This window comes from Sphingobium sp. JS3065 (assembly GCF_026427355.1).
Classification (GTDB): Bacteria; Pseudomonadota; Alphaproteobacteria; order Sphingomonadales; family Sphingomonadaceae; genus Sphingobium.
Map to the genome: position 1 here is coordinate 682,501 of NZ_CP102665.1, position 55,000 is coordinate 737,500.

The 55,000-nt window shown below is 64.1% G+C and carries 46 protein-coding genes, 2 rRNA genes and 4 pseudogenes (2 of these 52 running past the window's edge); 26 read left to right on the forward strand and 26 right to left on the reverse strand.

Annotated features, from left to right (window positions below):
• The 4 genes in view from mtnK to mtnB are tightly spaced (each overlapping or abutting the next) and all read right to left on the reverse strand, a layout consistent with a single transcriptional unit that may run on beyond the window.
• Window positions 1-497 carry the 5' portion of an S-methyl-5-thioribose kinase gene (mtnK, locus tag NUH86_RS20515; RefSeq protein WP_267252341.1) on the reverse strand. It extends 730 nt beyond the left edge of the window, so the window shows 497 of its 1,227 coding nt (coding positions 1-497); the start codon lies at window positions 495-497; its stop codon lies beyond the left edge, outside the window.
• A complete protein-coding gene (gene mtnC, locus NUH86_RS20520) occupies window positions 494-1,183 on the reverse strand; it encodes an acireductone synthase (protein WP_267252342.1) in 690 nt (229 codons plus the stop codon). Before mtnC ends, mtnK begins: the two co-directional genes overlap by 4 nt.
• Window positions 1,180-1,734 (reverse strand): 1,2-dihydroxy-3-keto-5-methylthiopentene dioxygenase, encoded by a 555-nt coding sequence (locus NUH86_RS20525; RefSeq protein ID WP_267252343.1) that lies wholly within the window; start codon window positions 1,732-1,734, stop codon window positions 1,180-1,182. The genes mtnC and NUH86_RS20525 overlap by 4 nt, the downstream gene beginning before the upstream one ends.
• Complete coding sequence (gene mtnB / locus NUH86_RS20530) at window positions 1,731-2,357, reverse strand: methylthioribulose 1-phosphate dehydratase (protein ID WP_267252344.1); 627 nt, start codon at window positions 2,355-2,357, stop codon at window positions 1,731-1,733. The genes NUH86_RS20525 and mtnB overlap by 4 nt, the downstream gene beginning before the upstream one ends.
• Window positions 2,358-2,524: 167 nt before the next feature.
• Between mtnB and NUH86_RS20535 the strand changes: the two genes are divergently transcribed.
• The 5 genes from NUH86_RS20535 to NUH86_RS20555 all read left to right on the forward strand — a co-directional run bounded on the left by NUH86_RS20535 (window position 2,525) and on the right by NUH86_RS20555 (window position 6,892).
• Complete coding sequence (locus tag NUH86_RS20535) at window positions 2,525-3,748, forward strand: molybdopterin-dependent oxidoreductase (RefSeq protein WP_267252345.1); 1,224 nt, start codon at window positions 2,525-2,527, stop codon at window positions 3,746-3,748.
• Complete coding sequence (locus tag NUH86_RS20540; protein WP_267252346.1) at window positions 3,745-4,062, forward strand: cytochrome C; 318 nt, start codon at window positions 3,745-3,747, stop codon at window positions 4,060-4,062. The genes NUH86_RS20535 and NUH86_RS20540 overlap by 4 nt, the downstream gene beginning before the upstream one ends.
• 360 nt (window positions 4,063-4,422) lie before the next feature.
• On the forward strand, window positions 4,423-5,100 hold the full coding sequence (locus NUH86_RS20545) for a flavin monoamine oxidase family protein (protein ID WP_267253015.1): 678 nt from the start codon (window positions 4,423-4,425) through the stop codon (window positions 5,098-5,100).
• A gap of 15 nt (window positions 5,101-5,115) precedes the next feature.
• A complete protein-coding gene (locus NUH86_RS20550; RefSeq protein WP_267252347.1) occupies window positions 5,116-5,622 on the forward strand; it encodes a RidA family protein in 507 nt (168 codons plus the stop codon).
• A gap of 220 nt (window positions 5,623-5,842) precedes the next feature.
• Window positions 5,843-6,892: an NADP(H)-dependent aldo-keto reductase gene (locus NUH86_RS20555; protein ID WP_267252348.1), complete on the forward strand. Its 1,050-nt coding sequence runs from the start codon at window positions 5,843-5,845 to the stop codon at window positions 6,890-6,892.
• Window positions 6,893-6,933: 41 nt separating this feature from the next.
• Here NUH86_RS20555 and NUH86_RS20560 read toward each other — a convergent pair whose 3' ends face one another.
• The 5 genes from NUH86_RS20560 to NUH86_RS20580 all read right to left on the reverse strand — a co-directional run bounded on the left by NUH86_RS20560 (window position 6,934) and on the right by NUH86_RS20580 (window position 14,387).
• Window positions 6,934-7,332 (reverse strand): c-type cytochrome, encoded by a 399-nt coding sequence (locus NUH86_RS20560; RefSeq protein ID WP_267252349.1) that lies wholly within the window; start codon window positions 7,330-7,332, stop codon window positions 6,934-6,936.
• The gene (locus NUH86_RS20565) at window positions 7,329-8,915 is read right to left on the reverse strand and encodes a flavin monoamine oxidase family protein (protein WP_267252350.1); all 1,587 of its coding nucleotides are present in this window, start codon (window positions 8,913-8,915) and stop codon (window positions 7,329-7,331) included. The genes NUH86_RS20560 and NUH86_RS20565 overlap by 4 nt, the downstream gene beginning before the upstream one ends.
• Before the next feature lie 42 nt (window positions 8,916-8,957).
• Entirely contained in the window at window positions 8,958-9,467 is a 510-nt protein-coding gene (locus NUH86_RS20570) for a RidA family protein (protein ID WP_267252351.1), read from the reverse strand.
• Window positions 9,468-9,551: 84 nt separating this feature from the next.
• Window positions 9,552-12,500 carry an LpqB family beta-propeller domain-containing protein gene (locus tag NUH86_RS20575; protein WP_267252352.1) on the reverse strand — a complete coding sequence of 983 codons (2,949 nt, stop codon included), beginning with the start codon at window positions 12,498-12,500 and terminating at the stop codon, window positions 9,552-9,554.
• 12 nt (window positions 12,501-12,512) lie between these two features.
• Window positions 12,513-14,387 (reverse strand): gamma-glutamyltransferase family protein, encoded by a 1,875-nt coding sequence (locus NUH86_RS20580; RefSeq protein WP_267252353.1) that lies wholly within the window; start codon window positions 14,385-14,387, stop codon window positions 12,513-12,515.
• Window positions 14,388-14,841: 454 nt separating this feature from the next.
• Between NUH86_RS20580 and NUH86_RS20585 the strand changes: the two genes are divergently transcribed.
• Window positions 14,842-17,961 carry a TonB-dependent receptor domain-containing protein gene (locus tag NUH86_RS20585; protein ID WP_267252354.1) on the forward strand — a complete coding sequence of 1,040 codons (3,120 nt, stop codon included), beginning with the start codon at window positions 14,842-14,844 and terminating at the stop codon, window positions 17,959-17,961.
• A 138-nt stretch (window positions 17,962-18,099) separates the two neighbouring features.
• Here NUH86_RS20585 and NUH86_RS20590 read toward each other — a convergent pair.
• A pseudogene (locus NUH86_RS20590) lies at window positions 18,100-18,279 on the reverse strand (aldehyde dehydrogenase family protein); the annotation flags it as partial.
• Between the two features lie 336 nt (window positions 18,280-18,615).
• On the opposite strand from NUH86_RS20590, the gene NUH86_RS20595 reads away from it, so the two are divergent.
• Together NUH86_RS20595 and NUH86_RS20600 are read left to right on the forward strand one after the other, a co-directional pair.
• Window positions 18,616-19,080, forward strand: a complete 465-nt coding sequence (locus NUH86_RS20595) for an SDR family NAD(P)-dependent oxidoreductase (protein ID WP_267252355.1) — start codon at window positions 18,616-18,618, stop codon at window positions 19,078-19,080.
• Window positions 19,081-19,272: 192 nt separating this feature from the next.
• Window positions 19,273-19,563 carry a hypothetical protein gene (locus NUH86_RS20600; protein WP_267252356.1) on the forward strand — a complete coding sequence of 97 codons (291 nt, stop codon included), beginning with the start codon at window positions 19,273-19,275 and terminating at the stop codon, window positions 19,561-19,563.
• Window positions 19,564-19,646: 83 nt separating this feature from the next.
• Here the strand turns inward: NUH86_RS20600 and NUH86_RS20605 are convergent, their stop codons facing one another.
• Window positions 19,647-20,315 (reverse strand): TetR/AcrR family transcriptional regulator, encoded by a 669-nt coding sequence (locus NUH86_RS20605; protein WP_267252357.1) that lies wholly within the window; start codon window positions 20,313-20,315, stop codon window positions 19,647-19,649.
• Between the two features lie 211 nt (window positions 20,316-20,526).
• Here NUH86_RS20605 and NUH86_RS20610 point away from each other — a divergent pair, with 211 nt between their 5' ends.
• The 4 genes from NUH86_RS20610 (at window position 20,527) to NUH86_RS20625 (ending at window position 25,573) form a co-directional block, all read left to right on the forward strand.
• The gene (locus NUH86_RS20610; protein ID WP_267252358.1) at window positions 20,527-22,440 is read left to right on the forward strand and encodes a TonB-dependent receptor plug domain-containing protein; all 1,914 of its coding nucleotides are present in this window, start codon (window positions 20,527-20,529) and stop codon (window positions 22,438-22,440) included.
• A gap of 125 nt (window positions 22,441-22,565) precedes the next feature.
• Window positions 22,566-23,009, forward strand: a complete 444-nt coding sequence (locus NUH86_RS20615) for a YfiR family protein (RefSeq protein WP_267252359.1) — start codon at window positions 22,566-22,568, stop codon at window positions 23,007-23,009.
• Window positions 23,006-24,757, forward strand: coding sequence for an ATP-binding protein (locus NUH86_RS20620; protein ID WP_267252360.1), 1,752 nt, complete (start codon window positions 23,006-23,008; stop codon window positions 24,755-24,757). The genes NUH86_RS20615 and NUH86_RS20620 overlap by 4 nt, the downstream gene beginning before the upstream one ends.
• Window positions 24,758-24,835: 78 nt before the next feature.
• Complete coding sequence (locus tag NUH86_RS20625; protein WP_267252361.1) at window positions 24,836-25,573, forward strand: helix-turn-helix domain-containing protein; 738 nt, start codon at window positions 24,836-24,838, stop codon at window positions 25,571-25,573.
• A gap of 50 nt (window positions 25,574-25,623) precedes the next feature.
• On the opposite strand, the gene NUH86_RS20630 is transcribed toward NUH86_RS20625, so the two are convergent.
• On the reverse strand, window positions 25,624-25,902 hold the full coding sequence (locus NUH86_RS20630) for a YciI family protein (protein ID WP_267252362.1): 279 nt from the start codon (window positions 25,900-25,902) through the stop codon (window positions 25,624-25,626).
• A 221-nt stretch (window positions 25,903-26,123) separates the two neighbouring features.
• Between NUH86_RS20630 and NUH86_RS20635 the strand changes: the two are divergent.
• Window positions 26,124-26,360: pseudogene (locus tag NUH86_RS20635) on the forward strand (nitroreductase family protein); the annotation flags it as partial.
• A 154-nt stretch (window positions 26,361-26,514) separates the two neighbouring features.
• On the opposite strand, the gene NUH86_RS20640 reads toward NUH86_RS20635, so the two are convergent.
• Both NUH86_RS20640 and NUH86_RS20645 read right to left on the reverse strand, forming a co-directional pair.
• Window positions 26,515-27,933 carry a M20/M25/M40 family metallo-hydrolase gene (locus tag NUH86_RS20640; RefSeq protein ID WP_267252363.1) on the reverse strand — a complete coding sequence of 473 codons (1,419 nt, stop codon included), beginning with the start codon at window positions 27,931-27,933 and terminating at the stop codon, window positions 26,515-26,517.
• A gap of 101 nt (window positions 27,934-28,034) precedes the next feature.
• Window positions 28,035-28,229, reverse strand: a pseudogene (locus NUH86_RS20645) (aldehyde dehydrogenase family protein); the annotation flags it as partial.
• 197 nt (window positions 28,230-28,426) lie between these two features.
• Here NUH86_RS20645 and NUH86_RS20650 point away from each other — a divergent pair.
• Window positions 28,427-29,224, forward strand: coding sequence for a DUF2189 domain-containing protein (locus NUH86_RS20650; protein ID WP_267252364.1), 798 nt, complete (start codon window positions 28,427-28,429; stop codon window positions 29,222-29,224).
• A gap of 9 nt (window positions 29,225-29,233) precedes the next feature.
• Here NUH86_RS20650 and NUH86_RS20655 read toward each other — a convergent pair whose 3' ends face one another.
• The gene (locus tag NUH86_RS20655; protein ID WP_267252365.1) at window positions 29,234-30,151 is read right to left on the reverse strand and encodes a LysR family transcriptional regulator; all 918 of its coding nucleotides are present in this window, start codon (window positions 30,149-30,151) and stop codon (window positions 29,234-29,236) included.
• Between the two features lie 98 nt (window positions 30,152-30,249).
• Between NUH86_RS20655 and ilvD the strand changes: the two genes are divergently transcribed.
• Window positions 30,250-32,103, forward strand: a complete 1,854-nt coding sequence (gene ilvD / locus NUH86_RS20660) for a dihydroxy-acid dehydratase (RefSeq protein ID WP_267252366.1) — start codon at window positions 30,250-30,252, stop codon at window positions 32,101-32,103.
• Window positions 32,104-32,357: 254 nt separating this feature from the next.
• Here the strand turns inward: ilvD and NUH86_RS20665 are convergent, their stop codons facing one another.
• Window positions 32,358-32,789: a MarR family winged helix-turn-helix transcriptional regulator gene (locus NUH86_RS20665; RefSeq protein WP_267252367.1), complete on the reverse strand. Its 432-nt coding sequence runs from the start codon at window positions 32,787-32,789 to the stop codon at window positions 32,358-32,360.
• 92 nt (window positions 32,790-32,881) lie between these two features.
• Here NUH86_RS20665 and NUH86_RS20670 point away from each other — a divergent pair, with 92 nt between their 5' ends.
• Both NUH86_RS20670 and NUH86_RS20675 read left to right on the forward strand, forming a co-directional pair.
• Window positions 32,882-34,033, forward strand: coding sequence for an HlyD family secretion protein (locus NUH86_RS20670; protein WP_267253016.1), 1,152 nt, complete (start codon window positions 32,882-32,884; stop codon window positions 34,031-34,033).
• Complete coding sequence (locus tag NUH86_RS20675) at window positions 34,030-35,592, forward strand: DHA2 family efflux MFS transporter permease subunit (protein ID WP_267252368.1); 1,563 nt, start codon at window positions 34,030-34,032, stop codon at window positions 35,590-35,592. Before NUH86_RS20670 ends, NUH86_RS20675 begins: the two co-directional genes overlap by 4 nt.
• A 278-nt stretch (window positions 35,593-35,870) precedes the next feature.
• Here the strand turns inward: NUH86_RS20675 and NUH86_RS20680 are convergent, their stop codons facing one another.
• Complete coding sequence (locus NUH86_RS20680) at window positions 35,871-36,902, reverse strand: IS110 family transposase (RefSeq protein ID WP_139139481.1); 1,032 nt, start codon at window positions 36,900-36,902, stop codon at window positions 35,871-35,873.
• A gap of 94 nt (window positions 36,903-36,996) precedes the next feature.
• On the opposite strand from NUH86_RS20680, the gene NUH86_RS20685 reads away from it, so the two are divergent.
• Window positions 36,997-38,427, forward strand: a complete 1,431-nt coding sequence (locus NUH86_RS20685) for an efflux transporter outer membrane subunit (protein WP_267252369.1) — start codon at window positions 36,997-36,999, stop codon at window positions 38,425-38,427.
• A 15-nt stretch (window positions 38,428-38,442) separates the two neighbouring features.
• On the opposite strand, the gene NUH86_RS20690 is transcribed toward NUH86_RS20685, so the two are convergent.
• Together NUH86_RS20690 and NUH86_RS20695 are read right to left on the reverse strand one after the other, a co-directional pair.
• Complete coding sequence (locus NUH86_RS20690; protein ID WP_267252370.1) at window positions 38,443-38,934, reverse strand: vgr related protein; 492 nt, start codon at window positions 38,932-38,934, stop codon at window positions 38,443-38,445.
• Window positions 38,931-39,404, reverse strand: coding sequence for a copper chaperone PCu(A)C (locus NUH86_RS20695; RefSeq protein WP_267252372.1), 474 nt, complete (start codon window positions 39,402-39,404; stop codon window positions 38,931-38,933). Before NUH86_RS20695 ends, NUH86_RS20690 begins: the two co-directional genes overlap by 4 nt.
• Before the next feature lie 177 nt (window positions 39,405-39,581).
• On the opposite strand from NUH86_RS20695, the gene dnaK reads away from it, so the two are divergent.
• On the forward strand, window positions 39,582-41,480 hold the full coding sequence (gene dnaK, locus NUH86_RS20700) for a molecular chaperone DnaK (protein ID WP_267252374.1): 1,899 nt from the start codon (window positions 39,582-39,584) through the stop codon (window positions 41,478-41,480).
• A gap of 66 nt (window positions 41,481-41,546) precedes the next feature.
• Complete coding sequence (dnaJ, locus tag NUH86_RS20705) at window positions 41,547-42,677, forward strand: molecular chaperone DnaJ (protein ID WP_267252375.1); 1,131 nt, start codon at window positions 41,547-41,549, stop codon at window positions 42,675-42,677.
• Here the strand turns inward: dnaJ and NUH86_RS20710 are convergent.
• Window positions 42,655-43,959 (reverse strand): amino acid permease, encoded by a 1,305-nt coding sequence (locus NUH86_RS20710; protein WP_267252376.1) that lies wholly within the window; start codon window positions 43,957-43,959, stop codon window positions 42,655-42,657. The two genes, dnaJ and NUH86_RS20710, sit on opposite strands and share 23 nt — an antisense overlap.
• Before the next feature lie 270 nt (window positions 43,960-44,229).
• Here NUH86_RS20710 and NUH86_RS20715 point away from each other — a divergent pair, with 270 nt between their 5' ends.
• Complete coding sequence (locus NUH86_RS20715) at window positions 44,230-44,928, forward strand: methyltransferase domain-containing protein (RefSeq protein ID WP_267252377.1); 699 nt, start codon at window positions 44,230-44,232, stop codon at window positions 44,926-44,928.
• Here the strand turns inward: NUH86_RS20715 and NUH86_RS20720 are convergent.
• The 3 genes from NUH86_RS20720 to NUH86_RS20730 all read right to left on the reverse strand — a co-directional run bounded on the left by NUH86_RS20720 (window position 44,879) and on the right by NUH86_RS20730 (window position 49,014).
• A complete protein-coding gene (locus tag NUH86_RS20720) occupies window positions 44,879-46,000 on the reverse strand; it encodes an NAD(P)/FAD-dependent oxidoreductase (RefSeq protein ID WP_267252378.1) in 1,122 nt (373 codons plus the stop codon). The genes NUH86_RS20715 and NUH86_RS20720 overlap by 50 nt on opposite strands.
• Entirely contained in the window at window positions 46,000-47,064 is a 1,065-nt protein-coding gene (locus NUH86_RS20725) for a type III polyketide synthase (RefSeq protein WP_267252379.1), read from the reverse strand. Before NUH86_RS20725 ends, NUH86_RS20720 begins: the two co-directional genes overlap by 1 nt.
• Window positions 47,065-47,145: 81 nt before the next feature.
• A complete protein-coding gene (locus NUH86_RS20730) occupies window positions 47,146-49,014 on the reverse strand; it encodes a potassium transporter Kup (protein ID WP_267253017.1) in 1,869 nt (622 codons plus the stop codon).
• 420 nt (window positions 49,015-49,434) lie between these two features.
• On the opposite strand from NUH86_RS20730, the gene NUH86_RS20735 reads away from it, so the two are divergent.
• From NUH86_RS20735 to NUH86_RS20755, 5 genes are all read left to right on the forward strand, one after another.
• Window positions 49,435-49,650 (forward strand): hypothetical protein, encoded by a 216-nt coding sequence (locus NUH86_RS20735; RefSeq protein WP_267252380.1) that lies wholly within the window; start codon window positions 49,435-49,437, stop codon window positions 49,648-49,650.
• 262 nt (window positions 49,651-49,912) lie between these two features.
• Window positions 49,913-50,119 carry a cold-shock protein gene (locus NUH86_RS20740; RefSeq protein WP_267252381.1) on the forward strand — a complete coding sequence of 69 codons (207 nt, stop codon included), beginning with the start codon at window positions 49,913-49,915 and terminating at the stop codon, window positions 50,117-50,119.
• A gap of 355 nt (window positions 50,120-50,474) precedes the next feature.
• The gene (locus tag NUH86_RS20745) at window positions 50,475-50,618 is read left to right on the forward strand and encodes a hypothetical protein (RefSeq protein ID WP_267252382.1); all 144 of its coding nucleotides are present in this window, start codon (window positions 50,475-50,477) and stop codon (window positions 50,616-50,618) included.
• A gap of 385 nt (window positions 50,619-51,003) precedes the next feature.
• Window positions 51,004-51,702 (forward strand): spermidine synthase, encoded by a 699-nt coding sequence (locus NUH86_RS20750; RefSeq protein ID WP_267252383.1) that lies wholly within the window; start codon window positions 51,004-51,006, stop codon window positions 51,700-51,702.
• A gap of 211 nt (window positions 51,703-51,913) precedes the next feature.
• Window positions 51,914-52,609, forward strand: a complete 696-nt coding sequence (locus tag NUH86_RS20755; protein ID WP_267252384.1) for a CDP-alcohol phosphatidyltransferase family protein — start codon at window positions 51,914-51,916, stop codon at window positions 52,607-52,609.
• A gap of 349 nt (window positions 52,610-52,958) precedes the next feature.
• Here the strand turns inward: NUH86_RS20755 and NUH86_RS20765 are convergent.
• From NUH86_RS20765 to NUH86_RS20775, 3 genes and pseudogenes are all read right to left on the reverse strand, one after another.
• Window positions 52,959-53,339 (reverse strand): annotated as a pseudogene (locus NUH86_RS20765) (transposase); the annotation flags it as partial.
• Between the two features lie 154 nt (window positions 53,340-53,493).
• A 5S ribosomal RNA gene (rrf, locus tag NUH86_RS20770) occupies window positions 53,494-53,608 on the reverse strand.
• A gap of 136 nt (window positions 53,609-53,744) precedes the next feature.
• Window positions 53,745-55,000, reverse strand: a 23S ribosomal RNA gene (locus NUH86_RS20775); it runs 1,540 nt beyond the window's last position.

The window sequence follows — 55,000 nt, forward strand, 5'->3', positions numbered from 1 at the left end:
AGATAGGCGGCGATCCGCGCCTTCTTCTCCACAGCGGGCACGGCGAGGTCGGAGGTGAAGAACAGCGTGTCGGCCAAAAATCCGGCCATATGGTCCGCCAGCAGCGGATAGCGAAGCCCTTCCACCAGCGCGCCGCGCAAGGTGCGGTGCGGGGTCAGATATTCCATCACGGTCAGCGCCATGACATCGTCATGATGGAGGAGCGCGGGCACGCGCGCGGGCGAAAGCCGCGCCTGATCGGCCAGCGCCAACCGCTCATAATAAGCGCGGCTGAGCGGCAGCGGCCAGCTTTCGCCGACCAGCCGGACATAGGGCAAGGCCTGCTTGGCCGCGACCCCGCCCCCCGGACCCGTGACGAGGAAGACGAGGTTGAGATTGCCGTCGCCCACCTCCTGCACCGTCCAGTCGCCCGCTTCGCCCCCAAGGCGCGCTGCGACGGCGGGAATGTCGGCCAGGAAGGCGGCGGCGGTCGTTTCGGTCAGCGGCCTGTAACTCATGAAAGCGCCACCTCCGGCAGGATCGTTTCGAAGCCGGTCGCGACCGGAAAGGGCGATGCATCGGGCAGGCCGTCCCGCGCCAGCAGCGTCACCGCCATGCCTGCCTCCTGCGCGGCGGCCAGTTCCGCCTCCACATCGGACAGGAACAGGATTTGGGCGGGCGGCAGCGCCAGAGCCTGCGCAATGGCGCGATAGGAGGCCGTCTCCTTCTTGCCGCCGATGGCTGTATCGAAACGGCCGGAGAAGAGCGGATTGAGGTCGCCCGCCTCGCTATGGCCGAACAGCAGCTTCTGCGCGCCGACGGAACCGGAGGAATAGATGTAGAGCGCGATGCCCGCCGCATGCCAGCGGCGCAGCCCCGCGACCGCGTCGGGATAGACATGGCCGCGCAGCGCGCCCTCCGCGAACCCCTCCGCCCAGATCATGCCCTGGAGCGTCTTGAGCGGGCCGATCTTGCGATCCTCCCGATGCCATTGCAGCAGGGTATCGACGCAATCCGCCGCGTCCATCGCCGGATCGGCCACTTCCTCGCGAACGGCGGCAAGGATGGGAGCCGTTTCGGCCGGATGCGCGGCGACATAATCGGCAAGGCGCGCCCTGGAATAAGGGAACAGCACCTCATGCACGAAGGCGATGCTGGAGGTCGTTCCTTCGATATCCGTCACGATGGCGCGAGGCGTGGTCATGCGGCGGCGCCTTCATAGAGCGGGATCGATTCCGCGATGGGATCGCCAGTAAAGCGGGCGACCCACCCTTTCGGCGTGACGAACAGGCGGATGGCGGTGAAACGCGGATTTTCCCCCATGTCGAACCAATGGGTCGTGCCCGCCGGGAGCAGGATGAGATCGCCCGCCGTGCATTCCAGCGCATGGACCGTTCCATTGGCCCGGATGTAGAAGAGGCCGCCGCCCTCCACGAAGAAGCGCACCTCGTCATCGTCATGGACATGTTCGGCCAGGAATTTGCCGCGCAGCGCGGCGCGATCCGGATGATCGGCGGTCAGGCGCATCACGTCGCAGCTTTTATAGCCGCCGCGCCGCTTCAACCGGTCGATATCGGATGCGTAGGCCGCCAGAATATCCCCGTCCTGCGCATCGGCGGGCAGCGCCGCCCCGGCCTCCCAACGCTCCAGCGTCACGCCCGCTTCCGCGACCGTCGCGGCGATGGCGTCGAAATCCTCCAGGCTTCCGCGCTCGGCGAAAGGCGCCTTGTCTTCATATCGGGAGAGTCGCGTCATCCTACGCCTCCGTTCAGTTTCATTTCTTCCCATGCGCAGTTCAGCAGAAATTCGCAGGCTTCCACCAGATTTTCCGCCGCATCCATGGTCGGACCCCATGCATATAGGCCGTGCCCCCGAATGTAGAAGGCGGGAAGCGGCGGTGTTCCGGCCTGCAATATCGGGCGAAGCTGCGCCGCCAGCGCGGGCATGTTCTGGCTGTTGTCGACCAGCGGCATGGCGATGCGCACATCATGTCCCGCGACGCCGGGGAAAATCTTGAGCAGTTCATAGCCCTCCAGATCGATGGCATTGCGGTCCGCCAGCGCCCGGCTGAGCACGGTTCCGGCGACGCTGTGGCTGTGCAGGACGGCACCCGCGCCGCCATCGACCTCATAGACCAGGCAGTGCAGCAGCGTTTCGGCCGATGGCTTCTTCCCGTCGAGCGAGGCGCCGTGGAGCGAGGCGCGCATGACCTGCTCCGGGGTCATGCGCCCCTTGTGCGCGCCGGACACGGTGATCGCCATCGTTCCGTCAGCCAGCCGCATGGAATAATTTCCCGCCGTCGCCGGGGCCAGGCCAAGCCGGTCAAGCCGCCCGCCCACCGCGACGATGACATTCGCGGCATCGGTGAAATCGATCACTCAGAAAAACTCCCCAAACGGCCCCGGCGATGCCAGACCAGCCCTGCGCCCATGCCTATCCTGCGCGACGGTCATGTTACAAGAGCGCGGCTGCGCGGATGATGGACAAACCGTCCCGGATTTACTAGTGAAAAGGTAGATATAATAGAGCACCGGTGGGAAGCGGCGTGACGGAAGGACGAAATATGGAAGGCGTCGACCGGCGCAGCCTGATCGCGGGCATCGCGGGGGCCATGCTGCCGACCGCCGCATGGGCCAGGGCGGGAGAAGGACGGATAATCCTGCCCTTCGACAATGGCGACCGGGCGCTGGTCCGCTATCCGCAAAAGCGTCCGCTCATCCGCCTGACCAGCCGCCCGCCGCAGCTTGAAACGCCCATGGCGCTCTTCAACGAAGGGCCGATCACGCCCAACGACGCCTTTTTCGTGCGCTATCATCTGGCGGACCTGCCGCTGGACATCGATGCGCGGCAGTTCCGGCTGGCGATCGGCGGTCATGTCGACAGGGTGCTTTCCCTTTCCCTTGCCGAATTGAAGCGCGATTTCCCGGTTCAGGAGATCGTCGCGGTCAACCAATGTTCCGGCAATGGACGCGGATTTTTCGAACCGCGAGTGGGCGGCGGCCAGCTTGGCAACGGCGCGATGGGCAATGCCCGCTGGCGCGGCGTGCCGCTTCGCGCCCTGCTCGACCGCGCGGGGCTGCGCGCCGGGGCGCGGCAGGTCACCTTCAACGGGCTGGACAATCCGCAGATGGACGGCATTCCCGACTTCATCAAGGCGCTGGACATCGACCATGCCCGCGATGGGGAGGTGATGGTCGCCTGGGCGATGAACGGGGCCGACCTGCCCTTCCTCAACGGCTATCCGCTGCGACTGGTCGTGCCGGGCCATTACGGCACCTATTGGGTGAAGCATCTGAACGAGATCACCGTCGTCGACGCCGCCTATGACGGCTATTGGATGAAGACCGCCTATCGCATCCCGGACAATGACTGCGCCTGCGTGACGCCCGGCGGCAAGCCTGACAAGACCCGCCCGATCGCAAGGCTGAACATCCGATCCTTCCTCACCAGCCACGCGCCCGGCGCGCAGGTCGCGGCGGGAAGGCCGGTGGCGCTGTCCGGCATCGCCTTCGACGGCGGCGCGGGGATCGCGCGCGTCGACATATCGGCCGATGGCGGCCAAAGCTGGCAGGAGGCCGCGCTGGGCGAGGATCTGGGCCGCTACAGTTTCCGCGCCTGGCGCCTTTCCCACAGCCTGCCGCCCGGCCGCCACCACATCCAGGTGCGCGCCACCAGCCGGTCGGGGGAGGTCCAGCCGGTCGAGCCGCGCTGGCAGCCCGCCGGCTATATGCGCAACGTCATCGAAACCGTGGAGGTGATCGCCGCATGAAGGCGCTGATCCCCATCGCCCTGTTCGCCGCGACAGGCGCGGCGGCGGCTGGCTATCGCCTGCCCGCCGAACAGCCCGCCGCGCTGCCGCCCGGTCCCGACGCGCAACTGACGGCGATAATCTGTTCCGCCTGCCATTCCATCGACTATGTGACCAGCCAGCCACGCGGCAAGGGCGCGCAATTTTGGAACGACAGCGTCGCCAAGATGGTCAAGATCTATGGCGCGCCGATCGAAGCCGAAGTCGCGGCGCGAATCTCCACTTATCTGGCGACCACCTATGGCGCGCGCCCGGCGAAGGCGGGAAAGCGCTGAGCGGAAATAAGTCCCCGCCCTGTCATCTATGATGAAAACTTGATTGCGCGAAAAATCTACTGATTTAGTAGATAAACAACCGCCGGGGCAGGACCATGGCCCCGCCCCGGCGGACCATGGCGGCAGCGCCCGGTCGGGACTGACCCGGCCGCCGGGCGCATCCGACCAGGCGCAGCAGGCGGTGGCGCCACGCACGCTCGACCATTTGCTGGCCAACCCCAATCTGGCGGGCCTGCTGTTCGAGGAGGAGATATTGATGCAGGCGACCATGCTGGCGCCTGTCGGCGGCATGGACCACATCCCCCGCGCCCTGGCGGCGTCGCTGCGCAAGCCCGTGGTCAGCGGGGCGGAGGTGCGGAGATCCGACGGCCCGGCAAGGGCGTCAGCATCGCCTGGCGCGATGCGAAGGGCAATGCCCAAATCGCACAGGCGGACCGGGCGATCATCACCCTGCCCCTGCCGGTGCTGGCGGGAATCAAGGGCGATTTCAGCGCGCCGGTGCACCGGGCCATCGCCGCCGCTCATTATCAGGACACGGTCAAGGTCGCCTTCCAGAGCCGACCCTTCTGGGAAGAGCAGCAAATCTATGGCGGCCTGTCCTTCGTCGGCGACGAAACGTCGATCATCTGGTATCCTTCGGACCGTTTCCAACAGCCGCAGGCCGTGCTGCTGGCCGCCTATATGGCGTTGAACGCGGCAAAGAGCTTTGCCCTGCGGCCGATCCCGGAACAGATCGCGCTGGCGCGGGCCGCCGTGGAGCGCATCCACCCCGGCCATGGCGCGGACCTGCAATCACCGGTCGTCGTCAACTGGCGCAAGACGCCGCATAATCTTGGCCCGTGGCTGGATTGGCACGGGGACGGCAACAGTCTGGACGATTTCCGCCTGCTCAACCAGCCGGACGGGCCTTTTCTCTTTGCAGGCAGCCATTTATCCCAATATTCGCGTCATTGGCAGGAAAGCGCTGTGCTTTCTGCCCGGCGCGCAGCCGATGCCCTGGCGCCGTCGCCCGCAAACGTCACGCCCCATCACGCCTGATAGAAGGAGAATGTCATGTCGCATGCTTTCATACGTCCCCTGGTCGCTTTGGGCCTGCTGATCGGCGGCGCGGGCAGCGCCCATGCCGCGCCACAGGTGGTCCGTCACGGCGCGGACGGCCCCTCGCCCATATTGACCGGCGTTACCGTGCCCGCGGGGATGGAGACGCTCTACCTCAGCGGGCAGGTGCCGCCCGTCGCCGACAAGGCGGCCGATCCGGCGACGCCCGCCGCCTATGGCGATACGCGGACGCAGACAATCGGCATCTTCCGCAAGATCGAAGGGCTGCTCGCGGCGCAGGGCTATGGCCTGAAGGACGTGGTCAAGCTGACCGTGTTCCTGGTGGGCGATCCCAAGCTGGGCGGAAAGCAGGATTTCAAGGGCTTTTCGGAGGGCTATGCCCAGTTTTTCGGCACCACGGCGCAGCCCAACAAGGTCGCACGGTCGACGGTGCAGGTCGCCGCGCTCGCCAATCCGGGCTTTCTGGTCGAGATCGAGGCGGTCGCCGTGAAGGCGAAGTAATTCTGGGTGGATGGCGGACATTGAAAGCCGTCATCCCAGCGAAAGCTGGGATCTCAGGGCGATCGGGCACAGCTTAGCCTCACGAGATCCCAGCTTTCGCTGGGATGACAATATATTAGCGTCCGCCATTGGCCATTTTCCGACATTGCGGATTCACGCCCCTTTTCGGCGGCCCGCCAGCCTTTATGTAGACGTGCGGAATTCTGGATAAGGACATGGCATGGAATATCGATCGCTGGGACGCACGGGGATCAAGGTCAGCCTAATCTGCCTTGGCACCATGACATGGGGGTCGCAAAACAGCGAAGCGCAAGCCCATGAGCAACTGGACCACGCCTTTGGCGAGGGCGTGAACTTCATCGACACCGCCGAAGCCTATCCGGTGACGCCCGTCTCGCGGGAGACGCAGTTCCTGACCGAAACCTATATCGGCAACTGGATCGCGGCGCGGGGGCGGCGGGATGACGTGATCCTCGCCACCAAGGTCGCCGGCCCCTCACGCGATCCGGTGCGGTCGTTCCGGGGCGGCGGCAACCGGCTGGACCGGCGCAATATCGAACAGGCGGTGGAGGATAGTCTGAAGCGCCTGCGCACCGACCATATCGACCTGTATCAGGTGCATTGGCCCGACCGGAAAGTGCCCTCCTTCGGCGTGCGCGGCCTGTCGCGGATCGAGGACGACGCCGACACCGTGCCGATCGAGGAGACGCTGAACGCCCTGGCCGACCTGGTGCGGGCGGGGAAGATCCGGCATTTCGGCGTTTCCAACGAAACCCCCTGGGGCGTTTCGGAATATCTGCGCCTCTCCCGCGAGAAGGCGTGGCCCAGGATCGCATCGATCCAGAATGCCTATAATCTGCTCAACCGCACCTTCGAACAGGGGCTATCGGAATTCGCATTGCGGGAGGATGTCGGGCTGCTGGCCTATTCGCCGCTCGCGGGGGGCAATCTGACCGGCAAATATCTGGGCGGACGCATTCCCAGCGGATCGCGCCGCGACGTGGCGAAGCAGTTCGTCCGCTACGACCTGCCCGGCCAGCCGGTCGCGTCGGCGCGCTATGTCGCGATTGCGCAGGCCCATGGACTGGACCCGGCGGAACTGGCCCTTGCCTTCGTCAACAGCAGGCCGTTCGTGACATCGACCATCATCGGGGCGACGTCGCTGGCGCAGTTGAAGACCGATATCGGCAGCGTCCGGATCAAGCTGGACGAAGAGGCTCTGGCGGCGATAGAGGCAGTGCATCGGGAACTGCCCGATCCCTGTCCGTAAGGAGCAGGCGCGGCGGGCGTTTCCCGTCGGCAGAGGTCCGTCTAGCCTCCGATCTTCGCGATGCGCCTGACGTCCGCTTCCGTGACGGGCTGGGGATAGGCGTTGCCGAAATGAGTCCGGACATAGGTGACGACCGCGGCCACCTGCGCTGGGGAGAGCATGTCGCTCATCGGCGGCATCGCGCCCTTGCCCTGCATCACGATCTTGATCGGATAGGCGGGATCGGCCAGCTTCCTGTCCTTCGCCAGCGGCGGAATGGCGCCGCCGCCGCTGCCCATGGCGTTGGGCATGTGGCAGGCGGCGCAAATCTGCTTGTAGACCTTTTCCCCGTCGACCGCCTTGTTCTTCGCCTGCACGCCGCCGGGCGTGTCGGCATGGCCGGGCGCGGCCAGAAGCGCCAGGAGCGGCGGGATCAGGAACAGGGCGCGGCGCATGCTCATGCCGCCTGCGTCCGCTGGTGAATGCGCGTGATCGCGTCGAGGCTGGAGAGCAACGATCCTTCCATCCAGCCGCCATAATAGCTGGCATGCTCGCCCGCAAAGACCACCCGTCCGTCCAGGGCCACGAGATTCTGGTAATGGGCCACCCGATTCTCCTCGCTCCAGCGGGAGGTGCAGCCCAAGATCCACGGCACGCGGCTCCAGGGCACGGACACGCCGTTCAGAAATTCCTTGCGATATTGCGGATGGAAGATTTCGCCCTGGGCCAGCGCCGCCTCTATCCGTTCCTGCGGGGTCATGCCGGTCAGTTCGAAGGCCCCTGCGTCGCGCGCGAAGGCGCCCAGCAACACCGCCGGTCCGCTGGAGAAGAAGCGGTCGTTGGGATAGGATAGCTGCGCTATGGGCTGGTCGGTGAAGCTGTGGCCGCCATAGATATTGTCGTCCTCCTCCCAGAAGCGGCGCTTGAATTCCATGCCCATCTTGAGCTGGCCCGCATAGGGCACCGCCTTCATCGCCGCCGCCAGTTTCGGACCCACCTGCATCTCGATCTGGCTGATGATCGACAGCGGGACGGTGCACACGCACCAGTCGGCGCTGACGCTGTTCATCTTGCCGCTCGGCACGTCCTTGTAGCTGACGGTCACGCCCTTGCCATTCTGGGCGACCTTCGTCACTTTCGCATGATAGGTGATGAGCTTGCCGACCTGGGCGGCGAAAGCCTTGCCGATCATGTCCATGCCGCCTACCGGCTGGAACATCGTCGTCTGCATCACATAGTTGAAATAGAAGCTCATCGCCGTCCAGACCTGCGGATCCAGCACGTCGCCCAGCTTCGCGATCTGCGATGGCATGGGTGCGCCGCCAACGCCGCCGCCGGGCGGCTGGTCGTAACCGCGCTGGGCGGAGACGGCCACGCTGCTGGTATAGGCCATGTTGGCGTCCAGCACGCCCCAATGGCGGAGCGCCTCCAGCAGCTTCTCCTTGTCCTCCGCGCTTATGCTGGCGTCCAGCGCCTTGGCGTTCGCCGCCTTCGCCAGCAGTTCGGACGTATGGCCCCGGAAATCGGTCGCCACCGCCTTGTAGCGTTGCGGCTTGCCGCCGAACGCCTCGCTGGAATGGATGAAGCCGTTATGGTTGAGCTGGATGAACGGCTCCATCGCCACGCCGAACTGCCTGCAATAATGCAGCAGGCAATTATGATGGTGCGGGATGCGCCAGGGGCCGGGATTGATGTAATTGCCCGGCGCGAACTGCACCTTCTGCACCGTGCCGTCGCTTTCGGTGAAGGTGTCGCCGCCGCGCAGCGTATAGGCGCGGCCACCCGGACGGTCCTGAAATTCCAGGATCTTGACCCGATAACCCGCCTTTTCCAGTTCATAGGCGGCGACCATGCCGGCCAGGCCCGCGCCCAACACGACGACCGACGCGCCCGGCTTCGCGCCGGAGAGGACAGGCGGTCCGTCGAACCGGGTTTCGGCGGCATGGCCCAGCGCGGTCATCGCCTGGTACATCGCCGCCGCGCCGCCCATCTTGCCGATCAGGCTGAGAAGCTGACGGCGGCTGGGCAGCGTGCTGTTATCCATCAAGTCCCCCTATACATGTGGAGAAGCCCGGCGGCGGAAGGTTCAGTTTCCCTTGGCGGCGATCGCCTCGATCTCGATCAACTGTTGCGGCCGGGCGAGTCCTGCGATCTGGAAGGCCGACCGGGTCGGCAGATTGGGTTGCTCCGCCGTACCGAAGAATTTCTTGTAGGCCCGCGTCATGCCGTCGCGGTCCATCTTCCCGCCCAATTTGGGATCGCCGACCAGGAAGACGGTCAGCTTCACCACATCGCCCATGGTAAGGCCCATTCCGGCAAGCTGGGCCTTCATCTTGGTGAAGATCGACAGGGCCTGCGCCTCCGTATCGCCGAAGGCGTCGGGGCTTTCCACGTCCTTGGGATCGATGGGCGCCCCGGTCGCGCCGGAAAGGAAATAGAGCGTGTTGCCGGGCGGAACCACGGCGGCGCTGGCGATCATCGCGCCGGGGGTCTGTTTATGTTCGACCGGCGCGGCCTGTGCCGTTGACGAAAAAGAAGCCAAGGCGGCTGCCGCGATGCCGACAAGAGAAAGCCTGAACGCTGACGGATTTGCCATGAACGCTCCCATTCCCGGATTACTGATGCTTGCGATCAGAAGAACGAGGCGCGGAGGCAAATCCGCCATATTTATTTCAACATCTTACTGACCGCCCGAGACCAGTTCTGCGACATCATAATATTTGCCGTTGGCGATCACCTTTCTCACATTGAAAGTGTTCGCGATATTCTCACGCGGGTCGCCCGCGAGGAGAGTGATGTCGGCCAGCTTGCCCGCTTCCAATGTTCCCGCGTCCAGGTTGAGCGACCGGGCCGAATTGACGGTCGCCGTCTGCAACGCCTGAAAGGGCGTCAGCCCCGCATCGACATAGGAGGAAAGCTCCGCATGCAGGTTGGTCGCGATCATCGTGTCCGTGCCCGCCGTGACCAGCGTGCCGGCGTCGAACATCTTCTTCAGGCTCACCAGGCTTCCCGCGATCATGGGCCGCAGCAGGGCCGCCAGGGGATCGGCCTCCGTCACCGTCTTGCGCGCCCAGATCGGGTAGAGGTTGAGGCGCGGATCGTCGCGATAGCCGGGATTTTTCTCCAGATAGCCGGTCAGCGCGCCGAAATTTGTCGGCGTCAGCGTGCGGCCGCTCCTGCCGAAAAGCTGGATCACATCCTCATAGGCCATGCCCATCGGACCCTGTTTGGGCGAATAGCCACGGCGGCTGGTCGCGCCCAGATGCTCGGTCGCATCGACGCCAGTATAGGCGGCGGGGAAGATTTCATGGCCGGTGACGGGAACGCCCATCTGGTGCGCCGCCTCCACGATGCGCCGCTGGTAGATGTCGGGCATGCGGACATAGCTTTTCAATATGTCGTATTTCAGGATGCGGGCGCGCTCCAGTTCCCGCTCCAGATGGGCCGGGCCGGATACGGCGACGCCCATCTTGTAATAGACGCGCTGCCATTCGAGCAGCGGGCCGTTGACATAGAGGCGCGGGGACGGACGCACGCCCGCTTCGGCGGCTTCCCGATCCTCGACCGCGTCATAGACCTGATTGCCCGGATCGCGGACGGTGGTGATGCCATAAGCGAGCCAGGCCCGCTCCAGATTGCCGCCGAAATCCTTTTGCAGATGGGCATGATGTTCGATCAGGCCGGGGATGGCGGTCAGGCCGGTGCCGTCGATGAAGCGGTCGGCCTGATGCAGGGCCGGATCATGATCGCGGATCGCGGCGATGCGGTTGCCCTCGATGACGATGTCCTTGTCATGCTGGGTCTCGTCGCGAACGGAGTCGACCAGATTGCTGACATGGATCACCGTCCGCCCGGTCGGTTTGTCGAGGCGGTAGGTGAGGTCGACCGGAATCTCCCGGATCGCGCCCGTCTCCGTATCGATCGCCTTCAGCTTGTCAGCCGATTGGTAGAGGATGGTGCGGCTGTCGGCGGTCCAGGTCGGGAAATAGGAAATTTCGGAGGTGTAGCTGCGCGGCGGCCCCATCGGCTTTCCGTCCGCGCCCACCGGCCAGATTTTCAGCAGGCCTTCGTAGATCGCCGCCATCTTCGTCCCGTCCGGCGACCAGGTGGGACCGCCGCCGCCGCGCGTATCGGTTCCGGCATTGGCCTGCGGTATTTGCCAGAAGGGTTCGCCCTTGCCGTCGGCGGGGATCACATAGACCTGATTGGTGCCCTCCCGAAAGCTGTTGGAATATTTATAGGACAGCGCAATCGCGACATATTTGCCGTCCGCCGACCAGGTGGGACTGCCCGGCTGGCCCAGCGAGGCCTGGAGCCGCGTCACCTTCCCGCTCGCCACGTCGACGACGCAGACGCCCGCGACGCCCCAGCGACCGTCGACATCCAGGAAGGCGATCCGGCTGCCGTCATGCGACCAGGCCGCGCCCAGGGGCTGGGTGTCCATATCGGTGAGCTTGCGGTCCTTGCCGGTCCGAAGGTCGCGTATCCAAAGCTGCGGCAAGCCGCCGCCCTTGTCGGAGGTGTAGACGATGCTCTGCCCGTCGGGCGACCAGGCGGGATCGGCGTCCAGCGCGGCATCCTTCGTCAGATTCTCCGGCACGCCGCCCTTGGAGGACATCAGGTAAAGATCGCCCAATGCGACGAAGGCGATGCGGCTGCCATCGGGCGAGATGGTCGGGTGGACGATGCCCAGCGCCTTGCGCGGGGCGGTGGAATCCCAATCCCGTTTGGCGCGGGCATAGCTGGGCTTCACCGCCTCCAGCGTGGCGGCGAAATCGACGGTGGAGAGGCGTGCGCCGCTGCGGTGCCGGATCTTCCCGTCAGAGACATAATAATAGCCGCCCTTCCCCCAGCTTATGCGGAAGGGAAAGACATTCTCGGTTCCGCTGACGGCCTTGCCATCCACTTCCAGATGGCTGCCCCTGGCGTCCTGAACGACATAGGCCAGTTCGCCGCCGGGGCCGAAGGACGGCGCATCGACCCTGCCCTCCGCCTGTTTCAGGAGGCTTTCCTTGCCGTCGGCCAGCATGGTCGCATAGAGCGCCGTCTTACCGCCCTCTATCCCGGCATAGGCGATGCGCGCACCGTCCGGCGACCAGGCCGGCATCCGGTCCTCACGCCCATTGCCGCTGACCTGCTTCACCGCTCCGCTCGCGATATCCAGCGTCCAGATGTCGTAATTGCCGCTGCGGTCGGAGGAGAAGGCGATGGTCTTGCCATCCGGCGACCAGGCGGGTTCGCGGTCGTCCCATGCGCCTTGCGTCAGCTTGCGCATGTCGCTGCCGTCGGGCTTGATCGTCCAGAGGTCATAACCGCCCTCGCGATAGGCGAAATAGGCGAGGCGCGATCCATCGGGCGACCAGACCGGCTGGCGCGCATCGTTGAAATAATCGGTGATGCGCTTTGCCTTGCCGCCCCTGGCCGGGATGATCCACAAACTACCCTGTAGATCGACCGCCAACCATTTGCCGTCGGGGGAGACGGATACGGCCATGGACGTGCCCTCATGCACGTCGAAGGCGACAGGTTTCTCGTTTCCGGGCGGAGGGAGATTGGCAGGCTGGGCATAGGCCTGCGCTGCGCACGCCGACAGCAGGGCGATGGACAGATATTTCAGGGGAGACTTCATGGATCGGTCCTCTTACCAGCCGAAAACATAGCGTTCGCGGCGGACATCCGCCCCGCCGCGCAAAGTGCCGCTGCCCGGCACGACGCCCGCTGCGACGATGCCGGTGGAAACCGCGAACGGCCCCAGCACGTCCAGCTTGTGCCCGCGCGCGGCCAGATCGTCGCGCACCGCCTGCGGCACCCGGTCCTCCACCTCCAGCACGCCCGGTTCATCCTTCTTGATCGCGAAGGAGGCGTGAAAATGATTGCTGTTGATGCGGGGCGCCTCGATCGCGGCCTGCAACGGCTGGTCGAACGCCAGCACGCGCAGCAGCACGTTCATGATCTGCTGGCCCTGATTGTCGCCGCCCGGCGTGCCTATCGCCAGATAGGGCGCGCCGTCCTTCAGCACCATGGAGGGCGACAGCGTCGTGCGCGGCCGCTTGCCGGGGGCCAGCACATTGGGGCTTTCGGGATCGAGGTCGAAGACGGTCAGCCGGTTGCTCATCGGCACGCCGGTATCCCCGGCGATATAGGCGCCGCCCAGCAGCCAGCCGGAACTGGGCGTGGCGCTGAACAGATTGCCGTCCCGGTCGACCACTTCGATGGCGGTCGTGTCGGCGGTGGGGCGCGGTGGAGCCTTCAGCATATGGGGGGTGAAGGCGGGGGTGGCGCGCGCCTTCCCCTCGAACGCCCAGGGGTCGCCATAGCGATGCTCCAGCGACGCCTTCGGCCCGATCTGCTTCGCCCGCTGCGCCGCATAGGCCTTGGACAACAGGCCCTTCATCGGCACGGACGCGAAATCCGGGTCGCCGAAATAGGCGTTGCGGTCGTCGAAGGCGAGCTTGATCGATTCCGCCACGGTGTGGAGATAGGGCGCGGACCCCGGCTCCATCGACGCGATGCCCGCCGCTTCGGCGATGTTGAGCGCCATCAGCATGGCCGGACCCTGGCTCCAGAAACCGGCCTTGTAGACTTCATAACCGAAGACGCTGGTCATGGCCGGCGTCTCGACCCTGCCCTTGTAGCTGGCCAGGTCTTCATAGCGCATCAGCCCGCCGTCGCGCTCCATCGCCGCGCCGATTCGCCGGGCGATATCGCCCTTGTAGAAGGCGTCGCGCCCCGCCTGGATCGCCGCCTTGCGGTCTTTCGTCTTCTTATATGCGGCCCGGTCCGCCGCCGCGATGATGCGGATGGTCTTCGCCAGATTGGACTGACGGAAGATTTCGCCAACTTTCGGCAATTGTCCGCCCGGATAATAAGCGTCGTAGGCGTCCTTCCATTTGGAAGTGGCCTTCCGCTGGCTGGCGAACACTTCGGCCAGGAAATTATACATGACGAAACCGTCCGCCAATTCGATGGCGGGTTGCAGAACCTGATCCAGCGTCATCGTGCCGTTGAGCTGCAACGCCAGCGCCATGGCGTCGACCAGCGCGGGAACGGTGCCGCCATTGGGACCATTGCCGGGAATGACGCCCGCTTTCGCGAACTTGTCCGGCGTGGCGAGCGCGGGCGCGACGCCCTGACCGTTCACCACGGAGACTTTTCTCGCCTTCGCGTCGTAGATGATGGTCGGCGCTTCGCCGCCGAAGCCGAAATGCGAAATCTCCGTCACGGCCGCAGCGAACACCCCCGCCACGCCCGCGTCCGTGGCGTTGCCGCCCGCCATCAGGATGCGCGTTCCCGCCGCCACAGCATAATGACGCCCTGCCGCGACGATGCCGAAATTGCCGACGATTTCCGGCCGCAGCGTCTCCCCCGCGCTTACCAGCCGGGTCGGCTCCAGCGGCGCCCTGGTCGCGGGAACAGCCTGCTGCGCCGATGCCCCAGCCTGCGCCAGTACAGCGCCGCCCACCGCCAATGCCGCGAAGTCACGACGGCTCAAGCCCAGCCTTGCAGTCTTGGTCATGAACGAAAATCCCCTGTAATCGGCATAGTCAGCGCTACCCGAGGGAAAGGCGGCATCTGCCCTGCCGGTTCTTTCCCTGTAACGAGACTGGCCCCATTTTCCACTATGCTTCAGAAGATTTCATCGAATGGAAAAAATATTCATCCCGGCATGGCGGAAAACATGATCTTATCAGTTCTACCATGCTGAACGGGTGCAAGAGTGGGCGCTTCGCCCGTCAATCGATGTTGCCGGCGTGGGGCCGGACGAAGATAGCCCATGCAGGGGATGGTGCCGGAACTCCAGCTATCGGGGGATCCGTGAATGCACAGTCTGGGCAAGGGCCCAATTCATAAAAACAACTGGCTGACATGCTCAGGATTCATCGGCGCGCAAATGCCCGATAGCTGACACCGCGCAAAGTCCTTGTCGCCGCGGGGATCGATGACAAGGACTTCATCACAGGGGAACAGAGATGAGGGTGAGAAGAAACAGCATTGCGATACTGGCGGGCGCCAGTATTTGGGCATTGACGGCAGGCGTCCTGCACGCGCAGACCGACGCCGCGCCGGAAGCGGAGGCGGATAAAGGCGCCGAAATCGTCGTCATCGGATCCCAGATCAGGGGCGCGAACACGACCGGCGCCCTGCCCGTCAGCGTCGTGGGCGAACAACAGATCGAGGCGGTGGCCGCGGTTTCCGGCGCCGATCTCTTCCGGTCCATCCCGCAACTGGGCGGCGTGACCTTCAACGAACAGGTGCTGGGCGGCGGCAACGCCAATGCCGCGCGCGGCGACGTTTCCACCGTATCGCTGCGCGGTCTGGGACAGGGCAATACGCTGCTGCTGATCAACGGCCGCCGCACCGTGCTGCACCCGACATCGCAGGCCATTTCCGGCGTCATCGATTCCGGCGTTCCGACCTTCGGCTATAACGCCAACACCATTCCGGTCGGCAACATCGCGCGCGTGGAAGTGTTGCGCGACGGCGCGGCGGCTCTCTACGGTTCCGATGCAGTCGCGGGCGTCGTCAACAACGTGCTCAATTCGGATTTCGACGGTGCCAAGTTCGACGCCCAATATGGCGGGGCGGAAGGCACCAATCTTCGCGAATTCACGGTCAACGGCCTGATCGGCAAGGACTTTAGCGAAGGGCGCGGCAACATCACGCTGTTCGCCGGCTATGCGCAGAAGTCGAAGCTTTACGTGAGCGATCAGGACTATACCGCCAATGTCGACCGGCGCGGCTATGTGGCGGGCACGTCCTTCGCCAATGTCTCGGCGTTCAACGGCACCAGCACCAGCACCCCATGGGGCACCTTCCGCGCGCTCAGCCCGGCGGCGAACGGAACTTTCCTCAACCAGACCATCACCAGCAACGGCACCGCCTTCACCAACAGTTCCAGCCAGTTTCACATCCAGCCCAGCACCAACAGCGGGTGCCGGATCGCATCGGGCACCGCGGGAACCTGTTATGACGACGGCAACGGCGCGAGCGAGATGGCGACCGTCGACAGCAATCTGCGTTTCAATTCGCCGGCGACGTTCGACAAGCTGACCACCCAGCCTTCGGTCAAGCGCATCAACCTGTTCGCCAACGGGCATTTCGACCTGACTGACGAGTTGACCGTCTATGGCGAAGCGGGCTTCTATCGCGGCAAGACGGAGGCGATCATCGGCGCGCCCGGTTCGCTGCCGAACATCCCGATCACCGTCGCGGCCAACGCCTATTGGAACCCGCTCGGTCCGGTCGGATCGCCCAACCGCCTGCCCGGCCTCAGCACCGCCGTCGTTCCGGCCGCTGGCCTGCCGGTCCAGATCACGTCCCTCAGCTATGTCGACGTCGGATCGCGCAAGGTCGACGTGACCAATTACCAATATCGTTTCCTGGGCGGGCTGAAGGGCAAGATCGGCGATTGGGACTGGGATACCGCCGGTCTCTACACCTGGGCCACCGCCGCGGACACGCAGGAGAATTTCTCCAACACCCTGTTGCAGGCCGCGATCAACCGCACCACGCCCGACGCCTATAATCCGTTCAACGGCGGCTGCGTGGATGCGCCGTCCATCGGGGACTGCACGCCGAACAGCGCGGCCACCATCGACAGTTTCCGCATCAAGGCGACCCGCAAGACACGCACGTCGCTGGCATTGTGGGATTTCAAGGTTTCCAACGCCAATCTGCTGGGCCTGTGGGCGGACAACAGCATCGGCATCGCCGCGGGCGTCGAATATCGCCGCGAAACCTATCATGACAATCGTTCGCCCTATCAGGGCGGCATTGCCGGGGTGGACACGACCTATACCGACGCCGTCACTGGCATCTTCTACGGGTCCGACCTGGGCGGCGCCAGCCCCAGCCCGGACGTTCGCGGCAAGCGCAACGTGAAGTCGGCCTATGCCGAACTCGCCATCCCGATCTTCAGCCCGGACATGGAAATCCCCTTCTTCCGCAGCCTGGATTTCCAGATCGCGGGCCGGTACGAGGATTATAGCGACGTCGGATCGGTCGCGAAGCCCAAGATCGCGGCAAGCTGGGAACTTCTCCAGGGCATGCGCCTGCGCGGTTCCTGGTCGCAGGGTTTCCGCGCTCCCAATCTGGAGGTGATCAACACCTCCACGCTGGACCGCGTGAACACCGGCATCGACTATGTGCTGTGCGAGGCGGACCTGCGCGCCGGGCGCATCGCCAACTTCTCCCAGTGCAACCGCTCCATCTCCGTCCTGCGGCGCAGCGGCGGCAACCCGAACCTGAAGCCGGAGGAATCGCAGAGCTGGAGCTTCGGCGCGGTCTTCTCCCCGCAACTGGGCAACGGCTGGGGCAAGGTGACGTTCACGGTCGACCGCTGGAAGATCAAGCAGAAGAATGTGGTCGGGCTGCTGGATTATCAGAACGGCCTCAACCTCGACTATCTGCGGCGGGTGCAGGGCGGCACCAATCCCAATGTCGTGCGGCGCGATCCGACGGCGGACGATGCCGCGCTGGTGGCGGGCACGGGCCTCGCGCCGGTGGGCGAACTGCTCTATGTGGTCGCGAATTTCGAAAATCTGCTGCCGGTGACGGTGCAGGGCATCGACTTCAACCTGGACTATCTGCTGCCGACCGCATCGATCGGCACATTCTCCTTCAACGTCAACGCTTCGCGCCTGATCAGCTATTATGTCGACGCCCCGGCGGGCGTGACGGCAGTGATCGACGGCCGTTCGGCGGGCCTGGTCAACCCCGGCGTGCCGATCCAGGGCGGCGGCGACGTGGTGGGCCGCGACGGGCAGCCGCGCTGGCGCATCGCGGCGACTTTGGACTGGACATTGGGACCGGTGAAGATCGGCGCCTTTACCCAGTTCACCGACAGCGTGTATGAAAATGCGGTCCGCGACGCTGCGACCAATCCCTGGATCGTGAAGGGCCAGACCACGGTCAATCTCTACGCCCAATATACGTTCAAGAATGGCGGGCCGCTGAACGATACCAGTATTCAGATCGGGGCGCGCAATATCTTCGACAAGGATCCGCCGCTGGCTTCGACGGGTTATCTGTCGAACCTCTACCAGCCGCAGGCGCGCTACTGGTACACCAGCATCAAGAAATCGTTTTGATGGGTGACGAGTAGAGAGAGAACGTATCCTGATCCTCCCCATCGGGAGATGGGGAGGGGGACCATGCGAAGCATCCACCCCCGCTTGCAGCGGCGGTCCCCCTCCCCACGCTTCGCGTAGGGAGGATTTAGGGGCCGCTTAAAGGCCGGCCAGGCAGAGATATTTGAGTCCGAGATAATCGGCGATGCCGTGTGAGGAGCCTTCGCGGCCGATGCCGGATTGCTTGATCCCGCCAAAGGGGGCCACCTCGGTCGAGATAAGGCCGGTGTTCATGCCCACCATGCCGCATTCCAGCGCTTCGACGACCCGCCAGATGCGGTCCGGGCAGGAAACCGCCCCAGACGCATGGCTCCTGCCCGGCTTCCAGAAACGTCTCGAAGCTGATCGCGGAAAAGCTAAGGTCCGCCGGGATGGCCGGGCTTTCCATCAGGACGATGGTCAGCGTACCGGGCAGCGCCGATCCCAACGATTGCAGCAGCGGTATGAAACCCGCTTCCGCGAACAATATCCTGTCGTTGGCGTGGGATATGATCCATCCGATCTGCTCGACGGAGAGGCGCGGATTGATAGGGTGAATCACCGCCCCCATGCCACCGGCGCCGTACCAGAGCGCCATGTGCGTGTCATTGTTGGTGGCCAGGAGACAGCCGGTCGGTGGCCATTGTCGGCGCTGGCGATTATATCGGCGCGGAGATTGCGAAGAAGTTCGCGAGCGAGGGGTTTCATGTCCATCTCGGCCGCAGGGGCGGCGACAAGCTCCAGTTCCCCATCCTGGAAACCACCGACCGCGTCTTCCACAAGGTCTGGCAGATGGCCTGCTTCGCCGGTTTCGTCACCGGGCGCGAGGCCGCCCGCATCATACTGCCCCGCAAGCGCGGCAAGATCTTCTTCACCGGCGCCACCGCCGGTCTGCGCGGCGGCGCAGGCTATGCCGCCTTCGCCTCCGCCAAGTTCGGGATCAGGGCCGTCGCCCAGTCCATGACCCGGGAACTGTGGCCCTCCAACATCCATGTCGCCCACCTCATCATCGATGCCGGCGTCGACACCCAATGGGTCCGCGAGATCATCGGAAGCGCCAGGGCACCGAAGCGCTCGACAATCTCAAGCCCGACGAACTGATGCCCCCCTCCGCCGTGGCGGGCGCCTACTGGGCCTTGTTCCAGCAACCGCCCGCGGCCTGGACCTTCGAACAGGAAATCCGCCCCTATGGAGAGACATGGTGACGCCGATGACCAAGCCAGTGACCAAGCCTGTGACCAAGGTTGAGTCCTCTTCGATTTCGGAAGCCCCAACGCCTATCTGTGCCATCGCGTGATCCCCGCCATAGAGGAGCGCACCGGCGTCACCTTCGACTATGTGCCCGTCCTGCTGGGCGGCATCTTCAAGGCCACCGGCAACCGCTCCCCGGTCGAGGCCTTCGCCCATATCCGCAACAAGCCGGAATATGACAAGCAGGAGCTGATCGACAACACCAACGCCGCCGTCGAACGCGGCGCATTCGGATCCCCCACCTTCTTCGTCAACGATGACATCTATTTCGGAAAAAGACCGAATGTGGGAAGTCGAAGAAGCTATCTGCCTGGCCCAGGAAAAACAAAATAGGGGAGCCGCATAAGCGCAGCCCTCAATGGTAGGTGGTGACAAGGGGCGCCGCGGTCTTTTCGAACGCAGGGCGCCCCACCTGTCTAAACCCTCGCCGCTTCCCGTCCGGAGGCGGTGGCCGCCGCGCTGGCGGTAGTGCGATGACGCAAGGGAATGCGCGTCTCGATATCGTCCACGCCAAGCCGCTGCTTCACTGATTTTCGCGCCCTTTGCAGAATCTTCTCCGCGGCCTTCGGATCGATCGTCATCCTGGAGAGGACGAGCGCGCCGAGAGCCTCCGAAAAGGCGGCATTGGCAGCTTCATCGGGCTTGTCGATTCCGGCACGGTCAAGGAGCCGGGTCAGGTCGTCGACAACACCGCCCATCCCATTGGTCAACCTTAACCGCCCTTCTTCGGAAAGATGAACAAGCTCGCTTGTGAGCGAAGGTATCGGGCATCCCGTTTCCGGGTGGCCGCGATGCATCATCGACAGATAGCCATCGAAGAATTTGGCGATCGCGGCGCGAGGTTCGTCCACCTCCACCAGGGCGTGAAAGCGTTCATACCGTTCCTGGAACATATGGTCGACCGCATGAGCGACCAGATCGTCCTTGGACGCGAAATGAGAATAGAAGCCGCCGACGGTCAGGCCAGCGGCGGACATGACATCGGCCACGCCGACCTTGTCCACACCCTGGCGGCGGATGGCCCGCGAGGCTTCGGTCAAGATGCGCTCCCGCGTGCGCGCCTTATGTCCGCTCGAATATCTCATGCACAATTCCATATAGCGCCCGAAACCGGCGCATCATAATATTATGATGATTAGTTCAAGTGCAACGCTGTGGCCAGGGCGTTTTCAAAAGGATGGGCGCCGCTTTCGCGCACCAACGGCGCTGCAAGAAAAGCCGTCGGGCGGAACTTTTCCGGCGTGCCTGCGTAACGATTCCATCGCGCGCGAAAATATCCGCACGAAGGGGGGATCAATGAAGTCATGGGCTTGGGCTTTTGGCGGAGCGGCTCGGGCGGCCGCTGGCCTTCTGTCCTTGTCGGCGGTTCCGGTCCATGCCCAGAGCCTGGAAGAGTTGCGGGAGATGTCCATTTCCTCGCTCTCGAAACTGGACGTCACCTCCGTCACCCGATCCAGCGCCTCACTGGCGGACGCGCCCGCGTCCATCTATGTCATCACCCATGACGACATCGTCCGTTCCGGCACGCTGACGCTGCCCGGCATCCTTCGGCTCGCCCCCAATCTGCATGTGATGCGCGGCGGTCCCAACGACACGGTCGTCGCCGCGCGCGGGCTGAGCGGCAATGACCAGGCGCAGAATTTTTCCAACAAGCTGCTCGTCCTGATCGACGGCCGCAGCGTCTATTCGCCGCTCTATTCGGGCGTCTATTGGGACATGCCGGACATATTGCCGGAGGATGTCGACCGGATCGAGGTGATTTCCGGCCCCGGCGCGACGCTGTGGGGATCGAATGCGGTCAACGGCGTGATCAACATCATCACCCGCGACGCGGGCGCTTCGCAGGGTCTTTACGGGACGGGCGTGGTGGGGAACAGAACCTATGATCTGGGTCTGCGCCATGGCGGCCATGCGGGGGGAAACGCCAGCTACCGCCTGTTCGTCAAACGCCATGAAAATTTCGAAAGCGCGTCCGGCCTGGACGACGGCAACCGCCGGACGCAGGGCGGCTTCCGCTTCGACTGGAATTCGACGCCCGCCGACGCATTGATGGTGCAGGGGGACGCCTATTACGGCTCCCGCTCTCAGGGGGCCGCGGCGGATGAGAATTTCCACGGCTACGACCTGCTCGCCCGTTGGCGTCGCAGCGCCCCTTCCGGCACGACCCTGCAACTTCAGGCCTATTATGATCATACGGCGCGCCGGGTCGAGGATGGCGGCGGCCACTTCGCCCTCGACACCTTCGATATGGAGGGTCAGCACGGCTTCACCCTTGGCCAGGCGCACAGCATCGTCTGGGGCGGCGGGGCGCGCATCAGCCGTTATCGGATCGGGGATATTCCGGGCCTGGACTTCGTGCCGGGGCGGCGATCCCTGTTCGTCGGCAATCTGTTCGCGCAGGACAGCATCGCCATCGCCCCGACGCTGACGGGCACGATCGGGGCCAAGCTGGAGCAGCGCAGCTATGCGGGCCTGACGTTCCTGCCCAGCGTCCGCCTGTCCTGGAAACCCGCCCCCGCCACGCTGATCTGGGGCGCGGTGTCCCGCGCCGTCCGGTCGCCCACGCCCTTTGACGAGGATGCGGTGGAATCCATAGGGCAAACCGTGATCCTGACCGCCCTGTCCAGCTTCCGATCCGAAAAGCTGACCGCCTATGAATTGGGCACGCGCCTGACGCTTTCGCCGCGCGCGTCCCTGTCCGTATCGACCTTCTACAATGTCTATGACGATCTGAGGTCGGTCGATCCCGCGCCCGGCGGTTTCCTGCCGCTGCGATGGGGCAATGGGATCAAGGGGGACAGCTACGGCCTGGACGCCTGGGCGGATATCCGCGCCGCGGACTGGTGGCGGCTGAAGCCCGGTTACAGCCTGCTGATCCACAAATTCCGTTTCAAGCCGGACGCCGTGCCCCTGCTGGGCATCTCTCAGGTCGGCAACGATCCGAAGCATAGGGCGACCCTGCGTTCCTCCATGGACATCGGGCCGCAGGTCAATGTCGATTTCGACCTGCGCTATGTCAGCGCCCTGCCCGATCCGCATGTCGCGGCCTATGTCGAACTGGGCGCCCGGCTTGGCTGGCAGTTCGACGAGCGGGCCGAATTGTCGGTTTCCGGCTTCAACCTTCTCCATCGGCGGCACCGGGAGCTTCCGGCCGCGCAGGCGACGCCGCTTGGCCGCAGCCTGTTCGTGGCGCTGAAATGCACCATCTGAAACCGCCCCCGCGCAAAGGGCGCCTGCGCCGCCGCCGATGGGCAGCCCTGTTATCCCTGTCGCTTTTCGCCGGAACCGCTTCGGCGACGGCGCCAGCCCATTCGCCATCCACATTGGAACGGGCGGTGCAGGCCAGTTTCCTGTTCAAATTCGCGCCCTTCGTGGAATGGCCGCCAGAGGCCTTTTCCACTGCGGACCGGGCGTTCGTCATCTGCGTCGTGGGGGATGATCCGTTCGGCACGCTGCTGAACGACGTCGTGCGCGGCCAGAAAATGGTGGACCGTCCCGTCGTCGTCCGCCGGACCGGCGCCGATCCCACCCCGGCGGGGTGCCACATATTGTTCGCGGGCGCATCGGCGGATTCCGGCTATGCGCCTTTCACGACGATCGAGGGCAAGCCCGTCCTGACCGTGGCGGACAAAAGCGCTGGCCCCGCCGGAGCGATGATAGAATTTGTCAGGCAGAAGGGCCGCGTGCGTTTTCAGATCGATGAAGGCGCCGCCCGCGCCCATGGCCTGCGGATCAGTTCCAAATTGCTCGGCCTTGCAATCGCGGTGAACAGAAAATGAAGGAAGGTTCCGAAAATTGGCCTGAAAACCGGCTCGAAAACCGGCTTAGCATGGGCAATATCGTCACGCAGATGGCGACGCCGCTTTCCGCCGTGCTGATCGCCATCCTGCTCACGGTCGCCGGTCTGGCCGCCGCCTTCCAGCTCGAACAGCTTGGCCGCGTCGAAAAGCTGCGGCAGATCACCGTCCAGGCCCGGATACTGGCCAATGGCATCGCCGCGCCCCTGGCTTTCGAGGACGATGCCGCCCTTCAGGAATATCTGAACGCGCTGAAGGCCGACCCCCAGATCGTCGCGGTCGCCGCCTATGACAGCCAGGGCGCGTTCGCCGCCGGATTCGCCCGCCGGTCCGCCAGCCTGCCCCGTCGAGCGGGGGACGCGAAGCAGGCGGCGGCCCCCGGCGCGCTGGCAGTCACCGTGCCCGTCCACCAGGGGGGCACGCAACTGGGTTCCGTCTATCTCCTGTCGACCATGGACAGCCTGTCGCGCCGGCTGACGCGCTATCTGGGCATCGCGGTCATCGTGATCGCGGCATCGGTGCTGATCGTGATGCTGGCGGCGTCCTATTCCTCCCTGCGTCGATCGCATCAGGCGCTGCGGGCGGAGATCGCCGGACGCCAGCAGGCGGAAGAAGCGCTGCGTCAATCCCAGAAGATGGAGGCCATGGGGCAATTGACCGGCGGCGTGGCGCACGACTTCAACAATCTGCTGATGGTCGCTTCCGGCGGGCTGGACCTGATGGAACGCACCAGCGACCCTGTCAGGCTGACGAAGCTGAAGGCCGGGATACGCCAGGCCGTGGACCGCGGCGCGAAACTGACGCGGCAGCTTCTCGCCTTTTCCCGCCGCTCGCCGTTGAACCCCGAAGTCATTGATCCACGCGCGCGGATCAAGGGCATGGACGCGCTGCTGGAACGTTCGCTGGGCGAAAGCATAGAGGTCGCCATGCACCTGCCCGCCGACCTCTGGCCAGTGGAGGTCGATGCGTCGGAACTGGAGGTCGCGATCCTGAATATCGCCCTCAACGCGCGGGACGCCATGCAGAGGGGCGGCACCATCGTGATCGAGGGCGCGAATCTTCCCGGCACCGGCGATCGGCCCGATCGCGTGCGGATAGCCGTGACCGACAAGGGGGCGGGCATTGCGCCCGATCTGGTCAACAAGATATTCGAACCATTCTACACGACGAAGGCAATCGGCCAGGGCACTGGCCTGGGCCTCAGCCAGGTCTATGGCTTCGCGCGCGCGTCCGGCGGGGAAGTATTGGTCGACAGCATCGTCGGCCAGGGGACGACCATCACCCTGCTGCTGCCGCGTTCCCCGCTCGCGCCCAAGGGCGCCGACAGCCTGGCGGAACCCATGGCCGCTTTCGGCACGCATCGCATCCTGCTGGTCGAGGATGACGACACGGTCGCCGACACGGTGGGCGGCATGCTGACGGCGCTGGGCTATGAGACGGAGCGGGTCGACAGTGGCGACGAGGCGCTTCGCCGGTTGGAACGGCAGGTGGATTTTTCGCTGATCCTGTCGGACATGATCATGCCCGGCGAAGTCAGCGGCATGGAACTGGCGCTGAAGGTCAGGCAGCTTTGGCCGCATCTGGGAACGATGCTGATGACGGGCTACAGCGCGGCGGCCGCCTCCGCCGCGAAGGAGGGCGTTCCTCTTCTGGCGAAGCCGTTCACGATCCAGGATTTGTCGGTTCAGTTGATGGCGGTGCTGGACCAGCCAGGGCAGGGGCGGGCATGATTTTTCCGATCACCCGTTTCCCCGCAAATCGCCGTCCATTAACATTCCGGAAACCCGCCCGTGCGAAGAGTTGAAAATATGCCTATCAACGCCATCGTAGAACAGCCGCAAGGATCCGATAACAGGCGCGATGCCGCTCGCTGGCGCATCCGCCTCGAACTTCCCGACGCGCTGGACGCCGACGCGCCCGACGATGCGCGCGGGAATGTGGTGATCCATGACATTTCCACGGCGGGCATGCTTGTCGAAACCCGATCGAATCTGAAGATCGGGCAAAGCGTCATGCTGTCCTTGCCCGATGCCGAAAAAGTCGTCGCGCGCATCGTGTGGCAGAATGAATCGCTTTTCGGCTGCCGCTTCGATCAGGCGCTGCCGCAAGGGGTGGTGAGCGCGGTGAGGCTGCGCAATCCCGACCAGGACAAGGGCAAGCCCCTTGGCGATCCAGCCCAGGCGCCCAATTCCGAAGAAATTTCCGAAGGACTTCCCGAACGCCTGCGTCGGCTGCGGCGGGAACGGGGCCTGAGCCGTGCCGCGCTGTCCGAGCAAACGGGCTTCAGCAAGCCAACCCTCTGGGGCTGGGAAACGGGCAGGACCAAGCCGCGCAGGGACAATCTGCTCGTTTTGGCCGCCCTTTTCGGCCTGAGCGAACAGCAATTGCTTTTCGGCAAGGGGGACTCCCCACCGCGCGAAGTCAGGAAAGCAGGCCCCGAAGCCTATGCCCAGTCGCTCCGGGATATCATCGACCTGTCGAGAGCGCGCATCGCCGAAGCGGCGGGCGTGCATAAATCCAATGTTCGCGTCACCATCGACTTCTGAGGATTGCAGCCGATCCGGCTAAGGATCGGCTGCCAGGAACGCGACGTGGGTCAGCCGATGTGGCGGTCCCAACGGCAGATGCGCTCTTCATCGAACAGACCCGCCTTCGTGAAAGGATCTCCATCGTGAAACTGCTTCACGGTCTGGAGGTCGTCAGCTTCCACAACCATAAAGCTTCCAATATTGCGGCTGTCGTCAGCCGACATCATCGGACCCGCCTGCACAAGCTTGACCACGCCTGAAGCGAGATAGGCGCGATGGGCCTGGCGATGCTCCTCGCGGAGCGCCAGGATATCCGGCTTGTCAAAACAGATGCGAAGGGAAAGCATAGGATCGTCTCTCCGTTGGTTTTTCGCCCTGAAACATGGAAAACCGATAACTGTCTTCCCAAGGCCGGGCGTAAGGCAGGTGCTCACCTTGAAGCCATCATTACGGCATGATCCTGCTCCGGGTAGCCGTTCGTTTGCATGTTCTTGCTATCCACCTGGGTCGCCAAAGACGATCCATCCCCTGCGGCGGCCGTGGAACCTCGATATTTTTGCGGCCAACAGGCGCCATCGCGACTGCGCTGGTGAATGCGGCATGGTCGCGGGGGCTGGGAACCGTGATCAACAGCCAGGGCATCATGCAATCGCCGGTCGTGCGCGAACATGCGCGGATCCCCGACGATCAGGTCATCATGAAAAGCATAGCGCTCGGCTGGCCGGACGAGGAATTTCCCGCCAATGCCGTTGTTTCGGAGCGCAAGGCGGTGGAGGAAACGGCGTTTTTCGTCGGGTTTGAGTGACTGCGCGGCTTTGGGTGAGAGGCACGTGACTCTCTTCGACGGCCGCAGGCTGGTGGAGGGGAATGGGGCGCGACCTGCGTATTTCCCCTCCACCACCGCCTTCGGCGGCGGTCCCCCTCCCCACGCTGCGCGTAGGGAGGATTTTGGTGGCTGCTCAATCCTTCTGATCGGCATAGGCCTTGACCAGCCCGTAGAGGAATTTCCGCCCCTCCATCACCGATCGGATGCGGATGCGCTCGTTCAGGCCGTGGACGCCGTTGCCGTCGGGATCGCGGAACAGCCCCGACACGCCATAGGTCGGGATGCCCGCGGCGTTCAGCGTCACGGCGTCGGTCGCGCCGGTCGCCATATGCGGCACCACCGGCACGCCGGGCCAGACCTGCGCCGACACCTTGATCGCCGGACCCAGCACCTTGTCGGTCACCGGGGCGGGATTGGCGGGGCGATAGCCGCGCAATGCCGTCACCTTGACCTCCGGATCGTCGACCACCTTGGTCAGGGTCGCCAGCACCTCTTCCGTCGGGACGCCCGGAATGACGCGGCAATTGACCGTCGCGGTGGCCCGCTGCGGCAGGGCGTTGGCGGCGTGACCGGCCGACAGCAGGGTCGCCACGCAGGTGGTGCGCAGCATCGAATGATAGCTGGGCGACTTGTTGAGCAGATCGCTGGCCGCCTTGTCCCCCGGATGGGCGACGATGGCGGTCATGGCCGCGCCTTCGGCGCCGCCGACCACCTTGGCCATCTTACTGAAATAGCCGCGATTGGCGTCGATGAACTGCACCGGAAAATCATAGCGGCTCAGCCGGTCCAGCGCCCGCGCCAGGCTGTAGATCGCATTGTCCGGGCGCGGCAGGGATGAATGGCCGCCAGGATTGGTCGCCTCCAGCGTGAACTGCATCACCACCTTCTGCGCGGCCTGGAATGTCTGGTCGATCCGGTTGCCCTTTTCGTCCAGTTCGCCATAGCCGCCCTCGTTGAGCGCGATGCCCGCGTCGACCAGATCCTTCTGATTGTCCACCAGCCATTTGGCGCCGTTCAGGTACAGCCCTTCCTCCCCGCAGGTCAGCGCCATCTTGACCGTGCGCAGCGGCCGGTATTTTTCCGCCTGGAAGCGCAGCAGATTGTCGATCCAGATGGCGTCCTGCGCCTTCATGTCGGCGACGCCCCGGCCGTAATAATAGCCATCCTCCTCGATGAAGGTATAGGGGTCGCGGGTCCAGTCGGCGCGGCGGGCGTTGACCACGTCGATATGGCCCAGCATCAGCACCGCCTTCAGCTTCGGGTCGCGCCCCGGATAGACGGCGACCAGCGCGCCCGCCTTCGGATGCCCTTCGGGCACGAAGAGATGCAGGTTTTGTTCCGGGAAACCCGCCGCCTTCATCCGGGCGGCGACCTTTTCCGTGACGGCGGTGCAATTGCCGCTGTCGAAGCTGCTGTCCGTCTCCACCATCTCCTTCAGCAAGGCGCGGAAGGAGGCGTCGTCCGGCGGCGCGGCATGGGATGCGGAAGTGGCCAGGTTGGAGGTCATGGCCGCCATCATCGCGGCGGCGCACATCAGCGCGGATCGGCTCATCTGATTTCCCCTGTCGTCAAACCCGACGGGTTAAACGGGGGACGCCCGCCTTTCCACGCCCGCTTGCCACGCCAAAGGCAAAATAATGCCGATCCGCATCTCTATGGGAAGGGATCGGGCGGGATCGCGTCGGACAGGTCGACCACCACCGTCTTGGTCTCCATGAACTCGCGCATCGCGCCGAAGCCGTTTTCGCGCCCGATCCCGCTCATCTTGTAGCCGCCATAGGGCAGCATGAAATGCACGGGGCGGAACGTGTTCACCGATACCAGGCCGCTTTCGATCCGGGCGGCGACCCGGTGGGCGCGGGGCGGGACCGGCCGGTCCGATCAAAGGGCTGGCGGCCCCGCCATTCCCGGTGTAGGATGCTGCCATTGGCCATGAGGCGCTCCCCTCATGCCGAGAGATGCTCGCCCTGAAAAGGCGGGGATGTCCCGACAGAGGACCAAAGCAGAGCAAGGCGCATCGTGGCGTTCGGTCAGGAGAGCGAACCATGGCAGTGGCTCATCCGTCCCAGGCGGCGTCCGCGGGGCAAGATATTTCCATCCGCACTATCGGTTTCGAAGATCTGCGCATCGCCCTGCGTCAGGGCTGGGACGATTTCCTCGCCAAGCGGGGCGACCTGGTGTTCATCGGTTTCATCTATCCGATCATCGTCGCGCTGGCGATCATGTCCGCCAGCCAGATGTCGGTCCTGCCGCTGATATTTCCGCTGGTGGCGGGCGCGATCCTGCTGGGACCGGCCTTCGCCAGCGGCTTCTACGAACTGGCGCGGCGGCGGGAGGCGGGACTGGACGCCCGCTGGCGCCATTTTCTGGACGTGATCCTGAAACCGGGCGGTTCCGCCCTGTTCGACCTGACCTGCGTGCTGGCGCTGCTGTTCATGGCGTGGATGGCGGCGGCCTGGTTCATCTATCATGCGACGCTGGAAAATGTGCCGGGGTCGACATCCTCCGTGCGCGCCTTCCTTTCGGCCGTGTTCGGCACTTCGGAAGGCTGGCGGATGATCCTGCTGGGCAATCTGGTGGGCTTCGGCTTCGCGCTGCTGACGCTGGCGGTCAGCGTCGTGTCCTTCCCGATGGCGGTGGACAGGCCGGTCAGTTGGGGCGTCGCCCTGCGCACGTCCTGCCGCGTGGCGTGGCATAATCCAGTGACAGTCGCGGCATGGGGCCTGATCGTCGTGGCGCTGCTGGTGCTGGGCGCGCTGCCCGCGCTGGTGGGGCTGGCGGTCGTGCTGCCGGTGCTGGGCTATGCGACCTGGCATCTCTATACGCGGGCGGTGGTGCGCTGACCCGTCGCGTCATTCCCGCGAAGGCGGGAATGACGTTTCCAGGGCGATCCGCAAAAGCGCGCGCAGCGTCGGCGCGTCGTCGGCATGGCGCCAGGCCAGGCCGGTTTCCAGCATCGGCGCGGCATCGGCCAGCGGCAGGTAATGCACGCCGGTCCGCGCCAGATTCCGGAGCGAGGCAGGCACCAGCGCCATGCCCATTTCCGCCGAAACCAGGCTGATGATGGTTTGCATCTGGATGGCGCGCTGGCGGATCTGCGGCATCCGCCCCTTGGCCCGATAATGGTCGATGATCAGGTCGTGGAAAGTGGGCGACACATGGCGCGGGAAAAGCAGCAGAGGCTGGTCCAGCCAATTCTCTCCCGCCAGCCTGCCGCCCTCCATGCGCAGGGTTCCGTTCGCGACCCATGCTTCCGGGACCGCCGCGACCAGCGGTTCCCGGAGCAGAGGCCGATATTCGATCGCCGCGGGCAGGCCCGAAACCGGCGGGATCAATATGCCCGCATCGATCCGCCCTTCGACCAGCGCCTCGATCTGGACGTCGCTGGTGGCCTCGGCCAAGGCCATCTCGACATCGGGGAAAGCGGTGGAATAGCGCCGCACCAGCGTCGGCAGGATGCTGTAGTCGGCGGGACTGACGAAGGACAGCGCCAGCCGCCCCGCCGTCCCTTCCCGCAGGCGCTGCGCCGTCCGGCCCAGTTCCGCGATGGCGGCCACCGCCGGGCGGACATGGTCCAGCCATTGCGCGCCGAAGGGAGTGAGCGCGACATGGCGCTTGGTACGGGCGAAGAGCGGAGCGCCCAGCGCCCGCTCCAGCGCCATGATCGACTGGCTGAGCGGCGGCTGCGTCATGCCCAGCCGTTCGGCGGCGCGGCCGAAATGCAGTTCCTCCGCCACGGCCATGAAGTGGTTGAGTTGCCGCAGGTCCATCACTCATTCACCATACGACCTTATATTGCATCTCCAATATATTTCACAACCTGAACATAAGGGCGTATTGGGCGGGGAAGAGGAACCGAGGAAAGATCATGCCGCATTATCGTTCACGCACCAGCACCCATGGCCGCAACATGGCGGGCGCGCGCGGCCTGTGGCGCGCCACCGGCATGAAGGACGAGGATTTCGGCAAGCCGATCATCGCCATCGCCAACAGCTTCACCCAGTTCGTGCCGGGCCATGTCCATCTGAAGGATCTGGGTCAGCTCGTCGCGCGGGAGATCGAGGCGGCGGGCGGCGTGGCCAAGGAATTCAACACCATCGCGGTCGACGACGGCATCGCCATGGGCCATGACGGCATGCTCTATTCGCTGCCCAGCCGCGACCTGATCGCCGACAGCGTCGAATATATGGTCAACGCCCACACCGCCGACGCGCTGGTCTGCATTTCCAACTGCGACAAGATCACGCCCGGCATGCTGATGGCGGCGATGCGCCTCAACATCCCCGCGATCTTCGTGTCCGGCGGGCCGATGGAAGCGGGCAAGGCGGACATTCATGGGGCAACCGTCGCGCTCGACCTGGTCGACGCGATGGTCGCCGCAGCCGACGAGAGCTACACCGATGAGGAAGTGAAGGTCATCGAACGGTCGGCCTGCCCGACCTGCGGCTCCTGCTCCGGCATGTTCACGGCCAATTCTATGAACTGCCTGACCGAGGCGCTGGGCCTGTCGCTGCCGGGCAACGGGTCGACCCTGGCCACCCATGCCGACCGCGAAAAGCTGTTCCTGGAGGCGGGCCGCACCATCGTCGACCTCGCCAAGCGCTGGTACGAGCAGGACGATGCGTCGGTCCTTCCCCGCAACATCGCCAGTTTCGAAGCGTTCGAAAATGCGATGAGCCTTGACATCGCCATGGGCGGTTCGACCAACACGGTGCTGCATCTGCTGGCCGCCGCTCATGAGGGCGGCGTGGATTTCACCATGGCTGATATCGACCGGCTGTCGCGCCGCGTTCCCTGCCTCTGCAAGGTGGCGCCGGCCAAGCAGGACGTCCATATGGAGGATGTCCACCGCGCCGGGGGCATCATGGCGATATTGGGGCAGCTCGACCGCGCAGGGCTGATCCACAACAATCTGCCGACCGTCCACAGCGCGACCATGAGCGAGGCCCTCAATCGCTGGGACATCAGCCGCACCAATAGCGCGGCTGTGCAGGAATTTTTCAAGGCCGCGCCCGGCGGCGTGCGCACGACGGTCGCCTTCAGCCAGTCGAACCGCTGGAAGGAACTGGACACAGACCGCGAAACCGGCGTCATCCGCAGCGCCGAGCATCCCTTCTCCAAGGATGGCGGGCTGGCAGTCCTGTTCGGCAATATCGCGCCGGAAGGCTGCATCGTGAAGACGGCGGGCGTGGACGAATCCATCCTGACCTTCCACGGCACGGCGCGGGTCTATGAAAGCCAGGACGCGGCGGTCGCGGGCATATTGGGCAATGAGGTGAAGGCGGGCGACGTCGTCGTCATCCGTTACGAAGGGCCGAAGGGCGGGCCGGGCATGCAGGAAATGCTCTACCCCACCAGCTATCTGAAGTCGAAGGGGCTGGGCAAGGCCTGCGCGCTGATCACCGACGGGCGCTTTTCGGGCGGCACATCGGGCCTTTCCATCGGCCATGTCTCGCCCGAAGCGGCGGAAGGCGGTCTGATCGCGCTGGTCGCGACCGGCGATCCCATCGTCATCGACATTCCCAATCGCGTCATCAGGCTGGACCTGGACGATACCGTCATCGCCGAACGCAAGGCGGAGATGGAGGCGCGGGGCGCCAGGGCGTGGAAGCCGTTCGGCCGCAAGCGCAACGTTTCGCCCGCTTTGCGCGCCTATGCCGCGCTGACGACCAATGCGGCGCGGGGCGCGGTGCGCGACGTCGGTCAGATCGAAAAGGATTGATCCCGAAGGGGGGGCGACGCTCTCGCGTGAAGCAGCGGCGTGCCTGGAAGGATGGTCGCGGTGGGGCGCGCTCAGTTGAGCAGGACGAACAACGTGCCTGTCAGCATCAACGCCGACGCGCTGAACAGGCTCAACAGCCCGACGCTGCACTGACACATGCTATGATGCATACGCTCCATCGCACTCTCCCCTGCCGCCAGGCTTATGCTGGTCGACGGCGGAATGATAACAGAGAAAAAAGCGCGAATCAAAGGTCAACCGTCGGCCAGCGCCTCCAGTAATTTTTGCAGTGCAGCATGGAAATGCGCCCGATCCGACGGGTTTAAAGCCGCCAGCATCTTTGCGCTAAGTTCGCGGCGCAGGGGTTCGGTCACGGCTACGGCCGCCTCCCCGGCCGGGGTCAGGGTCAGCCGCTTGACCCGCCGATCCGCCTTGTCGGGCGTCCGCTGGATCAACCCTTCGCGTTCCAGCCCGTCCAGCGCTTCAGTCACGGTCCGCGGCGCAATGCTCATAATCTCGGCGATATCGGCCGCGCGCGCTGTTCCCGACCGCGCCTTTATGCATGTCAGAAGCTTCGTCTGGGCCAGGGACGCGCCCTGCTCCGTCATCGCACGGTCGAAGGATCTGCGCATCAGGGTGATGACACGGGACAAATCCGTCAGCAGTTGTTCGTCGGAGAGATTCATGAGGAACCTCAATAAATGGTATTGCGAGGTGCTGCAAGAGCGAGCATATGGGTCGAGATTCGAATTTCCGGTTTTTCATGAGTTCTGACGATATGGCCTCCTCCTCCGCATCCGCCGGCGACTCGGGCCAGAGCCGCTCTTCCCTGCTCAACAATCCCCGCGTGCGGCTGGCCCTGCTGCTGGCGGTGCTGGCGCTGATCGTCGCCGGCATATTGTGGTTCATCCGGTATGAAGCCTTCGGGCGATATCAGGAATCGACCAACGACGCCTATGTCCAGTCCGATTCGATCACCATCGCGCCAAAGGTTTCCGGCTATGTCGACCGCGTCTTCGTGGAGGAGAATCAGGATGTGAAGGCCGGGCAGCCGCTGGTCCAGATCGACCCCCGCGACTATCGGGCGCAGGCGGCGCAATCGGTGGCGCAGATCGACGTGGCCAGGGCCAGCGCCGCGGGCGTGACCGCCCAGATCGAGGAACAGCGCGCCGCCATCGCCCAGGCGGCGGCGGAATTGAGCGCCGCCAACGCCAACGCCGCCTTCGCCGCGAGCGAAGCGGAACGCTATCGCCCGCTGGCCGCCAGCGGCGCGGAAACCCGCGAGCGCCTGTCGGAACTGCAAAACCAGGCCACGCAGGCAAAGGCCAGGGCCACCGCCGCGCAGGCCGCGCTGACCAGCGCACAAAAACGGGTCGCCACGCTGGAAGCGCAGGTCAGGCAGGCGCAAGCGCAGGGGGAAGCCGCCCGCGCCCAACTGTCCGCCGCCAACACCGATGTGGAGGCGACCATATTGCGCGCTGCGGCCGACGGACGGATCGGCGACCGGAGCGTGCGGCAGGGCCAGTTCATCCAGGCCGCGACCCGCCTGATGACGCTGGTCCCCAAGGCCAGCCTCTATATCGAGGCGAATTTCAAGGAGACCCAACTGGGCCTGATGCGCGTCGGCCAGCCCGTGACGGTCGAGGTGGACGCCCTGCCCGGCGTCGAACTGCGCGGCCGGGTGGCCAGCATCGCGCCCGGCACCGGCGCGCAATTTTCCGTCCTGCCGCCGCAAAACGCCACGGGCAACTTCACCAAGATCGTCCAGCGCATTCCCGTCCGCATCGCCATCGACGCCGGGCCGGAAACCCGCAAGCTGCTGGTGCCCGGCATGTCGGTGGAGGTTTCCGTCGACACCCGTTCGGCCAGGGACGCCGCCGCGCAGATCCGCCGGGAGCAGGAGCGGCATAACGCGCGGACCGGCCGATGACCGCCGCCGCCGTTTCGCCAGCGACCGCCCCTCCCATGCCGGATCGCGCCGACGCCGCCGCATGGCTGGCGGTCGCGGCGGGCAGCCTGGGCGCTATGATGGCGACGCTGGACATTTCCATCGTCAATTCCGCCCTGCCCACCATTCAGGGCGAAATCGGCGCCAGCGGTACGGAGGGGACGTGGATCGCGACATCCTATCTGGTGGCGGAAATCATCATCATTCCGCTGGCGGCCTGGCTGGAGCGGCTGCTGGGTCTGCGCACCCTGTTGCTGACCGCCGCCTTCCTGTTCACCGGCTTTTCCATGCTGTGCGGCGTGGCCGACGATCTGACGACCATGATCATCGGCCGCGTCGGCCAGGGTTTCACCGGCGGCGCACTGATCCCCACGGCGATGACGATCATCGCCACGCGGCTGCCCCGGTCGCAACAGCCGATCGGCAATGCGCTGTTCGGCGTCACCGCGATATTGGGGCCGGTGCTGGGTCCGCTGATCGGCGGTTGGCTGACGGAAAATATCAGCTGGCACTACGCCTTCTTCATCAACCTGCCGGTGGGCATCGTCCTGATCACGCTGCTGCTGGTGACGATGCCGTATCAGAAGCCGCGGCTCAGCGAATTCTGGCAGGCCGACTGGCTGGGCATCGCCGGCATGGCGCTGGGGCTGGGCGGCCTGACCATCGTTCTGGAGGAGGGGCAGCGCGAACAATGGTTCCAGAGCCGGGAGATCATTATCATGTCGATCGTCTCCGGTATCGGCTTCATCCTGCTCTTCGCCGGGCAATATTTCGCGAAAAGGCCGGTGATCCGGCTGAAGCTGCTGCTCGACCGGCAATTCGGCGCGGTCGCGCTGATGGGGCTGGTGATCGGCATGATGCTCTATGGCACCGCCTTCGTCATTCCGCAGTTCCTGGCCGCCATCGCCGGTTACGACGCGCTGCAATCGGGCCGCATCGTGCTGCTGTCGGGCATTCCCAGCCTGATGCTGATGCCGTTGACGCCGCTGCTGATCCGCCATCTGGACATTCGCGTCGCGGTGGGCGCGGGGCTGATGATCATGGCGACCAGTTGCTGGATCGACACGGTGCTGACCAATCAGGCGGTCGGCGAAGACTTTATCGCGTCGCAATTGCTGCGCGGCACGGGCACGATCTTCGGCTTCCTCTTCCTCAACCAGGCGGCCATCGCATCCGTCCCGCGGGAGGATGCGGGCGACGCCGCCGGACTGTTCAACGCCGTCCGCAATCTGGGCGGGTCGCTGGCGCTGGCCGGCATCGCCACTGTCCAGGACCAGCGAAGCTGGCTGCACAGCCGCCGCATGGAGGAAAGCCTGAACGCCAATAGCGGCCAGGTGCAGGACTATATCGGCGGCCTCGCCCAAAGGCTGGGCGGCCATGAAGCCGCCCTGCGGTCGCTGGCGGGCACGATCCAGAAAGAGGCGCTGGTGATGACCTATAACGACATTTTCACGATGCTGGCGGTCGGCATCATCGCCGTGCTGCCGCTGGTCCTGTTCCTGCGTCCCTTGCCCCAGGGGCAAGCCGTCGCGATGCATTGAGGCTTCTGTGGTTGCCGCCCGTGATGCAAGAAGTTTCTGATCCGAAGAGCGAGTGATCGAGTGCGGTCTTCTGTCAGGCCTTTGGTTGCGGCGTTTCAGAAGCCGCTGGCCGGTATGGTGATCTGCGGTTCGAGTCCAAATCTCGTTTTCGAGCTGGGATGCTCACGCCTCGTAACTGGTTTTCCCGAACCAGATCTGTTCGCTCATTTCGCCCATTCGGGTCGTCGCCTTCTCACACCCCCATCATCCGACGTTAGGTAAGCTTGTTGGCATGCCGATCATGCAACTGCTGCCTGCGCCGGAATTCTGTATTCATTACCATTTTTTATCAGGGCCCAAATCGTTCTGGCCATCTTGTTGGCGAGGGCAATTGCCACAAGCATTCTCGGTTTCCTGGCAAGCATATCTGCGAGCCAGGAATTTTCTGGAATCGATCTTCGACCCATCCAATTCAGACGGGACATTGCACCTATGATAAGCAGTCTGCGGATATCGGCCTGACCCGCTTTCGAAATACGTCCAAGGCGCTCCTTTCCGCCCGAGGAGAATTGTCGCGGGACAAGACCGAGCCAGGCCGCGAAGTCCCGCCCGCATCGGAAGCTCTCCATTGATGGGGCGAAGGCCTCGACCGCTAAGGCTGTTAAAGGGCCAACTCCCGGAATCGTCTGTAGCCGCTTGGCCGCGTCAGTTTCAGCCGCCAGCGCTTTGATCTTCTTTGTCCGTATATTGATACGCTCAGTTTTCTCAGCGATCTGTGCCAATAGATCTCGGCATTCCTCCCGCATCAAAACGGGCAAATCGCTGTTAAGCTCATCAAGAATGTCCGCAATCCTGCAGAGCTGATTTATGCCTTGGGGGACAACATGACCATATTCATAGAGCGCCGCCCTTACGGCATTGACCAGTTCCGTGCGTTGATGAACCAGCCGTTCTCTTCCGCGAAATAGAATCGCCCTGCTTTGCTGCTCTTCCGACTTTGGATCAACAAACCGCATCTCTGGTCGTTGAGCCGCAATTACGATCGCTTCAGCGTCAGCGGCATCATTTTTCTGTCGCTTCACGAACGGCTTAACATAGTGTGGTGCGATAAGTTTGACCTCGTGGCCAAGCCGGATCATTTCCCGGGCCCAATAATGCGCACTGCCACATGCTTCCATCACGATCACCGCCGACGGTTGCGCTGCCATAAATGCGGCGAAGGCTGAACGCGGAAGCTTTTTCCGAAACTTGGGTTCGCCTGTCATTGACGCTGCATGAAGCTGAAACACGGACTTTGCCAAGTCCACGCCGATCATTGTATCTTTTGACACGATTGCCGTCCTTTCCGCTCAGTGGTCCTAATTCCACTATCCTGGCACATCTCAGTGCCGTCTGGGGAGGGCGGCAACCACCCCATCTGGTTTCATGCGTTTCCCCTTCACCGCCCTTCCCTTGCTTGCGCTAGCCGCCTGCACGTCCGGGCCGGACTATCGCGGACCGGAAGCCGCCAGGCCCGCCACCCCCGGCGCGCAATTCGCGCGGGCGTCGGGCGATAGCGGCGCGCAAGCGCCCGCCGCCGCCGCATGGTGGACGACGCTGGGCGATCCCGTGCTCGATACGCTGGAAACCCGCGCGCTGGCCGCCAATCCCGGCGTGGCGGCGGCGGAAGCGCGGATGAGGCAGGCCCGCGCCTCGCTGCGTTCGGAACGTGCCAACGCCCTGCCCAGCACCAATGCTTCGGCCCTTTACGTCCATGCGACCGTGCCCGGCCTGGACCTCAACGATTCCGGCGACAGCGACCAGTCCGGCGGCGGCAGCGAGTCGCTGAACTTCTACAATCTGGGTTTCGACGCCAGTTGGGAGGCCGATCTGTGGGGCGGCAAGCGGCGGGGGGTGGAGGCGGCACGCGCCCAACTGGACGCGGCGCAGGCCGATGTCGCGGACGCGCAGGTCAGCCTGACCGCCGAAATCGCCCAGGCCTATGTCCATCTGCGCGACCGGCAGCAGCGCATCGCCCTGGCGCGGGACGCGCTCGCCCGCCAGCGGGAGATGCTGCGCCTGACCGAACAGCGCCATGCCCAGGGCACCGCCTCCGCGCTGGAGGTGGAACGGCAGCGCCATCTGGCCGAGCAGGCCGACGCCGCCCTTCCGCCCCTCGCCGCCGAACGGGACGGCTATCTGAACGCGCTGGCGACGCTCGCCGGGGAAGCGCCCGGCGCGCTGGACGGCATGCTCGCAGCCCCCTCCGCAGCCATCGTGCCGCTGCCCCCGGCACAGGTCGCGGTGGGCGACCCCGCAGAGCTGCTCAAGCGCCGCCCCGACGTGCGCGCCGCGGAACGCCGCTTCGCCGCCGCCACGGCAAAAATCGGCGTGGCGGAGGCCGCGCGCTTCCCCAGCCTCAGCTTCATGGGCCTGATCGGCATCGGCGGCACCAGTCCGGGCGATCTGGTCGATTTCGACAAGCTGGCCGCCATCGCCATGCCGCGCCTGAGCTGGAGCTTCCTGGATTTCGGCCGCAACGCCGCCCGCGTCGGGCAGGCCGAAGGAGCGCGGGATGAGGCGGCCGCGCACTATCGCCAGGCCGTCCTCGACGCCCTGCGCGACAGCGAAGACGCGCTTTCCCGCTTCGGAAACGGGCGGCTGAGCGTCGCCAGCGCGGCCCGGTCCAAGGCGTCGGCGGACCGCACCGCCGCACTGACCCGCCAGCGGTTCGAGGCGGGCGCCGCGACCCGCATCCAGCTTCTGGACGCGGAACGGCAGAGCCTGTCGGCGGCGCAGTCGCTCTCGCAGGCGACGGCGGCCATGACGGCGGACTATATCGCCCTGCAAAAGGCTCTTGGCCTGGGCTGGCGATAGGGGGACGGCGGCGCGCTACGGGATTTTCCCGGGGGTGAAGGGTGGAGCCGCCGAGAAGGGCAGCAGCGCCTCATAAACCCGCAGCGGCGGCTTGCCCTCCACCGGAACCCCGCACCGCATCAGAAAGGCATGGCGCACGATCTCCGCCTGCTGTTCCAGCCCATAGCGAAGGAAGGGACGGCCCGGCACGATCTCATAACCATAGCGGCAAAAGGGGTGGCGCATCAGCGGCAGATACCATCTGCCCCCGCGCTGCGCCTGCCAGACATGCGTCATCTCATGGATGAAATGCCCCTGGATATGCAGGGGGCTGTCGCAGAAATCCGTGCAGAACAGCCCGCCTTCCGGATGGAACCACAGGTCGCCGTCGGGCGCCATGGTGACGCCCCTGGGCTGAAACGGCCACCATTTGCGGTTATGCGCCCTGACGCGCCCATAATCGATCGCTTCACCGAAAACCGAGCGAGCCAGGGCGATTTCCGCCGATGTCAGCGGGCGGGCGGTCAATGCTGCTTATGATCCTCCGGCATGGCGGCGGAGGCTGGTCCGGGCGCGCCGGGCTTCTGGATGACGGCGTCGACCAGCAGGCGGTCGCCATTGGCGAGCAGGAATGTCAGCGTCATCTTGCCCCGGCCGATCGCCGTATCGTTGACGCCCCACAGCATCAGATGCTTGCCGCCGGGCGCGAAGGCGACCTTCGCCTTGGCGGGGATGGGCACGTTGTCGATGGGCTTCATCGTCATCTTGCCGCCCTCGCTCACGCTCTCATGCATTTCCACCTTCAGCGCATAATCGGTCAGCACGCCGCGCAGGGCCGTGTCCGCATCGCCGCCATGCGCGACGAAATAGCCGGAGGACGGCATGTCCTTGTTGGGGCTGAGCCGCACCCAGGCCTGGTCGATATAGGTGGGCGCGGGGTCGCCGCAGGCCGCCAGAATGAGGGGTGCAAGAAGGATAGGGACAAAATAAGCGCGCATGGACTATGGCCTTTGTGACTGTCTCGTTTCCGGTCGATTGACTTGCTAATGCGCGCAGCTTCTTGTGCCAAGCGAAAGCGCGCCTATATCCCATGCGCAAACGCCCTTGCCTTGGCGCTTTCGTGAGGTATGGGGCCGTCAACCGCTGAATGTGATTTGGGGTTCAAAGAGGAAAAGATGGCAAAAGTAATCGGTATCGACCTTGGCACCACCAATAGCTGCGTCGCCGTGATGGACGGCGGCAAGCCGAAGGTCATCGAAAATGCGGAAGGCGCGCGGACCACGCCGTCGATCGTCGCCTTCACCAAGGATGGCGAGCGCCTGATCGGCCAGCCCGCCAAGCGTCAGGCCGTGACCAACCCGGACAATACGGTTTTCGCGGTGAAGCGCCTGATCGGCCGCCGCTTCGACGACCCCATGACCAAGAAGGACATGGAACTCGTCCCCTATGAGATCGCCAAGGGTCCGAACGGCGACGCCTGGGTGCGGGCGGGCGGCAAGGATTATTCGCCTTCGCAGATTTCCGCCTTCACCCTGCAAAAGATGAAGGAAACCGCCGAAAGCTATCTGGGCGAGACGGTCACGCAGGCGGTCATCACCGTTCCGGCCTATTTCAACGACGCCCAGCGTCAGGCGACCAAGGACGCCGGCCAGATCGCCGGCCTGGAAGTGCTGCGCATCATCAACGAGCCGACCGCGGCGGCGCTGGCCTATGGTCTCGAGAAGCAGGACGGCAAGACCATCGCCGTCTATGACCTTGGCGGCGGCACCTTCGACATCTCCATCCTGGAGATCGGCGACGGCGTGTTCGAGGTGAAGTCGACCAATGGCGACACTTTCCTGGGCGGCGAGGATTTCGACGCCAAGCTGGTCGAGTTCCTGGCTTCGGGTTTCCAGAAGGAAGAGGGCATCGACCTCACCAAGGACAAGCTGGCGCTCCAGCGCCTGAAGGAAGCGGCGGAAAAGGCGAAGATCGAGCTGTCCTCCGCGCAGTCGACCGAAGTCAACCTGCCCTTCATCACCGCTGACCAGAATGGTCCCAAGCATCTGGTGAAGAATATCACCCGCGCCGATCTGGAACGGCTGGTGGCCGACCTCATCAAGCGGACGATGGAACCCTGCAAGAAGGCGCTGGCCGACGCTGGCGTCTCCGCGAGCGAGATCAGCGAAGTGGTGCTGGTCGGCGGCATGACCCGCATGCCCAAGGTGCGCGAGGCCGTGAAGGAATTCTTCGGCAAGGAACCGCATACCGGCGTGAATCCGGACGAAGTCGTCGCCATGGGCGCCGCCATCCAGGCGGGCGTGTTGCAGGGCGACGTCAAGGATGTGCTGCTGCTGGACGTCACGCCGCTGAGCCTCGGCATCGAGACGCTGGGCGGCGTATTCACCCGCATGATCGACCGCAACACCACCATCCCCGCCAAAAAGTCTCAGGTCTATTCGACCGCCGACGACAATCAGCAGGCGGTGACGATCCGCGTGTTCCAGGGCGAGCGTGAAATGGCGGCGGACAACAAGCTGCTGGGCCAGTTCGATCTGGTCGGCATCCCGCCCGCGCCGCGCGGCGTGCCGCAGATCGAGGTGACATTCGACATCGACGCCAACGGCCTGGTCAACGTCCATGCCAAGGACAAGGGCACGGGCAAGGAGCAGCAGATCCGCATCCAGGCGTCGGGCGGCCTGTCGGACGCCGACATCGACCAGATGGTCAAGGATGCGGAGCGCTTTGCCGAGGAAGACAAGAAGAAGCGGGAAGGCGCCGAGGCGAAGAACAATGCCGAGAGCCTGATCCACACCACCGAAGCGCAGCTTAACGAGCATGGCGACAAGGTTGAGCCAAGCCTGAAGTCGGAAATCGAAACCGCGATCGCCGCCACCAAATCGGCGGTCGAAGGCGGCGACGCCGAAGCCATGAAGGCCAAGGCGCAGGAACTCGCCACGGTCGCCATGAAGCTGGGCCAGGCGATCTATGAGAAGGAGCAGGCGGGTGCGGCTGCTCCGGGCGCGGACGCGCCGAAGGCGGACGACGATGTCGTCGACGCCGAATTCTCCGAAGTGGACGACAACAAGGCGTAAGCTGATGCGCTTCCCCCGTCATGGCTGTTCAAGGCATGACGGGGGATGGACGTTGCCGGGGGCGAGATGAGCACCGAAGTCGATTTTTACGAACTGCTCGAAGTCGAGCGCACGGCGGACGCAGCCGCGATCAAGAGCGCCTATCGCAAGCTGGCGATGAAATATCACCCCGACAAGAACGGGGGCTGCACCGACAGCGAGGCCAAGTTCAAGGCCGTTTCCGAAGCCTATGAATGCCTGAAAGACCCGCAAAAGCGCGCGGCCTATGACCGTTTCGGCCATGCGGCGTTCCAGAATGGCGGCGGCGGTTTCGGCGGCGGACGGGGCGGCGCGGGCGGCTTTTCCGATCTGGGCGATATTTTCGAGACGATCTTCGGTCAGGCGGCGGGCGGCTTCGGCGGCGGGCGGCAGGCCCAGCGGCGCGGCGCGGACCTGCGCTACGACATGGAAATCACGCTGGACGACGCCTATCACGGCAAGAAGACCGAGATCGAGATAGAGGTTTCGACCGCCTGTGAAAGCTGCGACGGGTCCGGCGCGCAACCGGGCACGGGCGTCAAGAGTTGCGGCACCTGCCATGGCCATGGCCAGGTGCGGGCGCAGCAGGGCTTCTTCGTGGTCGAACGCACCTGTCCGTCCTGCCATGGCGCGGGACAGGTGATCGAAAGCCCCTGCCGCTCCTGCCGGGGCGAGGGCCGGGTGGACAAGCCCAAGACCCTGTCCGTCAACATCCCCGCCGGTGTCGACGAAGGCACCCGCATCCGCCTGTCGGGCGAGGGCGAGGCCGGGGCGCGGGGCGCGCCAGCGGGCGACCTCTATATCTTCCTGCATGTGAAGCGCCATCCGATCTTCGAGCGGGACGGGACGACTTTGTTCGCCCGCGCTCCGGTCAGCATCACCACGGCGGCGCTGGGCGGGGTGATCGAAGTGCCCGGTCTCGACGGCCAGCGGCATGAGATCAAGATTCCCAGCGGCATCCAGTCGGGCAAGCAGATCCGCCAGCGCGGCGCGGGCATGCCGGTGCTGAACGGGCGCGGGCAAGGCGATCTGGTGATCCAGGTCGATGTCGAGACGCCGACCAAGCTGAGCGCCAAGCAACGGGAGCTGCTGGAGGCGTTTCGCGAAACCGAGACGGGCGAGGAATGCCCGCAGTCGACGGGATTCTTCAGCAAGCTCAAGGAATTGTGGGGGGATTGATGTCCCTCCGCTCCCTTCTCGCCCAGGCGTAGAAGGGAAATCCGCCCGCCATCAGCAGGAAGCTGGCCCCGCTCGGCACCAGCCCCGCACCCCATAATGTCCAAAGCGCATAGGCGAGGCCCAGCAACGCCGCGGGCACGACCAGCCGGAAACGTAGCGCCGCCAGCGCGCATCCGACATAGAGCCAGAGCGTAGCGGAGGTCGACAGCAGCGCCATCGCCGTGAACAGCGCGACCAGCCCCTGCAGGCTGTTGGCGATCAGCATCAGCGTTCCCAGAATGCAGGACAGCAGCAGCGCGCGCACGGGCGTGCCCCGCGCATCGGTCCCGGCCAGCCAGCGCGGCAACGCCCCGCCTCGCGCCATGGCGAGCGGTGCTTCGCCTTGCAGCAGCGTCCAGCCGTTGAGCGCGCCAAGGCAGGAGATGGTGGCGAAGGCGGCGATGAAATGCGCCGGGCCGGGCGACCAATAATGCGCGACGAAGGCAGCGAAGGGGGAACCGGACCGGCTCTCCGCCGCGGGCAGGGTCAGGGCTATGCCGGAACAGACCAGCAGGTAGATCAGCCCCGTCGCCGCCGTACCGATCAACGTGGCGCGGGGAATATTGCGGGCGGGATCGCGCACCTTGTCGGCGGCGACGCTGGCGGATTCGAAGCCGAGCAGCGCCCAAAGCGTCAACGCCGCCGAGGCGGTGATGCCCGCGCTGGTGAAGCCCTGGGCGGGGAAAGGGGCGACCTGCGCCCTGCCGCTGCCCAGCATCAGGGCGAGCAGGATGAACACCAGGCCGATCGGGATCAGCTTGAGCGCGGTGGTGGCGAGCTGGGCCATGCCCGCCGCCCGCGCACCGGTCAGGTTGACGCCGGTGGCGGCCCACAGGAAGGCGATGGAGACGATCGCGCCCAGTCCGGGGCGGTTGAGTCCGGGCACGATGCTGCTGAGATTGGCGGTGGCGGCGACCGCGATGGTGACGTTGGTGAAGATCACCGAAATCCAGTATATCCATCCGATCGCGAAACCGGCGAGCGGGCCGTAGGCGCGGGTGATGAACTGGGCGGTCCCCCCGGCATCGGGCATCAGCACCGTCAGCCGGGCGATGACATAGGCGAGAAGCAGCGATCCGGCGATGGTGAAGACCCACCCCGCCACGGCGTCCCAGCCATAGGGCGATAGCGATGCGGGCAGCAGGAATATGCCCGACCCGATCATATTGCCCATGACCAGCGCGATGCACGCGGCAAGGCCCAATGTGCGCGGGGTTCCGATGCTGCCGTGCCTTGCGGTCATGGCGGGATGCTATCCATACGGGCATGAATTGACCAGCCGGGATCGGGGAGAGAGGGGGTTTTGGGTGGAAGGCGGGCATCATTCCGTCATCCCAGCGAAAGCTGGGATCTCCGGCGATAGCGCACGGCCTAGCCTCACGAGATCCCAGCTTTCGCTGGGATGACGATTTATCGACGTCTGCTTCTGGCCAAAAACCGACAGGCCCTCTCCCGCAGCAGCAGTGCGAAAAACCGGAAATATGCTATGAGGATGGGCAAGAAGAGAGGGCATATGGCCGACCTTTCGATCCGTTCGCGGCAGGAAGAACAGATGGACGCGCCGGGCCTGGACCCGGCCGTCTATGAGCGCGTGCTGCACGACCTTGCGCGGGTCAACCGCTGGACGTTCACCGCCTGGCCGGCCATAGCCTTCCTGAACCGCGCCGTCGGTTCCGCCCGCCATTTCCGCCTGCTCGACGTCGGCTTCGGGGACGGCGACATATTGCGCGCCATCGCCCGCTGGGCCAGGAAACGCGGGATAGAGGCCGAACTGATCGGCGTCGACCTCAACGAAAAAAGCCTTGCCGCGGCCCGCCACGCCACGCCGCCGGACCTTCGCATCGACTATCGCGCCGGGGATTATCTCGACCAGCCGGAACGGTTCGACTTCATCATCTCCAGTCAGGTGACGCATCACATGACGGACGCGCAATTGATGACCTTCCTCCGCCATATGGAGGCGAATGCGCGCATGGGCTGGCTGATCTGCGACCTGCATCGTCACGGCTTCGCCCATTGGGGCTTTCCCTTGCTGGCCCGTTTGCTGCGCGTTCACCCCATCGTGCGGGAGGATGGCCGATTGTCCATCGCCCGCGCCTTCCGCCCCGGCGACTGGGCGCGGATTTTGCCGCAGGCGGGCATCGGCCTGGACCAGGTACGGATCATACGCCGCTTTGCCTTCCGCCTGTGCGTCGAGCGGATATGCGGGTGAGCAGAGCGGCCTGCACGCCCAACTCCGGCATCCAGCGCAGCAACTGCATCAACAGCCCACGTCCCGTCGGCCCTGCCGCGCCATGGCGCAGCGCTTCCGCCACCGCCAGCGGGCGGAAGCTGCGGCGGCGCATCCGCGCTTGCCAGCCGACCGCCGCATCCGCCCCGCCGTTCAGATAGGCCTGCGCGGCGCTGACCCCGCTGCCGAGCGCGATGGCGATCCCGTCCCCGGCCAGCGAGGCGATCACCGCACCCTGATCCCCGATGCGGAAGATACCCGGCGACGTGGACTTGGCCCGCCAGCCATAGGGCACGCCCGCCACCGCCTCGAAAGACGGCAGGATGCCGCCGCCCACCCGCTCGGCCAGACGCGGCGCCTCCGCCATGATCTCCGTCATCAGCGCCGCCACGCCGCCCGCCAGCCGCTCCCGGTCGACGGACAGGCAGAGATTGGCCGTGCCATCCTCCTGCAACAGCAGCCCCGCATAACCCCCATCGAACAGATGCAGCTCGATCGCCCCGGCCAGATCGCGGGATCTGGCCGCATCGACGGGCAACACCGCCCGCAGCCCGGCCGAAGGCGGCTCCTTGCGTCCATCCAGTTCGCGTGAAAGCCCCCGCAACTCATGCTTGCCGGTCGCCAGGAACAGGGCCTCCCCCGTCCATTCGCCGCCATCGTCGAAGCGAACCGCCCTGCCCGCCGGATCGGCGGCCCGCACCGCCCGCCCCCGCATGACGACCGCCCCAGCCTCCCCCGCAAGCCCGATCAGCGCTTCATCCAGCACGCGCCGCGACAGCCCCGCCGCGCGATGCGGCAGGGCCAGTTCCACATGCCGGTCGCCCGCCAGCAGCCGCAACCGCCCGATCGGCCGCGCACCCAGGGCAAAGGCATCCACGCCCAGCCCTCGCAATTCCGCCAGCGCATCCCAGCCCAGAAAGCCGCCGCAGACCGCATCATGCGGCCCGGCATTCCGATCGGCCAGGTGCGCCCGGACACCCGCCCGCGCCAATGTGATCGCCGCCGCCGCGCCCGCCGGCCCGCCGCCGACGATCAGCGCCGCGACGTCCCGCATCAGGCGATCCCTTCGAACCGGAATCCTTCCGCCGCCACCCCCGGCCCGAAGGCCAACGCCACCCCGCGCCGCGCCCGGGGCAGCATGTCGCCCAGGATGAACATCAGCGTGGAGGAGGACATGTTGCCGAAGCGCGCCAGCACGCTCCGCGACCGCGCCAGCGCAGCCCCGTCCAGCCCCAGCCCATGTTCGACCGCATCCAGGATCGACCGCCCGCCCGCATGCACGGCCCAATCGTCGATCAGGGCGGGATCGTCGCCGCCCAGCATGCGCCGCCTGACCTCCGCATCGCCCAGCGCCGCCTGGATGCGCCCCGGCACCTCGCCCGACAGATGCATGACAAAGCCGCTGTCGCCGATGTCCCAGCGTATCAGGTCCGCCGAATCCGTCAGGTTGAACGAAAAGGGCCGGTCGATCGCCACGCCGCGCCCCGCCGCCGTCACCAGCGCCGCCGCCGCGCCGTCCGCGAACTGGAGCATCATCAGCAACCGCTCGATCTGCCGCTCCGGCTGGAAATGAAGGGAGGACAGTTCGACCGTGACCACCAGCACCCGCGCCTCCGGCTCCGACCGGACGATATGCCGCGCCGTGCGCAGCGCCGCCACCGCCGCATAGCAGCCCATGAAGCCCACCAGCGTCCGCTCGACCCCCTCCAGCCCCAGCCGTTCGGCAATGATCTGGTCGATCCCCGGCGCGACGAAGCCGGTGCAACTGGCCACCACCAGATGGCTGATCGGACCGAGCGCGACCTGTTCCTGCAACCGCGCTATCGCCTCCAGCGCCAGTGCCGGGGCATAATCCGCATAATGCCGCATCCTGCGCGAAGTCGGCGGCATCTCCCCCGCATAGAAGCCGCCCGGATCGACGGGGGAACCGCCCTCCACCGTCAGCGGCAGCGCGCACCAGCGATGGTCGATGCCCGACCGTTCCGCCATGCGCAGGAAAAGCTGCCTCTCGCGCGGGTCGTCCAGTTGCCGGGCGGCCCATTGGATGAAGGGAGCGTGCATGTCCTGCGCGGGCACGGCGCAGCCGATGGCATTGATGCGGGCATGCGTTTCAGTCATCGGGTCGCCTTGATTGCGGTCTCGCACGAAACGCCCCATCATGGGAAAGGATCAGTTTCAGGGAATAGGCTATTTACCCCCTCAAATCTCCACCTGCGATCCCAATTCCACCACCCGGTTCGTCGGCAGCTTGAAGAAATCCATCGGCGTCACCGCGTTGCGCATCATCCAGGCGAACAGCTTTTCGCGCCAGATCGCCATGCCGGGTTTTTCCGACGCGATCAGGGTCTGGCGGCTGAGGAAATAGCTGGTCTGGCTGACGTTGATCGGCCCGCCGCAGCCGTCCACCGCCTTCATCGCGGCGGGAATGTCGACCTCCTCCATGAAGCCGTGGCGCAGCACCACGCGGTAGAATCCGGCACCCAGGTCGCTCACCTCGGCCCGCCCCGTCAGCGGCAGATGCGGCACCCCCTCCGTCCGCACGGTCAGGATGATGACCCGCTCGTGCAGCACCTTGTTATGCTTCACATTGTGCAACAGCGCGGGCGGCACCCCCTCGACGCGGGAATTGAGGAAGATCGCCGTCCCCGACACGCGCTTCAGGGAGGCGGAGACGGACTGGATGAACAGCTCCACATCCATCGCGCCTTCCATCAGATAGAAGTTCATGATCTTCCGGCCCGCCGACCATGTGGTCAGCACGATGAACACCACCGCCGCCATCAGCAGCGGGAACCAGCCGCCATCGGGAATCTTGGTCGCGTTGGACAGGAAATAGACGCCGTCGACGATCAGGAACAACCCCATGGCCGATCCGGCGAGCAACCGGTTCCAGCGCCACACGCTGAAGGTCAGCACCCCCATCATGCAGGTGGTGATGAACATGGTGCCGGTGACCGTGATGCCATAGGCCGCCGCCAGATTGCTGGACGACTGGAAGCCCAGCACCAGGATCACGACCAGGACCAACAGCAGCCAGTTGACCAGCGGCACATAGATCTGCCCCGCCGCCGAAGCGCTGGTATGCGAGATCTTGAGCCGCGGCAGGAAGCCAAGCTGCACAGCCTGCTGCGTCACGGAAAAGGCGCCGGAAATCACCGCCTGGCTGGCGATGATCGTCGCCACCGTCGCCAATATCACCAGCGGCAGCCGCGCCCATTCCGGCGCCAGCAGGAAAAAGGGATTTGCCGCCGCTTCGGGCAAGTCCAGCAGCAGCGCGCCCTGGCCCATATAGTTGAGCAGCAGGCAGGGAAAGGCGGCATAGAGCCATGCGATGCTGATAGCCTTGCGCCCGAAATGTCCCATGTCCGCGTAGAGCGCCTCCGCCCCCGTCACCGCCAGCACGACCGACCCCAGCGCCAGGAAGGCGAGCTTCGCGTCCAGCGCGAAGAAGTGGATGGCCCACATCGGATTGACGATGGCGACGATGTCCGGATGCCGGACGATGTTGAGGATGCCCAGCGTCGCCAGCACCAGGAAATAGACCGCCATCACCGGCCCGAACAGCGCACCGACGCGGGCCGTGCCATGTTTCTGGATCAGGAACAGCCCGATCAGGATCAGGATGGCGATGGGCAGGACGAACGGCGCGAAACCGTCGTTCACCGTCTTCAGCCCCTCGACCGCCGACAGCACGGAAACGGCCGGGGTGATGATGGCGTCGCCATAAAATAACGCCGCCGCCAGCACGCCCAATATGGCGATCGCCGGTGTCCAGCGGCTCTCCCCCAGCTTGCGTAAGATCAGCGCGAGCAGCGCCATGCTGCCGCCCTCGCCATGATTGTCGGCACGCATGACGATGAACACATATTTGACCGTGACGATCAGCGTCATCGTCCAGAAGACCAGGGACAGCACGCCGTAGATATGCGGGGGGTCGACCGTCAGCGGATGATGACCGACGAAGCTTTCCTTCAGCGCGTAGAGCGGGGACGTGCCGATATCGCCGAACACCACGCCCAGCGCACCCAACGCCAGCAGAGGCAGCTTTTCCTGCGGATGGTGCCCCATCCCCTCGCTCGCTCGTTCCGTCATCCGTCGCGCCACCCGCTATTGTCGGGTAGCCCATCGCACAAAGTCGCATGATATTACCAGTGGAGCTTTGCGCGACGGGCATGGAATTCGTACAGGGAAGCCGAAAATCCCGCCAAAGGCCGAAATTAGGGAAATATGCGGGATAAACCCTGTGATCGGGATAAAATTGATTGGCCCTTGCATGGATTAAACGATCCTGTTCCCGTTATGATTTCCAATAATTCCTTAAATAGGTGAAATTATGATTTTATCGACATCTGTCCTGTATCTTTTACCGATGCCACCGCTCTTGCATAATGGCATATCTATGCTATCTGTTCATCATCAAGAACATGGACATTGTAGGCGTTCTTGACTGAGAGACCGACGCGCTCCCGCTTACCGGGGAGCATATGCATGGATCTCAACCAACTTTATTCCGAACATCAGATCGCGTTGATGCGCGCCGCTGACGCAGTGAGCGATTCGGCCCGGCGCAGGCATGTATGTGCCGCCGGCGTCATCGGCGGCAAAATCTTCGACCTGCTCACTTCGAAAAACGCGGATGCGGCGGCGGGTTGGCTGCCCTGGCGGGATCAGTTTGGCGGCGCGGCGGGGGTTGTTCCGGCATGACGATGGATGCGGCCGCGCGGGATGAAAATCTCTCCTGAACCGGCCCCCCATCGCCTCCGGCGGCAGATCGCGATCCATGGCGCAATCGATCCGCGCACCGGAATTTTGCTTTTTCCTCCATCTATGCTATCAACATCCTGCTGAACGTCGCGTTTTGACGGATATAGGGCCGCTTCGGCTCTCCTTTGTCCCCATATTGCCTCTTTTAAGCCGGGATACGCGAATGGTCGCGTTCCCAGGACATGCGACAAGGAGACCGAGCATGATCACCGGAACAGTCAAATTTTTCAACGCCGACAAGGGCTATGGCTTCATTGCGCCCGAAGACGGCAGCGATGATGCGTTCGTGCATATTTCCGCCGTGGAACGCGCGGGCATGCGTACGCTCGAAAAGGAACAGCGCGTTTCCTATGAGTTGGAGAAGGACAAGCGCGGCAAGATGTCCGCGATCAACCTTCAGTCAGCGTAAAACCGCCGGGCGCGGCCTGCAGGCTATATCGTCATTCAGAAGATGACGTGTCGAGCCGAAGGCCAGCGAAGGTAAAAAAAATGGCGGTTTTTCGCGACCTTCGAAACGAGGCCCATGTCTCGTTTCGACGCCGCATATTCAAAATATGCGAGCAGCGGAAACGCGAAAAACCGCCATTTTCAGGCTCCCCCTTGCCGAGCCTATGCCCGCAATGGAGCATGCATCCACAAAATGCGGCCTCTCATTGATCCTGCCGGTGAAAAGGCGGACGGGGATAGCCCGCCCGAAGTCAAGCCGAGGGGCAATCGACAAGCAATTGATAATAGAATGCGGCAAAAAGCCGCGAGGATTGAATATGAATATCGTTACCCAAATCAGCAAAGATGAGGCCATGCGCCTGCCATTCGGCACGGAGCGCAAACAACCTTACGCCGCTGCCCGTTCCGCCACGCTTTCGACGAATGAGTTGAAGCGGATCGTCGCAGCCATGCTTGGCTGATCATCATGAGCCGGCGGCATTTCACTGCCGGCTCCACCCATCAGAGTTAGGAACGTCAATGAGCCGACAAGCAATCCGCCCCTATTTGATTACAAAGGATGAGGATGGCACTTTCCGGCTCACTATTCGGGAAACGCGGTATAATTCTCAGGGCTACCCGCTCGTGACCTCCCACATGCATGAGGAGACGTTCAAGTCCGCCACTGCTGTGCGAAACTTTGCCCGTGATGCGTTCAAGGCCGAGCCTGGGGATTACGCGACCAAGTGAATTGTCGCGGTTCGGCATGCGCAAAGCTTGAACTGGCGCAATCATCACCTGGCGTTGCGAGACGAGTGGCGCTCCGCGGCGCTATCCTTGCACGGTAGCTCCGAAGGAAGAAATGCTATGTTGGCCACTCTCGACGATGGCTCCGCAATCCCCATAGAACTGATCGGCGCGGCGGATCTTCCCGACGGAGGAAGATTGCACCTTTGGCGCCGGGGCGATGATTATTCGATCCGCTTCGGGGATAATGAACTGATGGGCAATCAGGTCCGTCATTCGGAAGAGGCGCTCGCCACTCTCGCATGCAGCCGCCTGAAAGATCGGCACGGCCAAATTCTTATCGGCGGGTTGGGCATGGGATTCACCCTCGGCGCAGCCCTGCGGTCCTTGCCCTCCACAGCGGCCGTCACCGTCGCAGAACTCGTCCCGGAAATTGTGAAATGGGCGGATGGCCCTTTGTCGCATCTGTTCCAGGATTATCTGACGGACCCCCGCGTGACGGTTGAAATGGCCGATGTGCATGACGTGATCGCGCGCGGAAAGTCGGCGTTCGACGCCATCCTGCTGGACGTCGACAATGGACCCGACGGGTTGATCCATCTGGCGAATGAACGCCTTTATTGCAATTGGGGGCTGCGTGCCGCCCACGCGGCGTTGAAGCCGAACGGCCTGTTGGCGATCTGGTCAGCCTACACCGATGACGATTTTGTCGTCCGCCTCAAAAACGCCGGTTTCGATGTGGAAGAGGTGAGCGTGGCAGCGCTCGTCGATGGGGAGGATGTGATTCACACCATCTGGCTGGCTTCAAAGCAACAATGACGGTCAGAGGCCCTTCGCTTTCCATTCGCACAAATCGATAGGGTGACCTATGTACCTCCGCAGGTACGAGGTCACCGGCATCTGGATTATTGAGCCAGAATTCGCGAAAAGGCATCCAAGCGGCAGGCGTTCGTCGCATGAGCCTGCTCCGGCATGGCGGCGCCCTCACTCCTTCATCCTGGCCCCTGGCGGCCGCATTCGGCTGGAACTTATGACCGTCCTATCGCAACCACCCAAAGCGCTCTCCAGAATCCAGCAGAACTGGCTCGCCGCCAAAGAGCGCCGGCTGTTGAACTGGCTGTGCGCCCATATGCCGGCCCAGGTGACGCCGGATGTGCTGACGGCGACCGGAATGGTGGGCGCCGTCATGATCTTCGCCGGCTATGCAGCAAGCAACGCAGATCCTGCATGGCTGCTGATCGCCATAATCGGCTATGTCGTGCAGTGGTTCGGGGACTCCATGGACGGCAGTCTGGCGCGCTTCCGCCAGATCGAGCGTCCCTCCTACGGCTATTTTATCGATCATAGCTGCGACGGACTGGCGACGCTGCTGATCTTGGCGGGTATCGGCCTCAGCCCCTACGTGACCATGGATGTGGCCCTGATCGCCTTGGCCGGATATCTCCTGCTATCGATCCATGCTTTTCTGTCCGCCCGGGTATTGGGCGAATTCAAGCTGTCCTATCTGTCGGCCGGCCCCACGGAACTTAGGATCATGCTTATTGCACTTACCGTCATGATGATGATGCTGGGCGCCGGTCCTGGTCTCTTCGGAGTCTGGTCGGGCTTCGATCTGTTCGTCGGTGGCGTCGGCTCCATCCTGATCCTGCTGTTTGTCGGGCAGACCTGGGTGACTGGCCAGAGGCTCGCGCAGATCGATGGCGAAACACTGGACGCGAAAAATTGATGATCGCGTCATTTTCGCATTCCGCCGCCGAGACGGTCGGCGATCGCTACCCGATCGGACGCCCTGTGATCGAGGCGTGGAAAGCTCGACGCCTGCTGCATCCCTGAAGACCAGGGTAGCCAGTATACAAGCGAGCGGTTCCAGCGGCCCATGGCATCCCCTGTTGGATGAGCAGGTCCGGCAATGTCCGGGATAATGCTGCCACGGAAAGCCTCTTCTCATCCCCGAGACCGAAAGGATGGCAACCCCACGCCTATGGCCTCCGGTCTCCGATCGAGCTGGACCCCTTTTCGTCGCTCCTGGCGGCGTGATTGTCGTATTGAGGCGCGCTCTGCACACCGATTTCCTGTCATGCAGGCGCAGTTCGGGCTTCAAGCCATGCAAGGCGCTGGAAATTATAGACCAGGTTGGCCATACCGATCTTGATCCTGGCGCGAGTGATGCCGATGGTGCGGACGACCAGGCCCATACGGTGCTTTTGCCCGGCAAAGACGTGCTCGACGGCAGCGCGGACCTTTGAGCGTTTTGCGTTGGCCTTGGCGATCCGTTCGGGTAGCGGCCGACGGGGCAGTCGCTTCTGGTGGATATTGCTGGTGAACATGCCCTTGGCGAGGAATGCCTCATTCTTCTTCGATCGATAGGCAGTATCGGCCCAAACGCCGGAGGCGGTGTTCTCCTTGCTGATCAGATCGGGCAGTCGCGCGCCATCATGGGCATTGGCGGCGCTCGCAGGCGCGTCGGACGTGATGGGTCCGCGCGCGCAGGCGGCGTTTGGGTGGATATGTTGGGAATGGAACGAGCAAAGGCCCAGTCTTTGCGGGACTGGGCCTTTTGCGGTGCGTTGTTTTGTGATTGGGTTTTTATTTCAAAGCGCGAGCTTCAATGCCTGGCGACGCCCTACTCTTCCGGGGCTTGAGCCACAGTACCATCGGCGCAGACTGGTTTCACGGCCGAGTTCGGGATGGGATCGGGTGGGTCACAGACGCTATGGTCACCAAGCAATGAAGCTTGCGCTTTGGGTTTTTCGATGCCGTGCACGTTTTGCTATGTGTGTTTGTTATCTGGCATGAGCTTATCACCACGCTCGATGGCTGACGCTGGGTTTTATTCCAGTGTTGTCATTGATGGTGGGACTCTCAGGCGCGATCAGAGCAATTAGGACCGGTTAGCTTCATATGTTACCACACTTCCACATCCGGCCTATCAAGGTCGTGGTCTACGACCGCTCGAAGAAATCTTATCTTGAGGGAGGCTTCCCGCTTAGATGCTTTCAGCGGTTATCCCGTCCATACATAGCTACCCTGCTGCGCCGTTGGCACGACGACAGGTACACCAGAGGTATGTTCAACCCGGTCCTCTCGTACTAGGGTCAACTCCTCTCAAATTTCGACGCCCACGGCAGATAGGGACCAAACTGTCTCGCGACGTTCTGAACCCAGCTCACGTACCACTTTAATTGGCGAACAGCCAAACCCTTGGGACCTGCTCCAGCCCCAGGATGTGATGAGCCGACATCGAGGTGCCAAACGATTCCGTCGATATGAGCTCTTGGGAATCATCAGCCTGTTATCCCCGGCGTACCTTTTATCCGTTGAGCGATGGCCCTTCCACGAGGGACCACCGGATCACTATGACCGACTTTCGTCTCTGCTCGACTTGTCAGTCTCGCAGTCAGGCGGGCTTATGCCATTGCACTCTAACAGACGGTTTCCAACCGTCCTGAGCCCACCATCGCGCGCCTCCGTTACTCTTTAGGAGGCGACCGCCCCAGTCAAACTACCCGCCACAGAGGGTCCCTGCACCGGATAACGGTGCGAGGTTAGACATCAGAAAACAACAGGGTGGTATTTCACCTATGGCTCCACCGGAACTGGCGTCCCGGCTTCAAAGCCTCCCACCTATGCTACACAGTTCTTTCCTAATGCCACTCTGAAGCTGCAGTAAAGGTGCACGGGGTCTTTCCGTCTAACCGCGGGTACTCCGCATCTTCACGGAGAATTCAATTTCGCTGAGCATATCCTGGAGACAGTGGGGAAGTCGTTACGCCATTCGTGCAGGTCGGAACTTACCCGACAAGGAATTTCGCTACCTTAGGACCGTTATAGTTACGGCCGCCGTTTACCTGGGCTTCAATTCAGTGCTTGCACACCTCCTCTTAACCTTCAGGCACCGGGCAGGCGTCAGGCCCTATACGTCGTCTTGAAGCCGACTTAGCAGAGCCCTGTGTTTTTGCTAAACAGTCGCTACCCCCTGGCCTGTGCCCCCCACAAAAAGTTGCCTTCATGTGGGGCCTCCTTCTTCCGAAGGTACGGAGGCAATTTGCCGAGTTCCTTCAGGATACTTCTCTCAAACGCCTTGGTATACTCTACCATTCCACCTGTGTCGGTTTAG

Coding starts and splice junctions, on each gene's coding strand:
- NUH86_RS20755 (WP_267252384.1), top strand. CDS start 51,914: ATGACCGTCCTATCGCAACCACCCAAAGCGCTCTCCAGAATCCAGCAG.
- NUH86_RS20750 (WP_267252383.1), top strand. CDS start 51,004: ATGTTGGCCACTCTCGACGATGGCTCCGCAATCCCCATAGAACTGATC.
- dnaJ (WP_267252375.1), top strand. CDS start 41,547: ATGAGCACCGAAGTCGATTTTTACGAACTGCTCGAAGTCGAGCGCACG.
- NUH86_RS20560 (WP_267252349.1), bottom strand. CDS start 7,332: ATGAGCATGCGCCGCGCCCTGTTCCTGATCCCGCCGCTCCTGGCGCTT.
- NUH86_RS20725 (WP_267252379.1), bottom strand. CDS start 47,064: ATGACTGAAACGCATGCCCGCATCAATGCCATCGGCTGCGCCGTGCCC.
- dnaK (WP_267252374.1), top strand. CDS start 39,582: ATGGCAAAAGTAATCGGTATCGACCTTGGCACCACCAATAGCTGCGTC.
- NUH86_RS20675 (WP_267252368.1), top strand. CDS start 34,030: ATGACCGCCGCCGCCGTTTCGCCAGCGACCGCCCCTCCCATGCCGGAT.
- NUH86_RS20685 (WP_267252369.1), top strand. CDS start 36,997: ATGCGTTTCCCCTTCACCGCCCTTCCCTTGCTTGCGCTAGCCGCCTGC.
- NUH86_RS20740 (WP_267252381.1), top strand. CDS start 49,913: ATGATCACCGGAACAGTCAAATTTTTCAACGCCGACAAGGGCTATGGC.
- NUH86_RS20640 (WP_267252363.1), bottom strand. CDS start 27,933: ATGAGCCGATCCGCGCTGATGTGCGCCGCCGCGATGATGGCGGCCATG.
- mtnC (WP_267252342.1), bottom strand. CDS start 1,183: ATGACCACGCCTCGCGCCATCGTGACGGATATCGAAGGAACGACCTCC.
- NUH86_RS20580 (WP_267252353.1), bottom strand. CDS start 14,387: ATGACCAAGACTGCAAGGCTGGGCTTGAGCCGTCGTGACTTCGCGGCA.
- NUH86_RS20730 (WP_267253017.1), bottom strand. CDS start 49,014: ATGGGGCACCATCCGCAGGAAAAGCTGCCTCTGCTGGCGTTGGGTGCG.
- NUH86_RS20720 (WP_267252378.1), bottom strand. CDS start 46,000: ATGCGGGACGTCGCGGCGCTGATCGTCGGCGGCGGGCCGGCGGGCGCG.
- NUH86_RS20575 (WP_267252352.1), bottom strand. CDS start 12,500: ATGAAGTCTCCCCTGAAATATCTGTCCATCGCCCTGCTGTCGGCGTGC.
- NUH86_RS20735 (WP_267252380.1), top strand. CDS start 49,435: ATGGATCTCAACCAACTTTATTCCGAACATCAGATCGCGTTGATGCGC.
- NUH86_RS20565 (WP_267252350.1), bottom strand. CDS start 8,915: ATGGATAACAGCACGCTGCCCAGCCGCCGTCAGCTTCTCAGCCTGATC.
- NUH86_RS20650 (WP_267252364.1), top strand. CDS start 28,427: ATGGCAGTGGCTCATCCGTCCCAGGCGGCGTCCGCGGGGCAAGATATT.
- NUH86_RS20525 (WP_267252343.1), bottom strand. CDS start 1,734: ATGACGCGACTCTCCCGATATGAAGACAAGGCGCCTTTCGCCGAGCGC.
- NUH86_RS20555 (WP_267252348.1), top strand. CDS start 5,843: ATGGAATATCGATCGCTGGGACGCACGGGGATCAAGGTCAGCCTAATC.
- ilvD (WP_267252366.1), top strand. CDS start 30,250: ATGCCGCATTATCGTTCACGCACCAGCACCCATGGCCGCAACATGGCG.
- NUH86_RS20665 (WP_267252367.1), bottom strand. CDS start 32,789: ATGAATCTCTCCGACGAACAACTGCTGACGGATTTGTCCCGTGTCATC.
- NUH86_RS20570 (WP_267252351.1), bottom strand. CDS start 9,467: ATGGCAAATCCGTCAGCGTTCAGGCTTTCTCTTGTCGGCATCGCGGCA.
- NUH86_RS20540 (WP_267252346.1), top strand. CDS start 3,745: ATGAAGGCGCTGATCCCCATCGCCCTGTTCGCCGCGACAGGCGCGGCG.
- NUH86_RS20715 (WP_267252377.1), top strand. CDS start 44,230: ATGGCCGACCTTTCGATCCGTTCGCGGCAGGAAGAACAGATGGACGCG.
- NUH86_RS20630 (WP_267252362.1), bottom strand. CDS start 25,902: ATGCTTTCCCTTCGCATCTGTTTTGACAAGCCGGATATCCTGGCGCTC.
- NUH86_RS20610 (WP_267252358.1), top strand. CDS start 20,527: ATGAAGTCATGGGCTTGGGCTTTTGGCGGAGCGGCTCGGGCGGCCGCT.
- NUH86_RS20710 (WP_267252376.1), bottom strand. CDS start 43,959: ATGACCGCAAGGCACGGCAGCATCGGAACCCCGCGCACATTGGGCCTT.
- NUH86_RS20625 (WP_267252361.1), top strand. CDS start 24,836: ATGCCTATCAACGCCATCGTAGAACAGCCGCAAGGATCCGATAACAGG.
- NUH86_RS20745 (WP_267252382.1), top strand. CDS start 50,475: ATGAATATCGTTACCCAAATCAGCAAAGATGAGGCCATGCGCCTGCCA.
- NUH86_RS20695 (WP_267252372.1), bottom strand. CDS start 39,404: ATGCGCGCTTATTTTGTCCCTATCCTTCTTGCACCCCTCATTCTGGCG.
- NUH86_RS20620 (WP_267252360.1), top strand. CDS start 23,006: ATGAAGGAAGGTTCCGAAAATTGGCCTGAAAACCGGCTCGAAAACCGG.
- NUH86_RS20605 (WP_267252357.1), bottom strand. CDS start 20,315: ATGAGATATTCGAGCGGACATAAGGCGCGCACGCGGGAGCGCATCTTG.
- NUH86_RS20655 (WP_267252365.1), bottom strand. CDS start 30,151: ATGGACCTGCGGCAACTCAACCACTTCATGGCCGTGGCGGAGGAACTG.
- NUH86_RS20670 (WP_267253016.1), top strand. CDS start 32,882: ATGGCCTCCTCCTCCGCATCCGCCGGCGACTCGGGCCAGAGCCGCTCT.
- NUH86_RS20550 (WP_267252347.1), top strand. CDS start 5,116: ATGTCGCATGCTTTCATACGTCCCCTGGTCGCTTTGGGCCTGCTGATC.
- NUH86_RS20585 (WP_267252354.1), top strand. CDS start 14,842: ATGAGGGTGAGAAGAAACAGCATTGCGATACTGGCGGGCGCCAGTATT.